Annotated in this window: 54 protein-coding genes, 2 tRNA genes and 2 pseudogenes (2 of these 58 running past the window's edge); 29 read left to right on the top strand and 29 right to left on the bottom strand. The window is 41.2% G+C overall.

The window, feature by feature from the left end:
* From V7K56_RS05430 to V7K56_RS05420, 3 genes are all read right to left on the bottom strand, one after another.
* A protein-coding gene (locus tag V7K56_RS05430) for a ferredoxin thioredoxin reductase catalytic beta subunit (RefSeq protein WP_334908375.1) crosses the window boundary here: on the bottom strand, positions 1-280 show its 5' portion. Its footprint begins 86 nt before the window's first position; 280 of the gene's 366 nt are visible here — the first part of the coding sequence; its start codon is at positions 278-280; the stop codon falls past the left edge of the window.
* Between the two features lie 206 nt (positions 281-486).
* Complete coding sequence (locus V7K56_RS05425; RefSeq protein WP_334908329.1) at positions 487-1668, bottom strand: DUF58 domain-containing protein; 1182 nt, start codon at positions 1666-1668, stop codon at positions 487-489.
* Between the two features lie 64 nt (positions 1669-1732).
* Positions 1733-1957 (bottom strand): type II toxin-antitoxin system RelE/ParE family toxin, encoded by a 225-nt coding sequence (locus tag V7K56_RS05420; protein WP_334908373.1) that lies wholly within the window; start codon positions 1955-1957, stop codon positions 1733-1735.
* 295 nt (positions 1958-2252) lie between these two features.
* Here V7K56_RS05420 and V7K56_RS05415 point away from each other — a divergent pair, with 295 nt between their 5' ends.
* The 5 genes from V7K56_RS05415 (at position 2253) to V7K56_RS05395 (ending at position 4199) form a co-directional block, all read left to right on the top strand.
* Positions 2253-2435 carry a DUF29 family protein gene (locus tag V7K56_RS05415; RefSeq protein WP_334908371.1) on the top strand — a complete coding sequence of 61 codons (183 nt, stop codon included), beginning with the start codon at positions 2253-2255 and terminating at the stop codon, positions 2433-2435.
* Positions 2436-2709: 274 nt separating this feature from the next.
* Positions 2710-3036: a DUF433 domain-containing protein gene (locus V7K56_RS05410; RefSeq protein ID WP_334908327.1), complete on the top strand. Its 327-nt coding sequence runs from the start codon at positions 2710-2712 to the stop codon at positions 3034-3036.
* Positions 3029-3364 (top strand): DUF5615 family PIN-like protein, encoded by a 336-nt coding sequence (locus V7K56_RS05405; RefSeq protein WP_334908325.1) that lies wholly within the window; start codon positions 3029-3031, stop codon positions 3362-3364. The genes V7K56_RS05410 and V7K56_RS05405 overlap by 8 nt, the downstream gene beginning before the upstream one ends.
* A gap of 173 nt (positions 3365-3537) precedes the next feature.
* On the top strand, positions 3538-3831 hold the full coding sequence (locus V7K56_RS05400; RefSeq protein ID WP_334908323.1) for a DUF433 domain-containing protein: 294 nt from the start codon (positions 3538-3540) through the stop codon (positions 3829-3831).
* Positions 3828-4199, top strand: a complete 372-nt coding sequence (locus tag V7K56_RS05395) for a DUF5615 family PIN-like protein (protein ID WP_334908321.1) — start codon at positions 3828-3830, stop codon at positions 4197-4199. Before V7K56_RS05400 ends, V7K56_RS05395 begins: the two co-directional genes overlap by 4 nt.
* 38 nt (positions 4200-4237) lie before the next feature.
* Here V7K56_RS05395 and V7K56_RS05390 read toward each other — a convergent pair whose 3' ends face one another.
* The 4 genes from V7K56_RS05390 to typA all read right to left on the bottom strand — a co-directional run bounded on the left by V7K56_RS05390 (position 4238) and on the right by typA (position 8360).
* Entirely contained in the window at positions 4238-4501 is a 264-nt protein-coding gene (locus V7K56_RS05390; protein ID WP_334908319.1) for a DUF2281 domain-containing protein, read from the bottom strand.
* Positions 4502-4645: 144 nt separating this feature from the next.
* A complete protein-coding gene (locus V7K56_RS05385; RefSeq protein ID WP_334908317.1) occupies positions 4646-4828 on the bottom strand; it encodes a hypothetical protein in 183 nt (60 codons plus the stop codon).
* Positions 4829-4993: 165 nt separating this feature from the next.
* Positions 4994-6292 (bottom strand): tetratricopeptide repeat protein, encoded by a 1299-nt coding sequence (locus V7K56_RS05380; protein ID WP_334908315.1) that lies wholly within the window; start codon positions 6290-6292, stop codon positions 4994-4996.
* Positions 6293-6569: 277 nt separating this feature from the next.
* Positions 6570-8360, bottom strand: coding sequence for a translational GTPase TypA (gene typA, locus V7K56_RS05375; RefSeq protein ID WP_334908313.1), 1791 nt, complete (start codon positions 8358-8360; stop codon positions 6570-6572).
* Between the two features lie 591 nt (positions 8361-8951).
* On the opposite strand from typA, the gene V7K56_RS05370 reads away from it, so the two are divergent.
* The 3 genes from V7K56_RS05370 (at position 8952) to V7K56_RS05360 (ending at position 13139) form a co-directional block, all read left to right on the top strand.
* Positions 8952-10322, top strand: a complete 1371-nt coding sequence (locus V7K56_RS05370) for a serine/threonine-protein kinase (protein WP_334908311.1) — start codon at positions 8952-8954, stop codon at positions 10320-10322.
* 66 nt (positions 10323-10388) lie between these two features.
* Positions 10389-11852: an ABC transporter substrate-binding protein gene (locus V7K56_RS05365; RefSeq protein ID WP_334908309.1), complete on the top strand. Its 1464-nt coding sequence runs from the start codon at positions 10389-10391 to the stop codon at positions 11850-11852.
* A gap of 234 nt (positions 11853-12086) precedes the next feature.
* The gene (locus V7K56_RS05360) at positions 12087-13139 is read left to right on the top strand and encodes a hemerythrin domain-containing protein (protein ID WP_334908307.1); all 1053 of its coding nucleotides are present in this window, start codon (positions 12087-12089) and stop codon (positions 13137-13139) included.
* An 81-nt stretch (positions 13140-13220) separates the two neighbouring features.
* On the opposite strand, the gene V7K56_RS05355 is transcribed toward V7K56_RS05360, so the two are convergent.
* The gene (locus V7K56_RS05355; RefSeq protein WP_334908305.1) at positions 13221-14405 is read right to left on the bottom strand and encodes a M20 family metallopeptidase; all 1185 of its coding nucleotides are present in this window, start codon (positions 14403-14405) and stop codon (positions 13221-13223) included.
* Between the two features lie 437 nt (positions 14406-14842).
* Between V7K56_RS05355 and V7K56_RS05350 the strand changes: the two genes are divergently transcribed.
* On the top strand, positions 14843-15322 hold the full coding sequence (locus tag V7K56_RS05350) for a GNAT family N-acetyltransferase (protein ID WP_334908303.1): 480 nt from the start codon (positions 14843-14845) through the stop codon (positions 15320-15322).
* A gap of 54 nt (positions 15323-15376) precedes the next feature.
* Here V7K56_RS05350 and V7K56_RS05345 read toward each other — a convergent pair whose 3' ends face one another.
* The 5 genes and pseudogenes from V7K56_RS05345 to V7K56_RS05325 all read right to left on the bottom strand — a co-directional run.
* A complete protein-coding gene (locus tag V7K56_RS05345; protein WP_334908301.1) occupies positions 15377-15940 on the bottom strand; it encodes a pentapeptide repeat-containing protein in 564 nt (187 codons plus the stop codon).
* 344 nt (positions 15941-16284) lie between these two features.
* Positions 16285-18045, bottom strand: coding sequence for a serine/threonine protein kinase (locus V7K56_RS05340; protein WP_334908299.1), 1761 nt, complete (start codon positions 18043-18045; stop codon positions 16285-16287).
* A 236-nt stretch (positions 18046-18281) separates the two neighbouring features.
* On the bottom strand, positions 18282-18470 hold the full coding sequence (rpsU, locus tag V7K56_RS05335) for a 30S ribosomal protein S21 (protein ID WP_012407716.1): 189 nt from the start codon (positions 18468-18470) through the stop codon (positions 18282-18284).
* A gap of 117 nt (positions 18471-18587) precedes the next feature.
* Positions 18588-18908 (bottom strand): RNA recognition motif domain-containing protein, encoded by a 321-nt coding sequence (locus tag V7K56_RS05330; RefSeq protein WP_012407715.1) that lies wholly within the window; start codon positions 18906-18908, stop codon positions 18588-18590.
* Positions 18909-19360: 452 nt separating this feature from the next.
* Positions 19361-19555 (bottom strand): annotated as a pseudogene (locus V7K56_RS05325) (hypothetical protein); the annotation flags it as partial.
* Between the two features lie 106 nt (positions 19556-19661).
* Between V7K56_RS05325 and V7K56_RS05320 the strand changes: the two are divergent.
* Positions 19662-19811: pseudogene (locus V7K56_RS05320) on the top strand (IS4 family transposase); the annotation flags it as partial.
* 178 nt (positions 19812-19989) lie between these two features.
* Here the strand turns inward: V7K56_RS05320 and V7K56_RS05315 are convergent.
* From V7K56_RS05315 to V7K56_RS05305, 3 genes are all read right to left on the bottom strand, one after another.
* Positions 19990-20994 (bottom strand): transposase, encoded by a 1005-nt coding sequence (locus tag V7K56_RS05315; protein ID WP_334908297.1) that lies wholly within the window; start codon positions 20992-20994, stop codon positions 19990-19992.
* Positions 20995-21015: 21 nt separating this feature from the next.
* Positions 21016-21867, bottom strand: a complete 852-nt coding sequence (locus tag V7K56_RS05310; protein WP_334908295.1) for a hypothetical protein — start codon at positions 21865-21867, stop codon at positions 21016-21018.
* Between the two features lie 140 nt (positions 21868-22007).
* The gene (locus tag V7K56_RS05305) at positions 22008-22667 is read right to left on the bottom strand and encodes an Npun_F0813 family protein (protein WP_229492648.1); all 660 of its coding nucleotides are present in this window, start codon (positions 22665-22667) and stop codon (positions 22008-22010) included.
* A 357-nt stretch (positions 22668-23024) separates the two neighbouring features.
* Here V7K56_RS05305 and V7K56_RS05300 point away from each other — a divergent pair.
* Together V7K56_RS05300 and V7K56_RS05295 are read left to right on the top strand one after the other, a co-directional pair.
* Positions 23025-23097: transfer RNA gene (locus V7K56_RS05300), tRNA-Arg, on the top strand.
* 39 nt (positions 23098-23136) lie between these two features.
* On the top strand, positions 23137-23391 hold the full coding sequence (locus V7K56_RS05295; RefSeq protein WP_334908289.1) for a group I intron-associated PD-(D/E)XK endonuclease: 255 nt from the start codon (positions 23137-23139) through the stop codon (positions 23389-23391).
* A 244-nt stretch (positions 23392-23635) separates the two neighbouring features.
* Here the strand turns inward: V7K56_RS05295 and V7K56_RS05290 are convergent, their stop codons facing one another.
* Positions 23636-24010 (bottom strand): condensation domain-containing protein, encoded by a 375-nt coding sequence (locus V7K56_RS05290; protein WP_334908288.1) that lies wholly within the window; start codon positions 24008-24010, stop codon positions 23636-23638.
* 207 nt (positions 24011-24217) lie between these two features.
* Here V7K56_RS05290 and V7K56_RS05285 point away from each other — a divergent pair, with 207 nt between their 5' ends.
* Positions 24218-24682 carry a hypothetical protein gene (locus tag V7K56_RS05285; RefSeq protein WP_334908286.1) on the top strand — a complete coding sequence of 155 codons (465 nt, stop codon included), beginning with the start codon at positions 24218-24220 and terminating at the stop codon, positions 24680-24682.
* A gap of 202 nt (positions 24683-24884) precedes the next feature.
* On the opposite strand, the gene V7K56_RS05280 is transcribed toward V7K56_RS05285, so the two are convergent.
* The gene (locus tag V7K56_RS05280; protein ID WP_334908284.1) at positions 24885-25214 is read right to left on the bottom strand and encodes a hypothetical protein; all 330 of its coding nucleotides are present in this window, start codon (positions 25212-25214) and stop codon (positions 24885-24887) included.
* Between the two features lie 30 nt (positions 25215-25244).
* Here V7K56_RS05280 and gloA2 point away from each other — a divergent pair, with 30 nt between their 5' ends.
* Complete coding sequence (gloA2, locus tag V7K56_RS05275) at positions 25245-25631, top strand: SMU1112c/YaeR family gloxylase I-like metalloprotein (RefSeq protein WP_334908282.1); 387 nt, start codon at positions 25245-25247, stop codon at positions 25629-25631.
* 269 nt (positions 25632-25900) lie between these two features.
* On the opposite strand, the gene V7K56_RS05270 is transcribed toward gloA2, so the two are convergent.
* Both V7K56_RS05270 and V7K56_RS05265 read right to left on the bottom strand, forming a co-directional pair.
* Entirely contained in the window at positions 25901-26611 is a 711-nt protein-coding gene (locus V7K56_RS05270) for a GDYXXLXY domain-containing protein (RefSeq protein WP_334908280.1), read from the bottom strand.
* Between the two features lie 253 nt (positions 26612-26864).
* Positions 26865-28286: a DUF2157 domain-containing protein gene (locus V7K56_RS05265; RefSeq protein ID WP_334908278.1), complete on the bottom strand. Its 1422-nt coding sequence runs from the start codon at positions 28284-28286 to the stop codon at positions 26865-26867.
* 185 nt (positions 28287-28471) lie between these two features.
* Here V7K56_RS05265 and V7K56_RS05260 point away from each other — a divergent pair, with 185 nt between their 5' ends.
* Positions 28472-29458 (top strand): RsmB/NOP family class I SAM-dependent RNA methyltransferase, encoded by a 987-nt coding sequence (locus V7K56_RS05260; RefSeq protein ID WP_334908277.1) that lies wholly within the window; start codon positions 28472-28474, stop codon positions 29456-29458.
* Positions 29459-29873: 415 nt separating this feature from the next.
* On the opposite strand, the gene V7K56_RS05255 is transcribed toward V7K56_RS05260, so the two are convergent.
* A complete protein-coding gene (locus V7K56_RS05255) occupies positions 29874-30014 on the bottom strand; it encodes a hypothetical protein (RefSeq protein ID WP_334908275.1) in 141 nt (46 codons plus the stop codon).
* Between the two features lie 198 nt (positions 30015-30212).
* On the opposite strand from V7K56_RS05255, the gene V7K56_RS05250 reads away from it, so the two are divergent.
* Both V7K56_RS05250 and V7K56_RS05245 read left to right on the top strand, forming a co-directional pair.
* The gene (locus tag V7K56_RS05250; RefSeq protein ID WP_334908273.1) at positions 30213-32189 is read left to right on the top strand and encodes an AMP-dependent synthetase/ligase; all 1977 of its coding nucleotides are present in this window, start codon (positions 30213-30215) and stop codon (positions 32187-32189) included.
* A 42-nt stretch (positions 32190-32231) separates the two neighbouring features.
* Entirely contained in the window at positions 32232-32681 is a 450-nt protein-coding gene (locus tag V7K56_RS05245; protein ID WP_229558675.1) for a YlqD family protein, read from the top strand.
* A 98-nt stretch (positions 32682-32779) separates the two neighbouring features.
* Here the strand turns inward: V7K56_RS05245 and V7K56_RS05240 are convergent, their stop codons facing one another.
* A complete protein-coding gene (locus V7K56_RS05240; protein ID WP_442939915.1) occupies positions 32780-33322 on the bottom strand; it encodes a hypothetical protein in 543 nt (180 codons plus the stop codon).
* A 471-nt stretch (positions 33323-33793) separates the two neighbouring features.
* On the opposite strand from V7K56_RS05240, the gene V7K56_RS05235 reads away from it, so the two are divergent.
* Entirely contained in the window at positions 33794-35095 is a 1302-nt protein-coding gene (locus V7K56_RS05235; RefSeq protein ID WP_334908268.1) for a dihydrolipoamide acetyltransferase family protein, read from the top strand.
* Positions 35096-35272: 177 nt separating this feature from the next.
* Here the strand turns inward: V7K56_RS05235 and V7K56_RS05230 are convergent, their stop codons facing one another.
* A complete protein-coding gene (locus V7K56_RS05230) occupies positions 35273-36796 on the bottom strand; it encodes a hypothetical protein (RefSeq protein ID WP_334908266.1) in 1524 nt (507 codons plus the stop codon).
* Positions 36793-37545 (bottom strand): ABC transporter ATP-binding protein, encoded by a 753-nt coding sequence (locus V7K56_RS05225; protein ID WP_334908264.1) that lies wholly within the window; start codon positions 37543-37545, stop codon positions 36793-36795. Before V7K56_RS05225 ends, V7K56_RS05230 begins: the two co-directional genes overlap by 4 nt.
* An 11-nt stretch (positions 37546-37556) precedes the next feature.
* On the opposite strand from V7K56_RS05225, the gene V7K56_RS05220 reads away from it, so the two are divergent.
* Positions 37557-37721 (top strand): hypothetical protein, encoded by a 165-nt coding sequence (locus V7K56_RS05220; RefSeq protein ID WP_334908262.1) that lies wholly within the window; start codon positions 37557-37559, stop codon positions 37719-37721.
* A 363-nt stretch (positions 37722-38084) separates the two neighbouring features.
* On the opposite strand, the gene V7K56_RS05215 is transcribed toward V7K56_RS05220, so the two are convergent.
* Positions 38085-39266 (bottom strand): RtcB family protein, encoded by a 1182-nt coding sequence (locus V7K56_RS05215; protein ID WP_334908260.1) that lies wholly within the window; start codon positions 39264-39266, stop codon positions 38085-38087.
* A 524-nt stretch (positions 39267-39790) separates the two neighbouring features.
* Between V7K56_RS05215 and V7K56_RS05210 the strand changes: the two genes are divergently transcribed.
* From V7K56_RS05210 to V7K56_RS05185, 6 genes are all read left to right on the top strand, one after another.
* A complete protein-coding gene (locus V7K56_RS05210) occupies positions 39791-40678 on the top strand; it encodes a class I SAM-dependent methyltransferase (RefSeq protein WP_334908258.1) in 888 nt (295 codons plus the stop codon).
* On the top strand, positions 40675-41403 hold the full coding sequence (locus tag V7K56_RS05205; RefSeq protein ID WP_334908256.1) for an HAD family hydrolase: 729 nt from the start codon (positions 40675-40677) through the stop codon (positions 41401-41403). The genes V7K56_RS05210 and V7K56_RS05205 overlap by 4 nt, the downstream gene beginning before the upstream one ends.
* Before the next feature lie 65 nt (positions 41404-41468).
* A tRNA-Ala gene (locus tag V7K56_RS05200) sits at positions 41469-41541 on the top strand.
* A gap of 429 nt (positions 41542-41970) precedes the next feature.
* Positions 41971-42171 carry a hypothetical protein gene (locus V7K56_RS05195; protein ID WP_334908255.1) on the top strand — a complete coding sequence of 67 codons (201 nt, stop codon included), beginning with the start codon at positions 41971-41973 and terminating at the stop codon, positions 42169-42171.
* A 25-nt stretch (positions 42172-42196) separates the two neighbouring features.
* The gene (locus V7K56_RS05190) at positions 42197-42574 is read left to right on the top strand and encodes a GxxExxY protein (RefSeq protein ID WP_334908253.1); all 378 of its coding nucleotides are present in this window, start codon (positions 42197-42199) and stop codon (positions 42572-42574) included.
* A gap of 176 nt (positions 42575-42750) precedes the next feature.
* Positions 42751-44058, top strand: a complete 1308-nt coding sequence (locus V7K56_RS05185; RefSeq protein WP_334908252.1) for a recombinase family protein — start codon at positions 42751-42753, stop codon at positions 44056-44058.
* 12 nt (positions 44059-44070) lie between these two features.
* On the opposite strand, the gene V7K56_RS05180 is transcribed toward V7K56_RS05185, so the two are convergent.
* The gene (locus V7K56_RS05180; protein ID WP_334908250.1) at positions 44071-45240 is read right to left on the bottom strand and encodes a hypothetical protein; all 1170 of its coding nucleotides are present in this window, start codon (positions 45238-45240) and stop codon (positions 44071-44073) included.
* 972 nt (positions 45241-46212) lie between these two features.
* Between V7K56_RS05180 and V7K56_RS05175 the strand changes: the two genes are divergently transcribed.
* Entirely contained in the window at positions 46213-47832 is a 1620-nt protein-coding gene (locus V7K56_RS05175) for an ArnT family glycosyltransferase (protein ID WP_334908248.1), read from the top strand.
* A gap of 297 nt (positions 47833-48129) precedes the next feature.
* Here the strand turns inward: V7K56_RS05175 and V7K56_RS05170 are convergent, their stop codons facing one another.
* Positions 48130-52563 (bottom strand): nitric oxide synthase oxygenase, encoded by a 4434-nt coding sequence (locus V7K56_RS05170; RefSeq protein ID WP_334908247.1) that lies wholly within the window; start codon positions 52561-52563, stop codon positions 48130-48132.
* Between the two features lie 735 nt (positions 52564-53298).
* Positions 53299-53685 carry a hypothetical protein gene (locus V7K56_RS05165; RefSeq protein WP_334908245.1) on the bottom strand — a complete coding sequence of 129 codons (387 nt, stop codon included), beginning with the start codon at positions 53683-53685 and terminating at the stop codon, positions 53299-53301.
* A gap of 168 nt (positions 53686-53853) precedes the next feature.
* Here V7K56_RS05165 and V7K56_RS05160 point away from each other — a divergent pair, with 168 nt between their 5' ends.
* Both V7K56_RS05160 and V7K56_RS05155 read left to right on the top strand, forming a co-directional pair.
* Positions 53854-53982 (top strand): hypothetical protein, encoded by a 129-nt coding sequence (locus tag V7K56_RS05160; protein WP_334908243.1) that lies wholly within the window; start codon positions 53854-53856, stop codon positions 53980-53982.
* Between the two features lie 176 nt (positions 53983-54158).
* Complete coding sequence (locus V7K56_RS05155) at positions 54159-56066, top strand: chloride channel protein (protein ID WP_334908241.1); 1908 nt, start codon at positions 54159-54161, stop codon at positions 56064-56066.
* 330 nt (positions 56067-56396) lie between these two features.
* Here V7K56_RS05155 and V7K56_RS05150 read toward each other — a convergent pair whose 3' ends face one another.
* The gene (locus V7K56_RS05150; protein ID WP_229461166.1) at positions 56397-56810 is read right to left on the bottom strand and encodes an AbrB family transcriptional regulator; all 414 of its coding nucleotides are present in this window, start codon (positions 56808-56810) and stop codon (positions 56397-56399) included.
* 477 nt (positions 56811-57287) lie between these two features.
* Between V7K56_RS05150 and V7K56_RS05145 the strand changes: the two genes are divergently transcribed.
* Positions 57288-57671 carry the 5' portion of an Rrf2 family transcriptional regulator gene (locus tag V7K56_RS05145; protein WP_292786631.1) on the top strand. The gene runs 57 nt beyond the window's last position, so the window shows 384 of its 441 coding nt (coding positions 1-384); it begins with the start codon at positions 57288-57290; its stop codon lies off the right edge, out of view.

Raw genomic sequence — 57671 nt, 5'->3', positions numbered from 1 at the left:
ATAACATGCAATGGCACTCTTTGCGTTCTCTCATTGGTACACAAGGACAGTTCCAATATGTGGCGTGAATCTCAGCTTCTTTATCTTCGTAATGGCGACAAGGACATAAAGGCGCACCCAGTTCGTCTTTATGTTTGGCTAGTCCTTCAATCACAACTGCGGTGACAGAAGGTTCAGAACAGAAGTATGTTCCAGTACGCTTGGCGTATTGTTCGGAAAAATGCCGCATTGCCTCTAGGCTTTTATCGCTGGATTTTGTGTTATGTTCTGATGTAATCATGTCGCTCATAATTTAAATATTTCTTTGCATTGTACCTCAGCCTCATTAAGGGATTACTGGGTGTATTTCCCCAACCTTTTCCCCTCAAATTGTTTTACATTTGCTCAAAGGCTGATATATCAACTGTACTGGGATCAGAGAAAATTCCAGAAATCGCAAAGGCTTAACTTATTAGCAGCCTTTGAAATTATAAAATTTGAATTGATTTATAAATGTAATGTTTTTTGTAGTTGGAGTTGCAGTGGGCGTAGGCGTAGCCCGTCGGAGACATCGCTTTGCAAAACTATACCAGGGTGTTCCCAATTAATTACCTCTGGTTCTGCTGGTGAGGAAATATTTGGCCACAAAACCCAGCGGCTGCCTTGAGGAAGAGTAGCAAGGCTCAAGGGGTTTTGAGTCAGCCAAATCAAAGGATAACTTTTAGGAACTACCGAACTGGCATCTTCTAAGGCTGTGGTTGCTGCTAAGGTTTCTAGAACAAAGCGATCGCCTTTGATTAAATTTGTTGATGCTGTCCACAATTGCACCTGTAATTGTTGTTGCTGTGCATAAAAATACAGTGATGCTGCGGCAATTACTGCTTGTTCAAAGTTTTCTTCTTCCCAATTGCTAGCACTGTCTAGGGCAATAACTATTTCTTGTCCACCTATTACCATTTCCAACTCTCGCACCCTTAATTCGCCATAACGGGCGCTAGTCCGCCAGTGAATCAGACGGGTGGGATCTCCTAGACGGTAAGGACGGAGCGATCGCACTAGCCCCGTTGTTGCTGTCTGCAAAGGTCTACCACGAGGATCGCCCCTTTTGCTTTCTTCTTGTCCCATTTCGTCTATTAGGGGGCAGGTAGCCAAGGGCAACACTGTAGGATAGACGATTGCTGTAGCAGCACAATCACGCTGACGGCGACACCAGAACAATCCCAAAGGCGCACCAGAACCCAGTTCGACTGTGTGCCAGCGATAAACACCCCGACGCTGAGTCGGCTGGTAATATACCCAACGGTAACTACCTCGGCTAGGAATTGTTTCGATTGCCTTTTGTACTGGTTTCCCTAAGACGAAGGGCAGTATATCTTCAACTTGCAATAAGCTTACAGGCTGCTGTGTCTGATTGCAGATTTCTAATTCCACCGTTAGATCGTCGCCTGCTGACACAGGCTGAATGGGACGGCGGGTGATAGATAGATTTGTGAGTGATCGCGGTGGTAAGATGGCTGCTACACCCAAAAGGGCAAAACTGATGCCGCTAATGGCGTAAAGCCAGCCAGCCATGGTATTGATACCTGCGCCAAAAAAACAAATAGCCGTTGCTGCTAGTACCCAACCGCCATAAGCAGGGGCACTGGCGCGGGTTTCTAACCAATTAGTGATGGGTTTGATAATTTTCATGTTTCTTTTTTAACCCAACACTACCAAAAATTCACAGTGTCTCAGGAGTTTGCCAAAAAAGCTTTTAGTTGGATTGCTCAAAAAGAGATGGAAAGTTAAGACGACCACTTACAACCCATAGAATTTCGATACCATTATCTAATAATCTGTAGAAAAAAATATAGTCTTGCAAGCATATACCTCGAAGGTGTGGACGAATTTTGGCGTCACTTTTACCACTGTTTGGAAAGGCAACAAGTTGTTGACAGTTGCGGTTGAATTTACTTAAAAATTGTTCTCCTGCTTCAATGTTAGTTTCAGCTATGATTAAATTATGGAATGTATGTATAAGGTAAAATATGACAACTACTACTGACTTAAAACAACTCTATGAAACTGATGAAAATTTATGGTTGTACCAACTGTTAAATTATTAAAACGAAAACAGTTTAACAAACTTGATTTATAAAACTTGATTGAAGAATTAATCAATTTGGATAAAAGATATTTAGCTAAATACAAAGGTCTTTTAAGGCAAATTATTATTTATATATTATTACTTCAATTATTGGCAGATATAATATAAAAGAGATGATCATCATTGGATTGGAGAAATTAAAATCTTTAGATATGAATTAAATAATCATTTAACGACAAATTTAACAAACAAGTTCCAGGATGATTTAGAGAATATTTATCAAAGTGCAGTTGATTTTGTAAAAATTAAAACCGATTTAACTATTTTTCCAGAAAAGTGTCCTTACACTACACTTTTGTACAATTATTAGATGAAAATTATTTACCTTAAATACATCAGTCTTATATAATTTTTATGGAATTAAAGCAGCACCGAGAGGCAATGTCTACGAAAAGCTCGCCTACCCACTGTAAATTTATGCTGCTAATTGGCGATCGCTCTGTGTAGAATTTTTGCTGGCTAGCGATGTCTACGACGGGCTATTCGGTGTCGCACAGGTTGCTCAAATGGGCATTTTGATCTGGTTCCATCTTTAACTCTGTAAGAGCCAGGACTGCTATGTATTATTAAGATATGGAATGGAGGTGGAAGATTCATTAATGCAGTTAGTCAGTCGGGAGCATATTGAAATCTCTTCTGATATGCGGAGTGGGAAGCCCCGGATTGCTGATACCCGCATTGCTGTAGAAGATGTGGCGATGATGCATTTAAAGCTAGGATATTCCTTGGTAGAGATTGCTGGTAAGTATGACCTTTCACTAGCATCTGTTTATGCAGCAATGGCTTATTATTTTGATCACCGAGACGAGATTGATCGCCGCACAGCAAAAGATGATCAGTTAGTTGAGGTACTGAAGCAAAATCATTCCTCGCGTCTGCAAGAGAAACTCAGACAGTTGAGGAATGAGTGAACGAATTAGCTTTCATCTGGATGAAAATGTCGATCCTGTAATCGCTCTTGGCTTGCGCCGTTATGGAATTGATGTCACAACAACCAATGATGTGGAATTACGTACTCAAAGCGATGAAATCCAGTTAGAGTTTATTCAGGAAATACAGCGAGTACTATTCACTCAAGATGCAGATTTTTTGATTATTGCAAGTTTTAGGCTTGATCATCCTGGTATTACTTACTGCAAGAAAGGAACTCGTTCAATTGGTGAAATCATTCAAACCTTAGTTTTGATTTATGAGGTGATGACACCTGAAGAGATGGTGGGACATGTCGAGTTTGTGTGAAATGAAAGCAGCACCGAGAGGCAATGTTTACGACGGGCTACGCATACGCGCAGGTCGCTTAAGCAGGTTGGTCTGATTGTATCTGTAATTTGATTAGAGCCAGAACTGCTATGTATTATTAAACTATGGAATAGACGTGGAAGATTCATTGATTCAGTTAGAGTGGGAAAAACATGGTGGCAATAGTTGATATTGGAACCCTAATTGTAAGGACACCTCAAATTATTGGAGGTCGCCCTTGCATTGCTGGTACGCGCATGACGGTTCAAAATATTGTAATGGATTCTCAAGCAGGCTTATCTCCTCAAGATATTGTGACAGAATATCCACACTTATCTCTAGCACAAGTTTATGCAGCGCTTGCCTATTACTATGCTAATCAGGAGGCAATGGATAGAGAAATTGCTTTATATCAAGCAGAATGTAACGCTCTGGAAACGAAGTGGATGTCAGGTAATTGTGCGTGAGTCAAATTTGCTTCTATTTAGATGAAGATGCTGGCAAGAAATCTCTAGCTAATGGCTTACGCAATGCCGGGATTGATGTAATGACAACGGCTGAGGCAGATAGATTAGCATCATCTGATGATAGCCAATTAATCTGGGCAACGGAACAGAGGCGCGTTATTTATAGTTTCAATGTTGGTGATTTTTGTCGATTGCATAAAGCTTATCTCGAACAGCAACAAAAGCATTCAGGTATTGTACTTGCTGCCAAGCAGAGCTATTCAATTGGAGAACAGTTGCGAGGATTGTTGAAGTTGGTAGAAAGTATGGAAGCCGAGGATATGGCAAATCAATTAGTGTTTCTAAGAAAATATATTGAAAATTTTTAACCTGCTAACTTTTAATTGCATCGCACAGGATCATAGCTCTAGCCCTTGTTGCCGATACTTGTTGAGTAGGAGTTGCTAACTGATTCAGGTGGAGATACCTCTAGGCTATCCACAGCCTCAAACCATTGTGACCATTTTCCCACAAGCGTTTCATCAGGCTGACTCTCAGCAATTTTAACTTGATGTTTGTGGATAACAAAATCAATGAAATCGGTCACTTCTTGCAGAAGTGGTTCCGAAAGTTGCTGCAATTTTGCGTTAGCGAAGCTCGCCGAAGGCATCGCAGTTTCACGAATAGTCATGGGAATAATCCTTTTTCAGTTCTCTTCATTTTCACTCAAGGATTTAACTAAATGCACGGCAATAGCGATCGCTTTCTGTAAGAATGCCTGCTGGCTAGCGATCTGTCTTTACCAACAACTTGAAAAATTAACGTTATCCCTCTTTCAAGAAACCAGATTAGCTGAAGGTTGAGGAATAAGCTCAAAACCAAAAGCAATCGCTTTTTTGTGGAGGTTGCTGACCATTCGCTCTCGGTAACGCTGCTCATAATAGTCCATGCCAGGATCGGTATAATCTTCACCTGTTGTCCAAAGTTTGTAAAAAAGCCGCGCAATCTTCTGAGCCACAGCTTCGGTCTAAAAATTAGAGTTTGTGCCATAAAGTCTTTATAAAACCAGCCTAATCCTTCCAATTTTAGCTTTTGATTTAGCTCACAAGCTTTGCTTGCTGTTATTGGAAAAATAAGGTTATCAATTGCTTTTTTTTGGTGACTTCTTAGCTGAAGATGATAGTTATGGTTTGATTACTTTTACTCTACCTACCAAAGAATTACCTTTAATTTTACCATTAGAATTTCCAACCCTAAACGTATTCAGAGGGCGGCCTAGAGACTTGAGATAAGGTTCATTTTCTTCACCTGCTATAGCTAAAGAATATATTTGGTCATAATGATATGATAAATTGTGGTCAGAATGATATTGACGACCATTGTGCATTTTGGGATATAGATAAGTACAAATTTTTATACAAGCGAAAGCCATTCTATATTCCCGGAATAAACATAACAGCTTTGCCAGACCGTACCAAAGCATAAACCATGTCTGATTCTGATTAAATACTTGATCGTAATATTTGAAAGCTTGATTAAGATTTCTTGCTCTTTTTGATATAAGAGACTGATCAATCAAATTTAATAATTCTGGTTGAATTTCAGTAAGATCAGATGATTTTTTGATTTGGCTTAAAATATAATTAGCAGCTTGTTCTTCGTTGTCAACTGCATTTTGAATAAATTCAAAAAGTTTACTCTCTCTAACTGATCTATATTTATGGCTTTTAGGAAGACCTTCTTCAAAAGCTCCACCTTTACTCAAATAAAAATCGAAGTTTTTAAAATATTCTGCTCGTTCTCCATAGCACTCATAATCATCTTCTACATTTACAAACTCATTTTCTTCACTATCGGATGTTGTTTCACATAAATCTGCTGAGTTATCCTCAAATTCATTCCAATCAATTTCATTAATACAAGGATCGTTTCGAGCCATCCGAATCAAGTTTAAATTTGTTTCACCTTCATCTGTGATTTCTAGGCAGGTTTGATAACCTTCAATATTGTTGTCATTTTGATAAAGTTGTAAAGCTTTTTTTAAAAGCTCTATAGACCTTGTAAGTTTTCCTTGTTCCCATAATAAAGTTCCAAGACTTTGATATGGGTAAGGTCTGGTAGAATCAAGTCTAATTGCTTGCTCAAAATCAGAAATTGCATTTTCATTCTGTTCAAGCTGCATATATACTAATGCTCGATTATTAAAGCCTTGAAAAGTACCTCCAGATATTTTTATATGCTCACTGTAGTCATAGATAGCATTAATGTAATTTTCTAACTCATCATAAACATTTGCCCGACCAAAATATGCTTCACTATTACTAGGATTGTATTCAATCGCTTTAGTATAAAAATCTATAGCCTTTTCATAATTATTTTGTTTTTCAAACGTTACTCCATCATTAAAATATTTTTCAGATTTACGTTTAGAGAATTTACCATAATTTGGATCTGATTTTTTTCTACGTTTTGCTTCTCCCATTTTGCTAACTCATAGATACATAAATGTTGTAATATATGAAATTATAATGTGGCGCAACTAAGTTATAAATAGAGAATATACTGTACTTTTAAAGTTTTAGAGATCAACTCATAAGTATAGCAACGGACAGGGAGCTTAGGACAGCAATAAAATCACATAGTACCCTGTTGAAGGCGCGTTTCCCACGAACTGTCCTAACGGCTTTGGCGACTGCTATAAATAAAAACAAAAAGCCCGCTCATGCGGGCTTTTTAAATCAATTAAGTTATGGCTTTACTTAGCGTTTCGCCAACTTCTTCGACATTTTCCGCAGACGAATTGATTGGGGTGTAACTTCCACCAATTCATCGGGGCCAATGTATTCCAAAGCACGCTCTAGGCTCATGTCTATCGGTGCTTGCAGTTGCACTAATTCATCGCCACCAGCAGCGCGGTGGTTTGTCAACTGCTTGGTTTTACAGATATTCAGTTCCAAATCTTGCGGACGATTGTGTTCGCCGACAATCATGCCTCTGTAAACCTTTGTACCGGGAACAATAAAAAATGCTCCTCTATCTTCGGCGTTCCTCATGGCGTAGAAGGTAGAAACACCTTCTTCAAAGGAGATTAAAACACCTTTGTTACGGGCTTCAATGTCACCACTGAGTTGACGGTAATCTAAGAAGCTATGGTTCATGATGCCTTCACCACGAGTCATCCGCATGAATTCACCCCGGAAACCAATCAAACCACGGGCGGGAATGACAAACTCTAGTTGGGTGCGATCGCCACTACTTGGTTGCATATCTTGCATTTCGCCTTTGCGTTGTCCCAGACGCTCAATACAGCTACCCACAGCATCAATAGGAATGTCTAACACCAAGAGTTCGTAAGGTTCGCAAGGTTGACCGTTGACTTCGCGGTAAATTACCTGTGGCTGAGATACCTGAAACTCGAAGCCTTCCCGGCGCATGGTTTCAATTAAGATACCCAGGTGGAGTTCTCCACGACCGGAAACGAGGAATTTATCGGGAGAATCGGTTTCTTCGACGCGCAAAGCCACGTTGGTTTCAAGTTCGCGGAATAGGCGATCACGCACTTGTCTTGATGTCACCAACTTACCTTCTTGACCAGCAAAGGGTGAATCATTCACCCAGAAGGTCATTTGCAAAGTTGGTTCATCGACTTTAATTAGTGGTAAAGCTTGGGGTTCGTTAGGATCAGTAATCGTTTCCCCAATATAAGCATCAGCAAAACCAGCCACCGCCACAATATAACCTGCGGTTGCTTCTTCCAGGTCTACACGCTTGAGTCCTTCAAAGCCCATCAACTTGGTAATTTTACCCTTGACGATGCTGCCATTTTCTGTAACTAAAGCGGCTTGTTGTCCTGAGCGGATAGTACCATTGTGAATTCTGCCAATGATAATCCGTCCCAGATATTCAGAATAATCTAGGGTTGTGACTTGTAATTGTAGAGGTTTATTGCGATCGCCCACTGGTGATGGAACGTGTTTCAGAATCGCGTTAAACAAAGGTTGCATGTCTACCGATTCTGCTTCCAAGGTTTCCTTGGCAAAACCTCCCATCCCGGAAGCAAACAGATAAGGAAAATCACACTGGTCTTCATCTGCCCCTAATTCCAAGAACAGATCCAAGACTTTATCAACTGCAACGTGAGGATCAGCCTGACCACGATCGATTTTATTGATCACAACGATGGGGCGCAACCCTTTTTCTAAAGCTTTTTTTAGAACAAAGCGTGTTTGGGGCATGGGGCCTTCATTGGCATCGACAATCAGCAGACATCCGTCAACCATGCCGAGTACCCGTTCAACTTCGCCACCAAAGTCAGCATGCCCAGGAGTATCAACAATATTAATTAGTGTTTCTTTGTAGCGAACCGCCGTATTTTTGGACAGAATAGTGATACCCCGTTCCCGTTCTAGGGCGTTGGAGTCCATAACGCAATCCGGAACGTCTTCGCCTTCGCGGAAAATGCCGGATTGTTTGAGGAGTGCGTCAACCAGCGTGGTTTTGCCGTGGTCAACGTGGGCGATAATGGCGACGTTGCGAATTGGGAGCGTCATAGAAGCTTTTGGTGAACTCTAGAAGGTGTTTATAAGATTTACATTTGAATGCTAGGCTGTTTTAACAGAATTGAGAACGATCAGCAAATTCTGTAAAGAACCTTTAATAATTTTAGCGTAATCGTCACAATAGCGGGGAATTTTGTAAACCCCACAATGGAGATGTGTGGTAGTTACCGCATTAGTAGGGTAGAAAAAGCTTCTGTGGCAAACAGGTGTTACCTGAAAGGCTGTATTGCTTTTGAGAATTGCGGTTGATTAGCATAGAGGAATTTGTAATTAGAAATGCTTTAGTGAAAAGTAGAATCTTTGACCAATAAAGATGAAGTTACTGGCTACTAAAAGTCAAGTTATTTCGTGTTTGGGATCAAAGGGTAGCGATCGCCAAGCTTTGTTTTTATTGACTAGAATAAGGTAGGTATCTCTACAAAAATATTTAAATTACACGGAATTATCACAATGTAGAGTTAGGTCAATTGTTTAAAAGAACAAGAAGAGATCATCATTATTTATGTAAAGACTTTACAATGTAACGCCTTTAGTGAATTTAAGGTATATTCTAAAAACTAATAAAATGACAGCGATAATTATATGGTCTGCTGCCTAAATCCTAATTGCGAGAATCCCAAAAATCCTGACGGGGCAAATTTCTGCCTCAGTTGCGGCACACAGTTGGTATCGCTATTGAGAAATCGTTACCGAATCATCACACCATTAGGGAAAGGAGGTTTTTCACGCACATATATTGCAGAAGATATAGACAAGCTCAATGAACGATGTGTTGTTAAGCAGCTGGTTCTAAATCAATTTTATGCCAGTCAGGGTAGTCAGGCACATAAAAAAGCGACTGAGTTGTTTGAACGAGAAGCCAAACGTCTCAAAGAACTAGGAGAACATGTCCAAATTCCTAATTTGTATGCATATTTTAAGGAAGCTGAATATCTGTATTTAGTGCAGCAGTTTATCGAAGGGCAAAATCTGTTGCAAGAATTAAAACAACAGGGAATTTTTAATGAAGCTAAGATTCGAGATTTTTTAAATGATTTATTATCCCTACTAGTAGACATACATCAACAACAAGTAATTCACCGAGATATTAAACCAGAAAATATTATTCGCCGTCAAAATGATGGGAAATTAGTACTAATTGATTTTGGGGTGGCAAAGCAAAAGACAGAACCTACAAACACTACGATAGGCACAATTATTGGTTCATTAGGTTATGCACCAATTGAGCAAATGCAAACGGGTAAAGTTTTTCTGTCTAGTGATATTTATAGTTTAGGAATAACTTGCTTTCAACTGCTGACCAATATTTCTCCTTCGAGTTTGTGGATGAAACAAGGCTATGGTTGGACTTCTAATTGGTGGCAATATTTAGCGCAACCTATAAGTCAAGAATTAGAAATGATTCTTAATAAGTCACTACAAGAAAATCACGAACAGCGTTATCAATCTGCACAGGCTGTCTTACAAGATCTGAATAAGTTGCCACCGCTAAGGTATACATTAGCCTCTACAGTTATTTCACCGACTCTGCCATCAAGACCACAACTACAAAATCAACATAAATCAATTCGATATCTACCACAATTCTCTAACAGTAGATTATTGTCTGGAGCAATAATAGCTGGATCGGGTAGTTCATTTTTAGCGATCGCACTTATAAGTTTCCTCGGAACTACTTGGATTAGCTCTGGATTGTGGTTGCTAATTTTAGGAGGATTAGTCTTTATTCAATCTCGCCCAATTTTAGAAAAAGCTTATTTAACTGTTGTTGCTATAATCGCAAATTTACTTGTTGTCTTTATTTTCAGAAATCTCCTAACTAATAATCTTTTCAAAGCTGGTTTCAATGGACTGATACTTGTAGGACTACTAGTTATTTTAACAGGTTTATTGATAGTTATTATTGTCGGTATGTCTGAGATAATTAATAAAATAATTTCTAAATATTTTTAAGTTTTTAGTTTTGCTCAATTCTCAAAAGTTTCTTTAAAAAACATTGCAAAATTTTGGTAATTATTTATGATAAATAAAAAAGAAAACTTGAGACTGCTTATTTCTCTTGGTCTAGCTGGGGTAATGGTAGCAGCAATTTTATGGTTAATTAACAAAGTTTCTTCTACTATCATAACAACATCATCAAACCCAACACAAACTTCATCTTCATTTCCAAATAAGCCTTCACTAATGAATTTGGGTACAAGGATTTTGGTGAAAGTGCAAACATCGCCGGAAAAAACAGATGGAGTTAAAGCTTTTGCTGAGAAAGATTTCAGTACTGCCGTTAAAAAATTTACTGATTCTCTGAAAAATAATCGCAATGACCCAGAAACTTTAATTTATTTAAACAATGCCAAAATAGCACGAGATAATTCAAAAGCTATAAAAGTTGCGATCGTCGCACCAATTAACTTCGATCCGAGTTTAGCAGAAGAAATTTTACGTGGTGTAGCTCAAGCTCAAAATGAAGTTAATAACCAAGGAGGAATTAATGGTAAAAAATTGCAAATTGTAATTGCAAGTGCTGATAATAAAGAAGATTCTGAACGCCTAGATAATGAATTAGTTGAAGATAAAAGCCTTGTAGCTGTTGTGGGTGTTAGACGTAAAGCAGAAATATATAAAGACAAAGGTTTGGTTTTAGTCTTGCCAGTCGAGCTACCAAATCAAGCAGAAAATCCAGAAAAATTAAAGACTAATACAGTAAATAGTCAGCTAAATTATTCTAACACTAACTACTTGTTTCATGTAAATCCGCTATATGATAATTTAATAGATACTCATTCTCGCTACATTGCTCGACAAGCAAGAAATGTTGCTATTTGTGGCGATGTTCGTAGTTCAAGAGATAATTCAACCTCTTCATCAAATCAGATACTTGTAGAACAGTACACTCAAGCTATTAAAAAATATGGCAGCAATGTTATTAGTACGCCTTGCAACTTAGCAGATAAGAATTTTGATCCGAAAGATTTTGTGGATAAAGCTATAGAAACAGAAAACGCAAGTGGCTTTTTACTAATGCCTTCAATCAGAAATATATATTTTGCCACTAAGGTAGCACAAGAGGTTAAAGATAGAAAGCCACTGTTTGCTTCTGAAACTATGTACAGTGCTACAACTTTACAAAATGGTAAGGATCTTGAAGGAATGGTTTTACCTGTATATTGGCATCGTGATGCTAATAAAAATAACCCCTTTGCAAAAAATGCCTTTCAGCTTTGGAATGCACAAGTAAATCAGAGAACGGCGGGAGCTTATGATGCGCTCCAAGCAATTATTGCTGGCTTAAAAAAAGATAGTACCCGCGAAGGATTACAAAGGGTATTGTCTAATCCCAATTTTTCAACATCTGGAGCAACCGGAATGATTCAGTTTTCACCTTCCGGTGAGCGTCAAGGAGAAGCTTTGCTTGTCAAAATTGAGCGTTGTGAGTCTTGTTATAGTGGAACTGGTTATGATTTTGCCCTCTTGAATAAGAAGTAGTTTTTTTAATGTTAATTTTCATTCCAAAGATATAGGTTGTTTTCAAATAGATAATCTCTTAAATTTGAATGTTAAAAATTGAAGTATCGCTTCAATTTTTCTCGAATGAAAAGTTTTGTTTATCTACCCAGAGTTGTGAGAGCGATCGCTCAAAAGAAAGAGGGAATCTCCTTAATCTCTGTGTCAAGGTTATATCAGTAATAATTACGAACACTTTGCCGACGGAGAACACAGATGGTAGCTACATTAGATGATACGAAACGCAATGCAATTGCTGTAAAACTTGCAAGTCTTAAAGCACTCCAACAGTTGGCCATTGAAAAGGAACAATCGCTTTTGACACAAGGGCTTGATGCTGAAATAGCCGATCGCATCCGAAATTTCATAAACGACGATCAAAAAAATCTTGGTGTTTTAGAAACCATAATTGGTCAGTATGGGATTCAAGCTGAACCCAAAAAAAATGTTACACAATTCATTGAAAAAGCTCGCGAAATGTTCAAAAGCTCGGAGTTGAGCCTCTATGAAAAAGTCTCTCAGCATGAATTGCTAAAACATCAATTAGTAATGAGTGGCTTGATAGTTCACAAAGCTGCTCAAAAAGTTGGTGCTGACATTTTACTGGCGATCGCACCTTTGAATACGATTAACTTTGAGAACCGCGCTCACCAAGAGCAACTCAAAGGCATTCTGGAGATTCTGGGTGTCCGCGAACTTACTGGACAAGATGCAGATCAAGGAATTTGGGCACGTGTTCAAGACGCTTTGGCCGCAGTTAGTGGTGTGGTAGGTAGTGCTGTCACCCAAAACAGCGACAAAAAGGATCTAAATATCCAAGATGTTATCCGCCTCGATCACAACAAGGTAAATACCCTATTCACCGAACTCCTGCAAAGCGACAATCCACAAAAGATCCAAGAGTACTTCGGTCAAATTTACAAGGATTTAACTGCCCACGCTGAAGCTGAAGAAGAAGTTGTCTACCCAACAGTACGTCCTTTCTATGGTCAAGATAACACTCAAGAATTGTTTGACGAGCAAGCTGAGATGAAGCGAGTGTTAGACCAAATTAAGACTATCAGCCCTTCTTCATCTGAATTCAAAGATCAAGTTAGACAGCTTATGGAAGCTGTTGGCGATCACATTCGTCAAGAAGAAAGCACAATGTTTGCTGCTATTCGTAACAACTTGAGTACTGAGCAAACCGAGCAACTGGCGACCGAATTCAAAGCCGCTAAGACCCGAATTCAAGAGAAATTGGGCGTTGTTAGCGAATCCAATGTGTAGGATGCTTTCGAGCTTTCTATATCCGCAAAAAAAAGTTAGTTAAACAAAAACTCCCAGCACATCAGCGCTGGGAGTTTTTGTTTAAGAATTTTGCTGACAGTATTTATAAGCGGCATAAGCCATAGTTACAACGCCGGTGATAATGGCAGATTCATCGACTTCAAATTGGGGATGGTGTAATGGGTGGTTAATGATTCTTTCTTTGTAGCCTACACCCAAGCGAAACATGGAACCGGGGACATGTTCCAAATACATAGAAAAATCTTCAGATCCAAGGGAAGGTTCGGGTAAGACTTGAACGTGATCGCTACTCCAAGCTTCTTCGGCGGCTGATTGTAACAATTGCGTCAAGGTATAATCATTTTGGACGCTGGGTACACCCTGGTAATAATTGACTTGATATTTTGCCCCGTAGGTGTGGCAAACATTAGATACAATGTTTTCAATCCAGTTTGGAAGATAGGCACGAGTTTCAGGATGGAGCGATCGCACGGTTCCCAATAACTGCACTTTATCGGCAATTACATTCGGCGCTTTGCCACCATTAATTTTCCCTATGCTCAAGACTAGAGGACGCAAGGCATTTTGTGTGCGGCTGATAGCTTGTTGCAGTGCAGTAATCACTTGGCAAGCAATCCAAATCGCATCAATCGCCTCATGGGGACGCGCCCCGTGCCCAGATTCCCCCATAATCAGAATCTCTAAATTATCAGAGGCGGCTGTCAATGCTCCGTAACGCACACCAATAGAGCCTGCGGGTATAGAAGGGAAAACATGAACCCCTAATAAAGCTGAGACGTTTTCCATCGCCCCATCTTTCACCATCCAGTTTGCGCCTTGAGCAGTTTCTTCGGCTGGCTGAAATAAAAACCGCACTTTCCCACCCAATTCCTCAACCACTTGGGACAGCACCATTGCCGTTCCTAACCCCACAGTGGTATGAACATCGTGACCGCAAGCGTGCATAATACCATTTACACGAGAGGCATATTCTAAATTAGTGCCCTCTTGAATTGGCAAGGCATCCATATCAGTGCGAATTGCCAATAAACGGTCATTTTGGGTAGTGCCTTGGATTTCTCCAATTACGCCCGTTTTACCAACTCCCTCTTGTACGTGCAGCCCACTAGAAGACAAAACACCAGCTACGAAGGCTGCTGTTTGGTACTCCTGACCGCTAAGTTCTGGGTGAGAGTGGATATGGCGGCGAATTTCAATTAAGCGGGGTGCTAGTTTTGCTGCTAAGTCTTTAATACGGGTAAGCATCGATTTAATTAATCTATAGGCTTTTTTCCCATGATAAAGAAATGTTAACAAACAAAATGCTTTTTGCCATACAAGGATAGTTGATTTCTGCAAGCCGTACACTCGTGACTTCTAGTCATGAGTTAGGCGCAAATAATTTCTATATTTCTTCTTTAAAACAAGCAGAGGAGGTAGGGGAAGAATTAATAGACCTGTTGCAAAATTATTTTATGGTAACAATAGTACCTTTTGACAAGTCAGAGGGAACAGGAAACTCTTAACAGAAAAAATTTTCAACTTTAGTTGTGAGTCTAAAGCTCACTTAAAAAAAGATGTTTTTTGAGACGCGTAGCACGAGAAAAACGCTGTCCTTGCTTCAATCCCACGTTTTTAAATGTGGGTCACTGTTCCCTGTTCCCTATTAAAAGTTCCCTTTGAATTTAACTAGCTCTAGCGAAATGCAAATTGAACCATACGACCCCCGTCAACTTGATGCCGTCATTCGTCTTTCCCTTCGCGCATGGACTCCGGTCTTTGATTCGATTCAGAAAGCGATGGATCTTGACGTGTACCAGGAACTCTATCCTGCCGATTGGCGTGTAAGCCAGCAAAAGGCCGTCGAGGAAGTCTGTGCGGCAGAAGACACAAAGGTGTGGGTTGCGATCGATTCTGGTTCAACCGTGGGCTTTGTAGCGGTGAAACTCCACTTACAGAGCAGTTTGGGAGAAATCTACATGATCGCCGTCGATCCAGACTATCAACGTCGAGGCATTGGCACCGCTCTGGTGGAATTCACTCTTGATTGGATGAAAGTTGCTGGGATGTCCGTTGCTATGGTCGAGACCGGAGGCGATCCTGGCCATGCCCCGGCACGTTGTACCTATGAAAAGCTGGGTTTCGGGCTGTTACCGATCACCAGGTACTTCAAGAAGTTGTAGCTGCCAAGGGTTTCAAATGCCCCATGCCCCATGCCCAATCCCCAATGCCCCAATTTATTTTGAATAGCAGGTTGTGCCTAGAGTATTTTCGGGTCTGAACTCGTTACATTCTCTGGGATTTTGCCGCTCTAACGACCAGCCATAAGGTTTATCAGAGGTAACGACACCATTCGCTAGAGTTGTTAGTCGGAAGTTTGCCCCCCGAAAATTAGTAAACTCCAATTTGGCATCTTTTAAGTTTGTTGCTTCTAAATTGGCACTGATGAAACCGGCATAGGATAAATCAGCATTTTCCAACGATGCTGATTTCAAATTTGCTCCAGTTAAGGAAGCGCCAGTGAGATTAACCGAATTTAGAATTGCACCTTCTAAATTTGCACCAGTGAGATCGGCATTTGTGAGATTAGCTTGAGATAATGTAGCGCTGCTCAAGTCAGCCCCTCGCAAATTTGCTCCAGTTAGATTCAACTTACTTAGGTCAGCACCACTCAAATTACACCGAGGACAGGCACTTGTTGCTTTCAACTGATCCAAGTCTAGCTGATTTAGTGCAAGAGCCTGCTCTGCAAAGCCTAAACAAGCTAACAGGGAGACGGTGGCAACAATCTTAAGTTTCATATTTTTTACTGATATTTACAAAAATGACAAGTTACGAACATCACATACTGCCATCCTTACATATACTGCTTCTATAAGGAAGTACAGGCATGAAGCATTGATTAAGAAGCTGTAAAAATACTATAAATTATAATAGTAAGGCTACTCAAACGGAAATATAGGCTATAGAATCAAATCGTAAGGAACTATACCGAACCAATTATAGACTACCAAATATGTGATCCCCCTAGCTCGAAAAAACACGACTAGGGGGATCTTGTTTTTAGGCATTGGACATTGGGATTGAATCCTCAATTTTGAATTTTGAATTTTGAATTGATTTCTCCCCTGCTCCTCTGCTTTCTTCATCGCCATCCTAAAAGGCGCAGTCCAGGGACAATTAGGTAATAACTCACTCCTAACCAGAAGCTGGTAAAGAAGCCTACAAACCCAAAAAAAGTCAGAGGCAAGTATAACTCTGACCAAGCTGGTTGACTGGTAAATTGGAAGATCGGAGGTACTAACTTCAAAAGAATCAAAACTGCATAGGCGATCGCACTGCCAAAGGCCGCGAACACCGCGTACACTAGATGATGGCTGCGAAGTCCTAAACTCAGAGTGAGTAGGCAAACTGCCACTAAAATCACTGCCACTAAGCCCTCGCCGCTATCTTTTGGGGTGATTAATTGCAAAATCAACCAGCCGAAGCCATAGCTAATCATGCCCATCAGGGAAGCCACTAAAAACCGCCGCCGTTGACCAAAACACCCGGATACTGTCAGCCCCCATGCAGTTCCCCAACCTGCGGCGACGAACACCAAAATATCTGCACCGAAGACGGGTTGAGTATTTGGTACTAATTGGTTTAGCTGACTCCCAATCAATTCCACAACCTGACGCCCCAAGCTGGTGCGATAGGCCAAAATAAAACCAGCGATCGCACCAAAACAAGCGCCGATACTACTCAGGATCATTGCCCAAATCGTCGCCAAACAAGCTCGGAAAATTTTGATAATTGTCTGAGCGATAAAAATAACGGTTTTGGTGACAGCTTGGCTAAAGTTAGCTAAAACTTGTTTAATAGCTTGTGTTAGCAGTGTAAGTCTCTGGGAAGCTTGTGTTGAGGCTTGCTTAATCTTGTCTCGTAGTTGGGCAAATACCCCTGCTGGCAGTAATGGTTGAGAAATCTTCGCCAAACGTTTTTGAATTATAGCTGCATTTGCTGGACGCGATCGCACATCTTCTTGCACCATCTCATCCAGCAAATCTGCTAGTTGCGGGTTGACATTTATCGCAGTTCGCCAGCGCAATTTACCCGTTTGCCGATCTTCCAACTCTAGCGGGTATTTACCTGTTAGTAATTCAATTATCGTTCGACCAAGGGCATAAAAATCGGCACTTGGCCCGACAATACCTCCACTTACTTGTTCTGGTGGACTGTAACCAGAAGAAAATAATCGCGTGGAACTAGACACAGAACGCAGCTTAGAGGCACTAAATTGTTTCGCGCCACCAAAATCAATTAGTACCACGCGATCGCCCTCTATTTGTCCTTGAGACGGGGTTACAGATGGCGAAGATGTACCCAGCATTAAATTAGAAGGTTTAATATCCCGATGAAGAATCTGACGTTTGTGTAATTCTTGTAAAATCTGTACAGCTTGGGCAAACCAGTTTAAAACCAAATCCTCTGGACAGCCTTGGGGAAACTTTTTTAATATCTCCTCTAAAGTCCGCCCATTGATTTTTTCCATTACTAGACAAGGCAGTTGGTGCGGTTTGGGATTAAACAGGCTTACGTTAAAATAACCATTGTCATCGACTGTGGGGACACCAGGATGCTGCAAACTAGATAAAACTGCCGCCTCTTGGGTAAATAATTCCAGTGCCTTTGGCGAGTCTTCTACCAATACTTTCAGTACTTTCTCTGTTTGAGTTTTTTCATCCCAAACCGTGTATATTTGGGCAAATCCTCCCGAACCTAAAGGCTGAAGTGGAACATAGCGGTCTAACAACTCTAGCGGTGCGCCACAGCTGTTGCAAAATTTGTTTCCCCAAGGCTGAGGATAAGGACGTTGACAATCAGGATTTATACAGTGAACCGCCCTCTGAGTGATGTGGGACACAACCGCTACAATACAAAAGCTGACTTGATTTTAGCGTTTCTTTAGGTTTGCTGATTTTAAAATAGACAAAAGGAAAACCCTCATAAAATTTATGAGGGCATTCGTTTATATTTACAAAAGAATTCAAAGAAGGTGAAGTACACAACGATTTCTGTCAAAACAAGATATAAAGCCTGTTTTACTTCTGTTAGCGTAGCGGGGCACAGCCTATTCTGAATTCTGCTGTATGTCAGCCCTTAATTACGAAAACTTCTCTTACTTTGTCTGTGCTTGGCAACTTCTTTGCGCTTGCGTTTTTCTAAGGGTGTTTCAAAATGACGATGCTTTCTCATGTCTGGAAAAATTCCCGCCTTGGAAACTTCTCGTTTAAATCGTCGTAAGGCTGACTCAATGTGTTCATTGTCACCTACAATTACTTGGGTCATTATTTCTCCTACTAAGTTGACTTCATCAATGGCTATGCAGGCGGTAACATTACAAAAAAAAGACAGACTCTTATTTGTCTGACCTTAAGACTCTTGGTAAGTTTTTTGTTTCCAAGATTAGTAGCGTCCGCCGCGTCCACCGCCGCCGCCATATCCTCCTCTGTTACCACCAAAAGAACCTCTATCACCTCTGTCTTCCTTGGGTTTTGCCTTATTGACTTTCAGGTCACGACCCATCCACTCAGCACCGTCGAGAGCTTCAATGGCAGCAGTTTCTTCAGCTTCAGTTCCCATTTCCACAAAGGCAAAGCCGCGTGGACGACCTGTTTCACGGTCAGTAGGTACTTGAACGCGCTTTACAGTACCATATTCTGCAAAAATACCACTTAAATCTTCTTGTGTAACGTCATAAGAGAGGTTACCTACATAAATTGACATCGATTCTCTCCAAAATCATCACTGTGTAGAGATTTTAATTTCTCTCAGAAGTCTGTAAATACTAAAAGGAAAAAGCCTTTCAATACTAAAACCAAAGACATCACTGAATTAACTCTCATAAATCTAGGATGACATACGAGCCAACTCTTTGCATCCAGTAGATAGTTAACCAGTGACGCGATCACACCTAAGCGATCGTCCGCCCCCACATACCCTAAGTACAGTCCACCGCAAAAAAGGGTTGGAAATGGAAGAAGATAAATTCTGTAGGGTGATATAGAAAATCAGACATGCAGGGGTGCATCTTTAATATCCGAATTGAACGTTTGACTGCATTAACCATGAAGCATTACTTCAAAATTTTAATACGAAAGGCAAAGTCAGGCAACAAATATAAAACTATTGTGACTTGTACTCTTTTGGAGAACCTGCTATAAAAGCGACTGCGATGCTTATGGCGGCAAGCTACGCGAGTCTTTTTCTTTGGCGCTAGGGTGTGTTTTCAGACTATAACTATAACAAAATGTAGGCGATCGCGAGCGAGCGCTCATGGCTGTATAATTTGCAAGTTTTTCATATCGGGTGGCGATGCGACGAAATTGTTTGATTCGTTTGATAGCGCGCTGCACAACGTTGCGTTGACAGTAGAATTTCAAAGGCTTTCGGGCTGCGTCGCCGTTCAATTGAGAGTCGTCAATAAATAGTGAAGCGGATACCACGGCGGCGAAGGTAATTACTTATTCTCCGACCAGTTACCGAAGACTTGATCATTTCAGCGTTGCTTATGATAAAGGCAAGGCCCTTGATCCGATTAAATACTTTGCTGCAAAACAAAACCAAGACTTAGGTGTAGTCAAAGCCCTGCGAAAGCCTTTCTCCAAGCTCGATTTGTCTTCTTTTCCTGCCCTTTCTTGACAAATGTGCAATCGCTCTAACTTCTCATAGGTGATAGGTCAGGGCTGTTTTATTCCCTAAAAGATGTAAAATTACAACCATCTAGGGGATGAAAAATCATGGATGCAAAGATGAAACAGCCCTGCTTTTAATTACTGAATTAATGCTCTACTCCAACTGTTAACTCCTAAACCGTAGACAATGAATAGATCTGACCATCGATTAGCAGTCGCGTGATGCCTTTAGCTTGTAGATGAGTACGAGCCTTATGAAGCATTTTACTATCTGGAACTTTAATCACGCGATCGCGTTTAGTAGAAAAACGCTTGGCGACGCGATGGTTATCAAACACTGGCAGAGTTCTTTGCTGGGTTTCTAGGCTGGGAATTTGTCCCAAGTCACCAAAGTCCTTCAGAGGTCGCGTAATTAATTCTGAGGAACGGTCAATTACCAAATAGCAAGTTTTGGGCAAATTAGCTACCGACAGTGGTAAAACTTCAACTGATGTTTCACCTGGTCTTCTTCTTGTAACTAAAGGTCTTTGCTCATCTAGGTCATCATCATCAAAGTCTTCTTCCTCAAAGTCATCATCTTCTAAATCATCATCTTCTAAATCATCCAAATCCTCGGATTCGTCGAGCAAATCTTCGCCTAGCATGTGCGCGATGACAGCCGCTCCTGGATGTTCATTCTTTAGCGGTGGGATGGGAATGCTGACTATTTCCGGCGGCTTTGGCTGTGGAGTTTCTAATTTCTCTGTGACTCGGAGTTTGGGTTTCTCCGTCGCCGAGGGGCGTCGCCGCACTCGTCTACTAGCAGCAATTGACTTTGCCGTTTCCTCTGAGTAAAGTTCCTGCTCTACACGAATTATCTTACGTGGTAGTGGCTCAACCTTTGGCACTTCCAAGGGTTGGCTTTCGCTGGGTGGAACTTCTATCTCCGGCTCTGGTTCTGGTTGACTCAGCAGGGGTAACTGCTCGTAGCTTACCTGTGCCCTTCCCTCAGGAGTTCTCGCAGCCCGCTTTAAAGACACTAAGTATTCATACTCATCCTCTGGCAAAGTGCTTTTTAGCAGTCGACTAATTGTCGAGTTACTCACACCATAGCGATCTGCCAAAGTTGAGGTTGTTTCGGCAGTCTCTCGATATAACTTCAGAATTTCTTGCTTGTCAGAGTCTGTTAATTTTCTCACGGTAGATACCAAAAATCCTTACTAAGCTCGTTTACGTCCGCTGGTACGCCGCGTTCGTCTTAGTGATGCGTCATATTCTAAGACAGCGCCCATGCCAAATAACACTCCACTAAACACCCAAAACACTTCTAATATCTCTCCACTTTGATAATTGGGGCCTTGGGCGTATTTAAACCACATATCTGCAATGTAGAGCGAAAAGGCTGCCGCTGCAATCATTCGCCAAGACTGGGAAACTCTTCCCCCCCAAAAGGCTAGTAGCAGAGTGGTAGCAATAATTAATAGAACCACATCGCTAACTACGTAAAACCAATTTAAAATAGCGACTAGCAGTTCTGAAGGTGTTTCCTGCTGCATAGAAATCCACCATGCCAACAAACTACCGAACACTGCAATTGCTAACACAATTAGCCACTGCCATTTTTCTAAATTGATTCGTCTGGAAGCCACAGCTAAAATCATGCCTGCGCCAAGTAATAGATAAGTCAGTACAAAAAATATATCGCCCACAGACACATCCGGTTCATCTTTTAAAACTATTTCGGTATAGCCGAAAATTATCCCCCCAACGAAATAGGAAACCATACCTAGCCCAATTAAGAGCCAAACATTTCGCCCACTGACGATTTGCGGACTCAGCCAGTTCCTCAAGCATAAGATACTGGCACCCAAATAAGCTAAAGCTTCAAAAATATTTGTACCAATCACATACCACTCGGCTCGGCTTTCTATGCCATCTGCTCCGGGAACTTTGGCACTAAACAACAAAAAGTATAGCAGTGCTAGTACAGCCCAGCCAATATTAGCTAAGACAATGTTCTGAGTAGTGAAAATTGATTTAGAAAGGAACGAATTTTCGTAAGAGTTATTCATAAAACTTGACTATGTAGATACACTCTGGCAGTATTTTGAGTTAAAAGACTGTATATATTGCAGTATGTCTGTCAGGTAATATACAATCAGACACCAAAAGCAAGTGCCAGTGGCAGGATTTTTGTGAAAAAATTTCCATGCTACTGCCATAGTTTACCCAGTGGCGATTGATTTAGCCAAGTGATAAACAGCGATCGCTCGGCTTCTGGCATATCTTCTAGCTTATAAATTACTTGTTTGGTAAAATTAGCGTTGCCAAAATAAGCTTTTCCTAATCGATGCAGTTCTTGTAACAGGATAACTACATGATTTTCTTGCCAATCAGGTATTTTGGCTGTCGGCAAAGGATTAGTAGATACCAAATATTTAACTGCTTCTAAAGAGGATGCTTGGGGAAATTGCTTCTGCTTTAACACCTCCGCAATATCTTTTTCAAATAAGGCAGCTTGCCTAGCACCTAAAAACTCTTCAATATCGATAGAAACACCTTGCAACAGCAAAATACTGGCTTGGATTAAAATTGCCGTTTTGCCATGACCACCTGTGTCACTATCCAGCTGCTCTAAACGGATTTTACCCCAAACGCTAAAGCGTTCCGGTTCCTCCAGCAAAACACAGGCTTTACCTCGGTTATCCGTTAATTCTCTCCATAAGGCTCTAGCTTCTTCCTCTTGACTAGCTTTGAATACGCTAATCAAGCGAAAAGTCTGCCCTTGATAACTGAGGATCGGCACTTGCTGATCCTTTTTTGGGTGCTGAATGCTTGATATTTCAACATCCTGCCGTTTGAGAATAAACATGGCACTAGCAAATAACTCCTCACAGGGGCACTCTTAATATGGAATATATAATGGCATTTGGCAGCATCGCCAAGGCTGAAATTACCTAGCATACTGTATAAATGAGCCTAGCAATCGCCAGATCCTTCTCGAAGCTAGCTGCCCAAAGGACGGTGGCGTTAACAAGCAAATAACTCGTTGACAACTCAATATATCTAAACCAATACCCCATTTGTTTCGTTTTCGGTGTAGATTAACTAACTAGCGACTAGCATCTTAGCCTTGCTAGTAGTAAATCTGCAATTTTCCATTGCTTCTTGATAGCCGAAGACGATATAATAGTGTAGATGACTCCTTTGGGAGCCATGAATTTATCTTGGGCGCGTAGCTCAGTGGATAGAGCAATTGCCTTCTAAGCAATCGGTCGCAGGTTCGAACCCTGCCGCGCTCGTTTTAACTCAACATAAGCCTTCAAGCGCTGTGAAGTGATATGATGATTTCCTCGATTGAGGATTCGTTATTGCTCCATCATACCAAAAACAAAGGCGATATTGCTGCAACGAAAGCGATCGCTGATCTAACACTTAAAGGGTATTTAGTTCTCACGCCAGTTGTTTGTGAGCATTTACCTTTTGATTTTGTTGCTTACAAAGACGAGAAATTTTACAAAATACAAGCTAAATATACGGGAGATAATAGAGTAATTAATAAAACTATTTGGGTAGATAAAAATGGTACTCATTAGAAAAAGTATAAAGTAAATGACTTTGACTTTTATGCTGTTTATCTACCTGATATAAATAAAGTTGTTTATCTATCAATTAACTTTAAGGGTTGCTATATAACTACCCAGATACCTAATTCAGCTACACCGTTTTACTGGTGGGAAGATTTTACAGATTTAACTGAAGCAGCGTCTAAGCGAACCTACAAGGAGTTTGGCGTTGATTTAACAACCAGAAAAGTTAATCCAGACTCTAGAATTCACACTAGAAAAGTTGAAATTCTTGCTGAAGTACACCAAATGACCAACCATCTGCGATCAGATGGTGCATGGTAATCACCAGCCAATACTCTTTTGGATTCAGTTGAAATAAGGCAGTTCTGATCAGGGGAGCAACAGCCAAGTTGAAGGGCTGCTGACGTACTTTAATTCCCAAAGGAACCGCTTCCGACTCCCGCGCCTCTGGGGGTAGGTGCTGGAGATTTTCATAAATTAATGGCAGGTGCAGGTAAGGTAAAACGATCTGCATCGGCTGATCATTGATGACAGTGAAGACCGTGCGGAGATTCTCATGACGGCGGACGATTTCATTCAAACTTTGCTCGACTACCTCTAGTGAGAGAGAACACCTGACTCGCATCAGAGTCGAACTATTGAGAGTTGCAACCTTGCTATCTGATTGATTTAGTAACCATAACGCCTACTGTGATAGCGAGAGAGGCACAGGTGTAGATGGGCTTCTCTCCAAGGGAGACATGGCAAGAAATAAAATCCCCAATGTATAAGAATAATAATCATTGTAGGGAGTGGGAAGTTAGGACTGCCATCGGCACTGAGACATAACGTTATGTCTCAACCCCAAACCAAGATAATTGAAGAGTTATTTGCGTCTTTGGGGCGAATGAGTTGGCAGTCATTTGTCAAAAATCGCCTGCCTTTGCTCAATCTTCCTGCTGATGTACTGGAAGTGTTGCGTTCTGGGAGATTTGAATACACTAAAGCCAAAGCGATCGCACGAGTCCAAGACGACGAGACACGCAAAGAACTCTTAGAGGATGTGAAAGTCCTAAATCTCTCACTGAGCGAAATCAAGCGTAAAATTCAAGAAATTGAGTCTGCTGCTCAATCAAAGTCACTTTCTCAAACAGAATCAGCATCTATCAAACAGCATGTTAGCGTTCGCGCTCAGCGTCTCGTAGAGAAGAAATGTGAGATGTGCTTGGGGCGATCACTGCTAGATTGCAACTTCGTAAACGTTGACGAAATTGAACTTGAACTTGCTGCACGTCGAGGTGGATTCCGTGAGTCGTAAAAAGCTTTCATTCTTTAAAGCTCATCTGCTTTTGTAAATGCTGGCGGTTATCATCATATTTCAATACCGTCTGCACTTGGGCAGCTTAAGCTGATTGAGAAAGTAAAATGTCATTTTGAGTAAGCAATATGCCATTTTGCTGATTGAATATGAAGTTTTGACAAAGCAATAAGCCTTTTTGCTGATTAAATATAAATTTTAGTTAAATATGCAAAAGGTTAGACATCAGACAACAATGATAAAGTACGGATACAAATACGGCTTGGCTCAACTGTAACGGCTGCTCCTTGCTGCCGCAGAGAGTGCTAATCCCTGACGGGGCAACAGTTTCATTGCGGTTAGGTAGTTCAATGATGCGATATATCTGAACACTGTTTTTAAGGGAAGCAGATGTTTTGGTGGAGTGATCGCCTATCTTACCATCTAGGCTCCCAATTGCAATCAATTTAACCTTTGCATTGGCGCAGGAGCCATTGCAAATAACGCCAACGTGTAATGTGGTTGTGTTCTCATCTACGTATACTCTCCTCATAATTATTGTAATAAAAGAAGCAAAACCCCAATGAAAACCACTGGTATTCATCATGTAGCTATTATTTGTTCTGATTACGATCGCTCAAAAAAATTTTATGTAGAAGTTTTAGGCTTTTCGATTATTCAAGAAACTTTTCGCGCCGCCAGAAATTCTTATAAATTAGATTTAAAAGTTGCAGAAAATACGCAAATCGAACTATTCTCTTTCCCAAACCCTCCAGAACGACCTAGTAAACCAGAGTCTTGTGGTTTAAGACATCTTGCTTTTCAAGTTGATGATATAGAAGAAACTGTTTTTTATTTAAAATCCAAAGGGTTAGAGGTAGAAAATATCAGAATTGATGAAATTACAGGTAAGAAATTTACTTTCTTTAAAGACCCAGATAATTTACCATTAGAAATTTATGAGCGTTAAAATTAGTGCTGACAGGCAAAGTTGCCATCACTATAAATGCGGTTCCCATTCAGATACCGTACAACATTAGATCACAAGTGTAGGGGCACGGCACTGCCCATGCTCTATCTAGAACCTTTGTAGAGACGTAGTAATGCTACGTCTCTATATTCTTTTTCACCAAATGTCTAATGAAAAACAAAAAATTCTGAGCGTTGGAAGTCAGCGCTCAGAACTTCAAAGACAAACCTGGCGTGGTGTAAACATGCACTGTTTATTTTCCTAACAGTTTAAAAACGATAGTTGCGATCGCGCACCCACATACTAAGTGGCACTGCTTTACCTTGTGGATCTACTTTGGCTTTTACCACAATCGGCGGTACTTGTCCTCTGCGAGCGCGTTGGGCTTGTAAGTCGTTCCGAATCTGCTGCCGTTGGTTTTCTGGAATGTAATATGTTTCCAAGCCGTAGTTAACGGAACCATCCTGATAAACACCTTTTAAGGCTACTTGATTAGCTCTAAGAGTTGTAGGGCGATCGCTACTTACTCGTAACGGTCTCCAAGCTCTCGGAACACCGCCACCAGAAGATAATTGCTCTTGCAAAGTCACGTAAATATTGGTTCCTTCAGGCAATCTCCTGCCGCTTCCACGACCTTTGCTAACTAATGTTTGCCAGCCAGGTAGTCTGCTCAAATTTGAGGTACGGGATATATTGTAATCTAACGCTAAGGTATTACCTTCGATCGCATTGTTAGGGTCTACAGGTACGGTTTGTAAAATCACCGTCTTACCTGTTACGTCTGTATAAACTGCTTGGGCTGGTACTGCCATAATTAGCCCTGTTTGCAGCGCCAGGGGAGCAAGTAACCGCCAAAAAGGTAAGGGCTTATTCGATTTTTGTTCAGTAGCAATCAAGTAATCCCGAAAAGTCACCTTATTGGAAAATTCGGCTTCAGGAGACAAGGGTTTATTCTTAGATTCAGAAGAAGTATTAGTCATGAGCGTAGTCCTAAAAAGCAGAGGTCTTGAGGAGTTCAAAAGTAACGAGATTAGGACTGACGCAGAGAAACTTAAAAATTGTGACGCACAGAGATTTTTAGTTAGGAGTTAGGAGTTAAGAGTTAGGAATCATTCAATTTTAGATTTAGTGAACTTTTCCTGAATTCTGACTCCTGTTAACGGTAGCGGGGCGTTTAGCCCATTCTGAATTCTGTTAGCGGTAGCGGGGCGTTTAGCCCATTTTGAATTTGCACTACTTTTTACTTGTAGAGCTAGAGCCACCGGGTAGGCGGCGTTCAAACCAGAGTCCAGCGCTAATTAAAGCAGAACCGCACAGGACATAGATTAGCGACTTAAAAAGTAAGTCGGTGTCGTACTCCTGCACGCGACTGATAATTTGCAGTGTTACTAACAGCATACCGCCCCAAAAGGAACTTCTGTTGCTTAATTTCAATCCTTCTTGAATTAGTCCCCAGGCTAATGTTGCAAGAAGTACATTGAAAATAAAAATGCCAAGTTCATCAATCCGGCTGATAGTTTGATGCCAAAAAGGTACTATTGCAATAAAGACAAGAAATGTACTAATGACAGCAGTTGTAAAAATCACTTCGCGGCGCGGAGGGTTATTTCTTTGGCGCAGTAGAAACAACCATTGCAATACCGCCAAGCCGCTGAGAATCCCCAAATCGATGATCGGCAAAGACTCGAATAAGTTTGTCAAATTCGTTGGCTGATTATAACTATAATCTGGAGATTCCCAGACCCAACGAAAAGACAGAACGTAGAAGACAAGACCGAAGCATAGCAACGCTAAATTACGGGCTAGAGATTGAAACAATCTGTAATTTAAGGTTGGAAACAGTAAGTCATCATAACTCCAGAATAATGCAGGTGGCAGTGCAAAAGCAAAAGATGCCACCCAAGGTGCTATATCAGCATAATTCAGCAGTGGCAGTGGATTAAGGTTAGCTTGTAAGGAACTAGCAAAAACAAAGGCTGCTAGACCAAAAATCCAACGGGATCGACAGAAGTAAGCTAAGGGTACAAATACTAGCCATGCCAACAAAGGCATATGCTGCACTACTAGCCGCGACCAAGTTAACTCACCTGAAGCGTACCACAAGTCTTCTAGTCCAGTCCAGTAGCCAATTTCCACAAGGATAATTGATAGAATTCCTAAAGAATTTAAGGACAAACTGAAGGCCATGACCACAACACCGAATCCCCAAGCGAGAAACAGTTGGGAAACTGAACCGGCAATATTGAACATCTGAGCCATCAGCAGTAAATTTGCACCGAAGATGAAGGCGCTTAAAATTAACAATCCTTCTCCCAGTAAGCGTTTGCTTCGTTCTGGCTTCTTTCCTTCAGGTGGCCTCCAACTGTAAAATCCTGTGATGGCGATCGCAAAAAATAAACTCATCATCAGAATAATTTTGATTTCTCGCGATCCTCCCTGCCAGTTTCCTGATACAAAGGTAATTATGCCTAAGCATAAAAGTATGCTGCCGATAGCGATTGCGATCGCTTTATTGCGATCGCGTGCAGCAGCTTCCAAGTTTTTAAATTGATAACGTTCTGCTATCTGCTCATACTGCGAAGAACTTATTAATCCTTCATCCCTCCATAATTGTGCTTGTTTGCGTAATTTTTCCTGAAAACTATCTAAGAACATGACCTTCTCCGGTGCAGTGGGGTAGCTTGGCCATTGCGATCCCAATGGCGGTCATTATATTTTGAGTATGAAGCCAAAAGCCTTAATTACATTGTTCTTGTGTAACAGTTTGATTTTGATTCAGATACAACGTACTAATTCGTAATTCGTAATTGGTAATTCGTCATTTATAATTTTTAATCTAGATGGAAAAACCTTCTAATTTATTACTTAAAGTCTCGCGGCGTTTATTTACTAATCTAGATGAGCAAGAAAAATTTATTGAGGCTTTAATGAATCCTCAGCCTTTTTCACCTAGTATTATTTGGTGTCAAGAGAAGCCAGATATTTCACCTTTGACAGTGGAAACACCAACATCTTGGCAACCACAATTTATAGACCGTTTATCTCTGGGAGAAAAGCCTGGTCAGCATCCCTTGCATGAAAAAGGATATTTTTATTGTTTAGATTTTTCTTCGGTATTTGCAGCTACTACTTTATTAGCTATTCCTGAGTCAATGCATTTAGTTTTTGATATGTGTGCCGCACCAGGAGGTAAAAGTATCTTTGCTTGGAGAGCTTTAAAACCTGAATTGCTCATCAGTAATGAAGTCATTGGTAAACGTCTAGGAATGCTAATTTCTAATTTGAAGCGTTGCCAAATTAGCCCTAGCGCAGTGGTTAATCGAGATTCGAGCATATTTGCCGAAATGTTTCCCGGCTCTAGCAATATAGTCATAGTAGATGCTCCGTGTACTGGACAATCTTTACTTGCCAAAGGTGAAAAAGCACCTGGATGTTTTCACCCAACTGCTATTAATAAGAGTGCAAATCGGCAAAAGCGTATTATAGCTAACTCTGCTAAAATTGTTTCACCGCGAGGCTATCTTGCTTATATGACTTGCACATATTCGCCTGAAGAAAATGAGCAAGTTTGTGAATGGTTTTTAGAACGGTTTCCCCAGTTTAAAGCGATAAAAATTAGTAATTTAGCCAAATATCAATCGCATTTGACTACAATACCTTGTTATCGAATATTTCCTCAAGACAGGTTAGGTGCTGGCGCATTTACAGTCCTATTTAAAAATACTAATGAGGATGAAAATGAGCCTAAAGAAGTAAATTTAAATACAATCTCTTCGCTGTATATATACCAAAATCTAAAAAACTCAAATTATATCATGTCTGTATAATTAGTTATAACTTAGTTGGAAAACTATATTTGATTAGGCGTAAGCCCTCTACTCTGAAAGCTCAGGATAGAGAGCTATAAAATGTAAATATAAACGAGGTTTAGTAATCCTTACAGGAGTTACAAACAAAAAGATCCCCGACTTATTGAAGAAGTCGGGGATTTCAAGCTGTCGAAATTAAAGTGAATATGTGTTGAAGAATTAATTGAATTGCTGGTTTTCGGAAGTGCTGAGGAATTTTTCCTAGCAAATAGTCCATCAATTTGGAGAACACCTGGCACAAAAATTAGGACTGAATTTGCAGTATTGGCTACCTGTCAATTGGTAAGCTGTACAATAAGGAAAACTTGTAAGTTCAATTTTGGCTGTTTGTAATTTGGAAGTATTCACCAACGCTTCAGTAAGTTTGGTTTTATCATCCAAAAGGATAGCTAAAATCTTCGGTAACGCTATGCAAGCAGCAATATTGAGCAACGTTAGCATTATGGCGTCTATAAAATTCATAGGTAATCATCTCCTGTGAAACATAGGCGTAGGCGTAGCCCGTCGTAGACATCGCTGTTCTTTGATGCAAACACAATCATTGCTTGCACTCTATATAAATTAACTTTAACATAAATTTTTGTAAATATAAACGTGGAATTCCTGGAATTATCATACACAGAAGGATATGTGGATAATAAGGTTGGATATTGTAGCGTAATAACAAAATAAGCTGGAAAACGATCAGTTTGAAATCTTTAAGTAAGGTGTTATGTCAACAACCCAAACCGCGTCTTCTTTTTTATCTAACATCAGTGAACAAGAACGGCAAGCATTAAAGCGGTTGGTAGATTACACAAATGTGGAATCGCTACCAGAAATTTGGCCTTTGGCAGCTCAACGATTTGGTGATATTGTCGCTCTCCGCAATCCTCACGCTAAACCAGAAGTAGTGATTAATTATACCCAGTTGTCAGAGCAAATGCAACTATTTGCTGCTGGCTTACAGGCGTTGAGAGTAAAGGTAGGCGATCGCATTTCCCTAATTGCTGACAATAGTCCTCGGTGGTTTATCGCCGATCAAGGCATAATGACTGCTGGAGGCGTTGATGCGGTGCGTAGCTCCCAAGCCGAAAAAGAAGAACTGTTGTTTATCATCGCCAATAGCGGCAGTACAGCGATCGTTGTAGAGGATTTAAAAACACTTAAAAAACTACAAGACCGCCTCAAAGATTTGCCAATTGAAGTGGTAATCTTACTTTCGGATGAAGCGCCACCAACAGACGAAACCCTAAAGGTACTCAACTTTTCGCAGTTGCTCGAAATTGGGAAAAGTCATAATTTTGTGCCAGTCAAGCAAAATCGTGACGCTCTGGCAACCCTAATTTATACCTCAGGCACTACGGGTAAACCCAAGGGTGTAATGCTGTCTTATAACAATTTGATGCACCAAGTGACAACCTTTGGGACAGTATTGCAACCAAACGCTGGCGATATCGTTCTCAGTATTCTACCTTCGTGGCACAGCTATGAACGAACTGTTGAATACTACCTAATATCTCAAGGTTGCACCCAAGTTTATACTAATTTGCGCTCTGTAAAAGGGGATTTGAGACAATTTAAACCCAACTACATGGTGGGTGTACCCCGCCTGTGGGAATCAATTTATGAAGGAGTGCAAAAGCAGTTCCGTGAACAACCAGCGAATAAGCAACGCCTAATTAACTTTTTATTGGGCATTAGCGAAAAATATATCAAAGCGCGGCGAGTTGCTCAAGGGTTAAGCTTAAATAATCTTCATACTTCAGGTAGCGAACGATTAGCAGCTAGCATACAAGCATCGGCTTTGTTACCCCTCCATGCCTTGGGGGAACGACTGGTTTACGCCAAAGTTCGGGAAGCCACAGGAGGACAAGTTAAGCAGATGATTAGCGGCGGCGGTGCGCTTCCCAGACACATAGATAATTTCTTTGAAATTATTGGTGTGCAGATTTTGCAAGGCTATGGCTTGACAGAAACTTCTCCTGTTACCCATGTGCGGCGTCCTTGGCGAAATTTAATTGGTGCAGCAGGGCTACCACTTCCCGCAACCGAGGCTAAAATTGTAGATCCTGAGACAAAAGCGCCTCTACCAGTAGAGAAGCGAGGCTTGCTATTGTTGAGGGGCCCGCAGATTATGCAAGGCTATTATCAAAATCCCGAAGCGACAGCGAAAGCAATTGACGCTGAAGGTTGGTTTGATAGCGGCGATTTGGGTTGGCTGACACCACAAGACGATTTAGTGCTGACTGGCAGATCCAAGGATACGATTGTATTGACTAACGGGGAAAACATCGAGCCACAGCCGATCGAAGATGCGTGTTTGCGATCGCCATACATCGATCAAATTATGCTAATCGGCCAAGATCAGCGCAGCCTGGGAGCCTTAATTGTCCCCAATGTCGAAGCCTTAGAAAAATGGGCAACAAGTCAGAATCTAACACTGGATACGCCCAACGATCGAGTGACTTCCTCAGATAGTCAAAAAATTGACTTGGAGAGTAGAATGATCCAGGATTTATTTCGCCAAGAATTGAATCGGGAAGTCCAAAATCGTCCAGGCTATCGACCGGATGACCGCATCGGAACTTTTAAACTTATCCTGGAACCATTTTCCATCGAAAATGGCTTGATGACACAAACACTAAAAGTTCGCCGACATATCGTCACGGAACGCTATCGCGATATTATTGACGGCATGTTTGCCTGATCATTCCACCTGCTAACTATAAAGAGTGAACGTGAAATATTTATGGATGTCTCCAAATCTAATTTGCTTCTCAAACGCGTCGTTAACGTCAAAGTCATTGTGACTCCCCTCTGGAAAGAGGAAGTACAACAGCAGCTGCAAACCCAGATTAATCAACTTGATCAGCAACTGCAACAGCTAGACGTTGAAGGACAAAGAGCAATCACGGCAATTCAAAAGCAGAGTCTGCAACCACCTGGCCCCCAGACCCTCCAACAAATTGACAATATTCAACTCCAAGTCAATCAAAAGAAAAGTGAATTTTTAGAGCAGAAAAATCAGTTGCTGCAAAACCTCCAGCAAGTGCAGTTTCTCCAACAAGATCAGGAAGTCAATCAATTCCAAATGGAAGGTTTTTTCCGGGTAGAAACTGGTGATAACTTGATTAGCAAAATGCAAGTCGAAATCGTTCTACGCGATGGTGTAGTAGAAGAAATTCGCGGCGACATTTAAATTTGTCATTTGTCATTTGTCATTTGTCATTTGTTTTCTGACTAATGACCAATGACCATCGTACAGACGCGATTAATCGCCTCTGTACTGACCAATGACTAATGACAGATGGGATTTAATTTAATGTGAGAGCGGCTCCCAGACCAACATTCTGCCTGAGAGCCAGCCCAAACAATTTGCCATACTGGAGGTGAGCTAATAAAAAGCGATCGCCCAAAGGTTGTCATCTCTGCTCGATATTTAACTGTACCAACTAAATTATCACCCCGTTTGATTTGCGTAATCGTTACTAACGCCTGATTTGGTTGCGGATAAACTACATCTATCTTTCGCGTTCCTCCCACTGCTATATCCTCAAAGGCATTCAGGGCGAGGGTAGTAGGATTACTGCCTTGGAGAGATGAGTTGAGCTTTTCTAAAGGTATAGTTTGATAATCGGAACGTTCTGAGAATACTGCAACTTCCTGAGACTGATGTATTGCTCCCATCTGTTGGGTTTGCTGATCACTAGTCTCAACAATCGGTGCAGATTGCTGGTGCTGAATAATATAAATTCCAGCACCAGCCGTGGCAGATATACTTAATATCACAATCAAAAAGAATTTCAGCTTTGCCGACATAAAAATTAACAGGAGTTTCAAATAGGTTTATTACCAGTTTTGAATTCTAGATTGAACTACATCCTATATCCTCTATCCGTGAGAAGCTCTTGTATCTTAAGTAATGGTTATGAGGAATATTAAATAGCAATCCCATTTAATTTGTGAGAAACTCGTGGTGGTTTTTGCAAGTCAATGACTAAAACGAAATTGAGATATTGGCTAACCATTGAGGATAGCTCTGTATTATAGACCTTTAAGCTATATTTAGGTTCCTAGAGTCATTAGTCATCAGTGAATAACCAATGCCCTTCAGGAGTGCTGAGTGGGGAATCTCACTTGTTTACTCTAAGCCGAGGAACTCGAAACTCGGAACTGTTTTGCCCCATGCCCAATGCCCAATGCTCAATCCCCAACCTAAAATATAAACAGTCTAAAACTCTCCCATCAAGATACAATTCGATCTGACAAAAGCTGTTAAAGTCCATAAACCATTGATTTCCAAACCACCCTATGAGCATTCACGAAGTATTTATGCCGGCGCTGAGTTCCACCATGACGGAAGGCAAAATCGTCTCTTGGGTGAAATCGCCTGGGGACAAAGTGGAAAAAGGCGAAACAGTGGTGGTTGTAGAGTCAGATAAGGCAGATATGGATGTAGAAACTTTCTATGAGGGATTTCTTGCCCATATCATAGTTGAAGCTGGTGAAACTGCCCCAGTAGGATCTGCGATCGCCTTCATCGCCGAAACGGAAGCTGAAATTGAAACTGCCAAATCTGTTGCCAATTCTGGCGGCGCAGCTGCTACTCCTACCTCTTCTCCTGAACCAGTTGCCGCCACAGCCTCAGCCGCCACACCTGCAATAGCGTCTCAAAACGGTTCTAACCACAAAGAAGGAAGGCTTGTGGTTTCGCCCCGTGCCCGCAAGTTAGCCAAAGAACTCAAAGTTGATTTAACTACACTCCAAGGCAGTGGCCCCCACGGACGCATTGTCGCCGAAGATGTAGAAGCATTGTCTAATAAAGGCAAACAACCCGTCCCTACCCCAGTTGCCCCACCAGCACCCGTAGCAACCAGTGCCCCAGTTGCGCCCCCAGCACCTCAGACACCAGCACCCGCACCCGTGGCAGCGGCTATTTCTGGTCAAACCGTACCTTTAACTACCTTTCAAAATGCCGTAGTGCGGAACATGGTAGCCACCATATCCGTGCCTGTCTTCCGTGTCGGTTATACAATTACCACCGATGGATTAGACAAACTTTATAAACAAATTAAATCCAAAGGCGTGACAATGACAGCGCTATTGGCGAAAGCTGTAGCACTGACATTGCAAAAACACCCATTGTTAAATGCTAGCTACTCAGACCAGGGTATTGTTTATCATTCTGATATCAACATTTCTGTCGCAGTAGCGATGGATGATGGTGGATTGATTACACCTGTGCTGCAAAATGCAGACGCAGTGGATATATATTCTCTATCGCGTACTTGGAAGTCTTTGGTAGAACGTGCTAGGGCAAAACAACTACAGCCTCAAGAATACAACAGTGGTACTTTTACCTTGTCAAATTTGGGGATGTTTGGCGTGGATAAATTTGATGCGATTTTACCGCCTGGACAAGGTTCAATTTTAGCGATAGGGGCATCCCGTCCGCAAGTGATAGCAACACCCGACGGTTTATTTGGCGTGCGGCAACAAATGCAAGTCAATATTACTTCCGACCACCGGATTATTTATGGTGCCCATGCTGCGGCGTTCTTGCAAGATTTAGCGAAATTGATTGAGACAACTCCTCAATCTTTGACAATGTAATTTTGAAAAGACACCTAATTTTAATGTTAGCGCTATCAGCGAGCAGCAGTTTGTCGTAGAGTAGCGCTAACAATAAACAGTACCTAACATTTAAATTTTTGATGGACAAACTATGTAGCGATATCACGTCTTTACATAAGTTTATGTCCAAACTGATATCAAAGTGACATACGACAACTAATTGATGACACGCCCTAACTGACGACTACGCCCATAGGCTAATGCCACAACTAAACCAATCACAGCCAATAAAATCAAAACAGTGTGCAAATGACCTTGTTGCAAGCTAAATCCTAACCATCCCCAAGAAAGCAAGGAAATAATTTCGAGTAAACTTAACAATACATCGAGTTTACTATTTTGCCTTCGTCGAAACAATTCTGTAAACTTTACAGGGCGAGAATTCCACAGACTGAGAGTTGCTGCACAAGTAGTACCAGCCAAAAAAACCACCATCGGTATAAACCACGGTTTACCGTTGACTATCAAAACAATAAACAGTGGTGATATCAATAACCAGATAGGAATTAATGCCGCTAACAACTTCAATTGATGCAGCTTTGAACTATTTACTGGTGAAGATTTGAGCAAATCTGGTGCTTCTTCCCCAGAAACGCAAATTTGCACTAAATTTAATGTCAAAGCTTCTGCCAACACTAAACTCATCCCTAAAATACCACCATTGTTATGTTGTCGTAATATACTCAAAAATGCGAATGCGAGGAGAAATATTTGCAGAAATAGGCGTGAAATTAAATAAGGATTGCGCCGCATAATCCGCCATTCTTTGAGTAAAGCAACACGATTAAAACCACCAATAAGGCGAGTTGCTTGGGTTGGGCGCAGTTGACGATGTTCACTTGTAATATGCTGCTGTGTACCTGCAATAAAATAACGATGTAAAACTTCCACCGTTAACCACGTCAAACTGATACTAATTAACAACACTAACACTACTGACACCGGATCAAAGAAAATAGCCTTTGCAGGAAACCAAACCCAACTATCTGCACTCAAAAAGTTTCCTTTCGCTAACCAATGTTCTAACTGAAACCAGATTGATGCCGTGTTTCCATCCGTTTTTTTTAGGAGATTAGGTAACTGAGAACTCAAATATATAGTGATGATAAATAAAGCTGTAAGAACTTGAGCAAAAGTCCGCGTCCGTTTTGCACCTATAACACGAACTAGCGCTAAAACAAATAACATTGCTAAACTTGTAGCGCTTAAGCTAAGACCAATCAAAGCCGGGTAAAGCCCTAAAAGTTGAGGAATACCAAGTAATAAAGCGATTAAACTTACAGGAATTACAAATAAACAACCACTGAAAAAAGTTTTCAGGGCAATTCTTAACACTTGACTCGCAAAAATCACTTGACTCGAAATTGGTGATGACACGAGTAAATCTAAATCCCCGCGTTCAAATAACCCCATCAAGCTACTTCTCATCGCTTGGATAAAGCTATAGTAAAATCCGAACAACCAAACTACTACCGCTATCCAAATAGCAGAATCTGGTATGGTATGAAATGATATCGTACCTCGAATATTACCAGACGTAACCCCTAACCAAGTTAGATAAACACTACCCAAAAGTGCAAAAATACTGAAAATAAATATTGTTACAGGTCTAACAGTAATTTCACGCCACCACAAACTTAATTCGTAGCCCAAAAGCCAAGGTAATGTCCCTACTTTCATCTTGCACCTTCAACATTATTATCTTGAGTTAATTCTAAAAAGACCCTTTCCAAACTACCGCCTGCTTCACCACTTTGAGTTCTAAGTTCATCTAAAGTACCTTCGGCAACTAAGTACCCATGATTAATAATCCCAATTCGCTGCGCCATACGCTCGGCAATTTCCATAATGTGAGTAGTTAAAATTACCACACCACCTTGGTTTACAAACTCGGTGAGCATATTTTTGACTAAGCGGGCTGCGGCTGCATCTAATCCTGTTAGCGGTTCATCTAAGATAATAATTCTCGGCTGATGAATTAATGCTCCTGCTAAAGCAAGTTTTTGCTTCATCCCTCGCGAAAAAGTTTCACTAAAATCTCCTCTGTTATCCCACAAGTTTAATTGTTTGAGGAGTTCTTCGGCAGAAGATTGAGCTTTAGAAGGAGGAATTCCCCAAAGTCCGGCGATAAACTCTAAATACTCTATCGGACGTAGCTTGTTGTAGAGTAGAGGCTCTTCAGGTAGGTATGCTAAAAGTTGCTTTGCTTTTTGAGGCGATCGCCGGATACTATGTCCTAAAATCATAATATCCCCGTTATCTGGTCGTAGTAACCCTGTAATCATTCGTAGAGTAGTAGTTTTTCCTGCACCGTTGGGACCTAAAAGAGCATAAAATGAACCTTCTGCAATCTGCAAGCTGAGATTATTTACAGCTTGGTGAGAACCATAATATTTGGTAAGTTGGGAAAGTTGAAGTGCGATTTTCATATGTTGTGATTATGCTTAATTCAAACGAAGCAGAACCTTTTATTGAGGATATTATGCTAGCGATTGCTCAAGAATATCAATGCACAGAAGTATTTCCAAAAGAGAAAGGCGTTATTGAGTTGGTGGATGTTACCGTCTATACAGTAATGTATACAATTGGCATATTTCTGGCGTGATTTCATGACGAAGAATTTCTTCAACAACACGCTCAATTTATACTGATGGCGTCCCTAATTTCATGACGATAATCATTGCTTTGAATCTTCTAAAAATATTGCAATCATTTGTTTAGTTAGAGTTCCTAAGTTTGATAATGTTATTTATCGAACCCTCAAATATCAATCAGTCTATTTTTTTAGTTTTATGCAAGATACTATAAACAAGCTTTATATTCCACATTTTGCACTTCAAAATGTCATATTTAATACTTAAATAAATTTTACAAAAAAAACTTATTTAGTTAAGTATTAACACTTATATTTGCTAGGATTTTAGCGTTTAAAAAATAAAAAAGTGGGCATTGCCCACTCTATATAAATTTAGCCCTTAACACAAAGTACTTGCTTAAGTGTTGCTACAACCTCAACCAAGTCTGCTTGGTTTTCCATAACTTGTTCTATTGGTTTATAAGCACCAGGAATTTCATCTAACACGCCCTCATCTTTGCGGCATTCTACACCATTTGTTTGCTCAATTAAATCATCAAGCGTATAGACATTTTTTGCCTTATTTCTAGACAGCAAACGCCCTGCACCATGAGAGCAAGAACAGAAGCTGTGGGCATTACCTTTACCCTTAACAATGAAAGACTTTGCCCCCATCGAACCAGGAATAATCCCATAATCTTCAGTCTGGGCACGGACTGCACCCTTACGAGTAACGTATACATCCTCGTCAAAATGCACTTCTTTTTCGGCGTAATTGTGATGACAATTAACCTGCAATAAAAGTTTAGTTGCCTTCCCACCGGCTAAATGCTTCTCAACTATATGCTTAAAACGCGCCATCATCACATCGCGGTTGACACGTGCATAGTTTTGTGACCATTGTAAATCGTGCCAATATGCCTGGAATTCTGGTGTACCAGCGACAAAGTAAGCTAAATCCGGGTCAGGCAATTTATTACCTGCCATTTTTGCTAATTCTCTGGCTGTGTGAATATGACACTGGGCAAGTTTATTGCCAATGTTACGCGAACCAGAATGCAGCATCAGCCAAACTTGATTCTCTGTATCGAGGCACACTTCAATAAAGTGATTTCCTCCACCGAGAGAACCCATCTGTTTCATTGCTTTACCTTGTAGGTCTTGCACACCGCGATGCAAGTCTTTAAAATCATCCCAGTGCTGCCAGTTGCTGACAGATTTTTCAACGTCTTTATTTTCGTTGAATCCAGTCGGAATTGCTGCTTCAATATCCAAGCGGATTTTCTTGAGTTTACCTTCTAGTTGTTCGATGGTAAATGCTGTTTTGATAGCGCTCATACCGCAACCAATATCCACACCAACGGCAGCAGGAATAATTGCCTCTTTGGTTGCAATTACAGAACCTACTAAAGCACCTTTTCCTAAGTGAACATCTGGCATTAATGCTACATGCTTAAATACAAATGGCAATGATGCCACATTTTTGGCCATCTTGGTTTCTTCTGGCCCCAAAGAGTGATTTGCCCAAGATAAGACGGGTGCTGGTGTAGTAATTTCTAACTTTTCGTAGGGCATAATTTTTTCTATTTTGGATTTTAAATTTTAGATTTTGGTGAGGTAGTGCGGTCTTGGGGGTTTCCCCATGACAGCACTACCGTTAGCGCAGCGTAAAGCCTTCTCTTCTCCCAAGGGGAGACGCTACGCGAACGAGAGGCTGACGCTCGAGGACTCGCTACCGCTTCGCTAACGCCAACGGCATGGCTTCTCTTCGAGACGCTACGCGAACGCTTAGAGCAAGGTACGAGCGTCACCCGGAGGGATTTGGTATAAAGCAGTGATACTTATCGGTATGACATATAACCCATTACCTAGTTAGTTGTAGCAATATAAATGTTGTATTGTCTTTCATTTGGCTCTCTGAATTTTCGTGAAGCTGAAGAACTACTTTTAGGAGTTACATTTTTATACTACAAATGTAATAAATTAAGTTACAAAAGTCAACACATCACCACAGGGAGAAAGCAGATGCTTCCCAGATGTATTAAAATTTGTAAAGAAAATCACTTTGTTTAAATATATCTTTAAAGTTCTGACACAATATGGCAGTGCGTCAAGATACAATCTGGGAACGTTTTTTATCCCCTGTAGTGCGTCTTTTGATTGATGAAGATGGGTTACGGCGTTACGCTGATAGTATTGATTGGGAGAAAGAGAGCGATCGCTATCGAAGAGATGATGTCATAATTCCGTGGTACTACAGTAATCAAAACTTTCATGGTATTACTGACGGATATCTCAATTCTGATGCAGCAGTTACTTACGATCCGGTTACTCAATACGTTCTACCGCCTAATGAAAGTATTGTTCGTCAAGCTTTAGTTGATGCTGTTAAGGTAAAACCACGACGCATACTCGATTTAGGCTGTGGCACAGGTTCCACTACTTTAAGGTTAAAACAGGCTTTTCCCCAAGCGGAAATTATTGGTTTGGACTTATCACCATATATGCTGGTAAGGGCAGAAGATAAAGCTAGAAATGCTGGTTTAGATATAGTCTGGCGACATGGGAATGCTGAAAAAACGGGTTTGAGGGATGCAACATTTGACTTAGTAACAGCTTCTTTGCTATTCCACGAAATACCAGATGCGGTGTCCCTAGCAATTCTGCAGGAAAGCTTCCGGTTGCTGGTAACTGGAGGGCAAGTGTTAATTCTAGATGGGAATCAGAAGACTCTGCGTCAGTTAGAATGGCTCAATGATGTTTTTGAGGAGCCATATATTCGTGAGTATGCTAATAGTAGCGTAGAGGCGAATATGGGTGCAGCCGGATTTGAAGCAGTGCGATCGCAAGATGTATGGTGGATAAATCAGGTAACTAGCGGCATTAAACCAATAGCAACCGAAAATGTCCGTCAGTATACTGCCACATCAGTAGATAATAATGATTTGGAGGGACTTGGTTCTCCAGCGTTTGGCATAATGGCATGAGTTTAAAGGCAGTTCTCTTTGATTTTAATGGTGTAATCATTAACGATGAACCAATCCACCTGCAACTGATAGATGAGATTCTCATGGAAGAAAATCTCCAACCCCAAAGGGTGAGTGAGCGTCAAGCTTCTTTAGGACGCAGCGATCGCGCTTGTTTTGGGCAACTACTTGCTAATCGTGGTAGAGTAGGCAATGAAAACTATTTAACTCAGTTGCTGTGCCGCAAAGCCCAAGCGTATGTGGTGGAACTAGAGAAAATAAAGAAACTGCCTTTATATCCAGGTGTAGAAGACTTAATATTTCAGGTGCGATTGCAGAATCTGAAACTAGGATTAGTCAGTGGCGCTTTTCGCAAAGAAATAGAATTGGTACTCCATCGCGCTAAATTAGCTGAACATTTTAAAATCATTGTCGCAGGTGATGACATCACCACTAGTAAACCAGAACCCGATGGTTATCTACTGGCAGTGAAACGCCTAAATAAAGAATATCCCGATTTGAATCTTCAACCACAAGAGTGTCTGGCAATAGAAGATACTCCAGCAGGTATCGAAGCGGCGAAGCGATCGCAGATGCAAGTTGTTGGTGTAGCGAATACTTACCCATTCCACATGCTCCAGCGCTGGTGTAACTGGACTGTTGATTATCTCAGTGATTTGGAACTCGAACGGGTGCAAAAAGTTTATTCCCAAAAACAGCCTCAGCCATCGGTAACTGAATGTTAGAATAGTTTCTGGTGATAATGTATTGAGTTAATGAGTGATATTACTCTTGACTTAGCACTGATTAAGGGGAATTAGCTCAGTTGGTAGAGTGCTGCGATCGCACCGCAGAGGTCATCGGTTCGAATCCGTTATTCTCCATTTGTCCATTAAATAATTATTGTCAGTTTTAAAGAATTAATGTCCATTTTTTCCAAGTTCAGGGACATAAGTTACCTATTTTCGCAGCTTTCAGCAATTAAATCAGTTTTAAAGAATTATTGTCCAGAGTTGAAACCAGTTTTAAAGAATTATTGTCCAAAATCAACCTGTAAAACTTGGCTCTTTAGTTAGAAAAGTAGCTTGAAAGCACTTTATTTTAAGTGTAATTACAAAAATCTATCTACCTCTTGTTTTGCTGTTTTCACCTAACCAGAGGCTACATTGCTATAAAATAGCTGCGTTTTGCGTGCGAGCGCAGCACTCCCTTCAAACCACCTTGGGAAGACTAATTAGCAGTTCTTAATCAACGCCAAGGTTTTCAACCGCCAATCTCTAAAATAGAAGCAAGAACAAGAGCTAAACCGTACTATGGAACACATTGCTACCAGCGAACTACCCGAAACGCTCCAACAAATATTTACAGAAATACAAAGCACTAAAACACCCTTAACCGTCACCCATGAGGAAGAATCTTTAGTTATTATCTATCCTGCAACCCCTCAAACATTTGAATCACGGATTCTCATGGATTACAAGATGACACAGATTTTAACTCCGTGCCATCCTTAAATCTGTTTAATCTGTGATTAAGACAATGAGTAGCCTAAAATACGCCGACATCACCCAAAAAATTATCGGAGCTTCTTTTGAAGTGCATAAATTCTTAGGCAACGGTTTTCAAGAAGTAATCTACCAACGCGCCTTAGCCTACGAGATGCGTCAAGCAAGACTAGAATTTGCCCGCGAAATAGAACAGCATATTTACTATAAAAACCTACCTGAACCCATCGGTACACGCAGAGCCGACTTTGTAGTTGAAAACAAAATACTCGTTGAATTAAAAGCCGTCATTCAACTCGAAGATGTCCACCTAGCCCAAGCCCTCAACTATTTAAAAGCCTATAGATTAGAAGTTGGATTACTGATAAACTTTGGTAGCAAAAGCCTAACATTCAAAAGGCTTGTCATGTAAAACACAGATTAGACTGATTAAAGAATGACAATGAAAAAACTTACATAGCAAATAAGTTTTTAGTTCTCAATCAGCTTAAGCTTTGTAGCACAAATATTATAGGATAGGTTCAATGTTTTGTCGTCAAGTTAGTAGTTACAACTGATACCATTTCTTTGTGAGGCTGCACTAAACCTTTGAAAATAATTGCCTACTCTTACACCGATCCGCTATTAGAATCTTCTCCCGATCAAGCCGATTGGGGATGGGAGGTGGATCGGGTTTATGAAGATTTAGGCAAGCCAGACTCTTCTGAACGATCGCAATTACAACAATTATTTACCGATTGCCAAACTGAACCAGCAGATTATCTCCTGATTCGTCGGTTGGAAGAATTGGGAGATACTGTAGAGGAAATTAGCAATCGCCTCAATCAACTCGAAGTCATGGGAATAGCAGTAATCGCCACTGAACAACCCTACACTTCCGAAAATTATCCTCTGGGCGCTGACTTGCTGAATTTGCTACACGCAATCCAACGTCAGCAACGTAGTCGCCGCATCCGCCAAGGACACGCCCGTAATCGTCTTGAGGTTGCACCGCCACCGGGCAAAGTTCCCTACGGCTATCGCAGAGGTAAGGGAAAATATACCATTGATCGCAGTACTTCACCAGTGGTAAAAGATTTTTTTGAACACTTTTTACTCTATGGTTCCCTGCGGGGTTCAGTGCGTTACTTGGCGAAAAAATACGGCAAGAAAATCTCCGTCACCACCGGAAGACGCTGGCTGACTAATCCAGTCTATCGCGGCAATACAGCTTATCAAAATGGTGAAATTATCTCCAATACCCATGTTCCGATTATTTCCAAGGAAGAAGCTGCCCAAGTTGACCGACTTTTACGCCGTAACAGCCGTTTACCATCCCGAACTGCTAGTGCGCCGCGTTCTTTAGCTGGGTTGGTTGTCTGTGCTGAGTGTCAGTCGCATCTGACAGTTACTCGTGTTACCCAACGCAACCAAGATAAAGAGTATCTTTATTTACGTTCTACTAGCTGTCCCCAAAGCCCTAAGTGTAAAGCTATTCCCTACCAAGAGGTGTTGGAACATACCATTGAAACTGTTTGCCGTGATTTACCTCTAGCAGTAGCAGGAATGAATTTTCCTCAGTTGGATGCAGTCAAGGATAGTTTAGGGCAAGCGATCGCTCGTCAGCAAGAAATACTTGCTCAGTTACCCGCTTTAATTGAAACTGGAATTTTAGATGACGAAACAGCAAAGTTAAGGGCTTACAAACTCCGCACAGAAATTTCTGCACTCGAAGCAAAGTTGGCAATTCTCCCTCCAGTTAACTTGCGTTCTGTTGCTCAAGCTGTTTCAATACCACAATTTTGGTTAGATTTGTCGGAAACAGAACGAAGATTTTACTTTCGAGAATTTATCAGGCAAATTGAGATTGTTTGTCAGAATAAAGAATTAAAACTCCAAGTTATTTTTATTTTTTGATTTATTGAAACGCTATTTTTCAAATGGTTGATCCTTAGTATATGCAACAGGTTTTGGTCCTGCATTCCGCACATTGATAAACTTATTGAGGATATCAAACCAGAAAGGTGCACCCATAGCAATAGCAACACCACTCACTATCCAACCGCAAATTAATTTAAAAACTTGTGAAATTCTAATATAAACTCTGTTCGATTTATTCTTATCTAATAACTCAAACTGTTGATTAATATTTTGCCATCCAATTGGTATAGAAGAATTTCCTAATAGTTTCTCAATACGCCCTCTGGCTGCTTCATCATTGATATAATCGATTCGTTGACTTGCACTTTGAGTAATAGTAGAGCGGATAACCGAATCCTCCGATAGTCTTTTAACCAAGTGAAATGTATCAGTATTGGTTAAAAAGGCAACTGATATTCCAATTAAAATAGCAACTCCTTTGGCATTGCGCTTATAAACACCGCTTGCTCGATCCATCGAGCGATCAAACCATGTTTCTACTTCATTTTTAAATTGATTCGCTTCCTCTGTGAGATCGCCAACTTTTATTCTGCTACGTTGAGCAATTACACAAAGGCTCTTGATTAAATTATTAGGGACTTCATCAGGTAACTCATTATTAACAAAATCTATAAATTTCTGGTCAATCTCTCCATAAATTTCTTTAATTTTTGTGTAACTTGCACTCGTTGGATCGTTTATACCTTTTTTAAGTTCTTTATAAGAGGCTAATATCATGTGCAAGTTGGTTTTTGCTTCTTCACTAGGATGCTTAACATGATTAATTAGCTGGGAAATTTTTAAGGTATCTAATAAAGTAGTTGCAAATGTTTCAGAAGGAAGATAGGAAGGGCCGCTTTGTTTTTCTAATACTTGTTTATCAGGGTTTTTAGTAATTTTCTGGAAATGCTTTTCTATTTTACCCTTGGCTTGGTGATTCAATGTATTAATTAAAGGATCGTTATAAAGTTTCTGTACCAACTGGATTGCATTAATAATATCTGATTTTTCACTTTCACTACCACCTGATAAAAGTAATTCAATTGAAGTTCTTAAATGTTTAGCTCTCCATTGTAATAATGTAGCAATTAGTTCCTGAATTTCCGAAGCTAGCAAGCTCAAAATTAAGTAAATAAAAACTAAGCCAAGAGTAATATCTACAACTACAGGTAAATTCATTGACAGTCTCCAATAATTTTTTAGCTGTTTATTGTTTTATAAAGTGCTTTAAAAAATTGTACAATATAGATGTTGCAATTAAATATCTACTTAATTAAAATTAAAAAAGTATAATTAGTTTATTGAGTAACATTTTTATTAATAATTACTGAATTGAACTTTTAGTTAATAAATAGTTATTTTTTCACAGAAATACTGTTTAAAAATATAGATAATTACTTCAAGGATTCAGTATACGATTGAATTAGCGTAGCAATCGCTTACTAGGTTTTTGAAATTAACTAAATAAAAAGTAAGTAGATAAAATTTTAACTATAGCAGTCTTAAATCATTTGTAAAAATAAATTAATCGTAGAGGCGTAGAGAGTGCATAGAGAGGAATCAGAGATTTTCACGACTCATTTAGGATTGCTATAGTACAGCACGGCGGAAATAAACATACCCCTACCCTTCGGGAACGCCAAGGGCGAACGGGTGACGCTCTCTACGAGACGCTACGCGAACGCAGGCTCGCTAACGCTGGGCTAACGGCAGTTCCTCATGGGGAGCCAGTGCGTTGGGCGGCTCTGCTGACAGCCAAGCAACTGGCGTGGGAACCCCCTCTTCTGCAGACTGCCTCACCATTTCAAATGGTGCAAGAACTTGGAATACAATTATGCGTGACTTTTGAATTTTGATTTCCACCTTGCGGTACTAGGCGTCACCTTCAAAAGAAAATACAAGTTTATTTACGGACTATATAACAGGTAGTAAATAATTTATTACTTGTATTATCTTTATCATTTATAACTAAAATGTTATTTAAATAACCAATAAAAATTTTTCAGAAAATAGCGCTAATTATAAAAATTTGAGTTAATCTTGGAAACTAGCAATTGTTAAGAACATACGTTGTTACTGGGTGGCAACATTGGAGATTCGCTAGATGTCTCTATGTAATCAAACCAGCAAGTAAAATGATTACCAGAGAATATGCAAGAAGGAAGCTTTATTTGGAGTCATTTGGAAAAACAGCATCGCACGGTTGGCAAATGGATTGATTGGGTATGGCTAATAGTATTGCTGTTAGCAGCAGTATTACTGTTTAGCATCAATCTGGGAGGATTGCCGCTGCGAGATTGGGATGAAGGTACTGTGGCACAGGTTGCTCGTGAAATTTGGCACGCCCCAGCAGGTTCAATGCGTTGGCTTTACCCAACTCTAGGAGGCGAACCATATCACAACAAGCCGCCTTTGATGCATTTGCTAATTGCTTGGGCTTATTCTCTGGGAGGCGAAAATGAGTTGACAACGCGCCTACCTGGAGCAATTTTAACAGCAACATCTGTACCTTTACTATATAGCATTGCTCGAGAAATATTTCGCCAACGTTGGGCTGCTATTTATGGCGCCTTGATTTATCTAACAATGCTACCTGTGGTGCGTCATGGGCGGCTGGCAATGTTGGATGGGGCGATGGTAAGTTTTTTGATGGTGATGATGTTGTGCGTGTTGCGATCGCGCCGAGATTTACGTTATTGTCTTGGTGTTGGCATTAGCTTTGGGTTTATTTGTTTAACTCAAGGACTGCTAGGCGTATTACTCGGTGCGATCGCACTTGTATTTCTGTTTTGGGATACGCCACGACTGCTCACTTGTTACTATCTCTGGATAGCAATCTTAATTGGCATTCTACCTGTAGCTGGTTGGTATGGTGCCCAACTAATTCACTATGGTTATACTTTCGCCCAAATTGGTATTGCAAACCCATCACTAGGCCGAATTGGCTCAGTTGTAGAAGGTAATTCTGAACCACTTTGGTACTATGTGATTGAACTTCTCAAATACACATGGCCGTGGTTATTATTCTTACCACAAACTGTCCGCTTAACCTGGGAAAATCGCAACCTTAGTTGGGCAAAACTAGTAATGGCGTGGAGTGGGGTTTATCTGCTGGTAATTTCTTTCATGATTACCAAAGTTCCCTGGTATCTATTCCCGATTTACCCTAGTTTAGCCTTAGCTTTTGGTATCCAGTTATCAGAAACGGAAAATTCACCTTTACTCTCATCTTATCCCCGTGCTTGGGTCGCTGGTTTGGCAATACTTGCTGTGGCTGCTTCTGCTGGTAGCATTTATTTTAGTTCAGGTACAACACCAAAAACAGACTTACAACTGATTTTTGCCGCCGTAGCTTTAACTATGACCTTAGCAGCTATTTTGGCAGAACGAGGTGACGGACAATTTCTGAAAATTTTGTTTTGGGGAAGTTATATTTCGCTGCTGCTGTTAATGAAATCTAACTATTGGGTTTGGGAATTATCACAAGCCTATCCAGTTAAACCAGTCGCCGCCATGATTGTACGAGCAAATCCAGCGACGAGGAAGATTTACACCTCTTTTCCCTACCATCGTCCCTCGCTGGATTATTATAGCGATCGCACCATCATTCCCGCTTCTGTTGGTGAGCTGGAATATTATTGGCACTACAACGGCCAACCCTACTTCCTGCTTCATGCATCTGCTTTCAACAATCTTCAACTAGAGTCGATGAAACTAATTGACCAAGCTGAAGGTTGGAAATTAGTCACAAAAGATACTAATCGGCTGTAAATATGGGGCATTGGGCAAAAGAGGCATACCCAAAATATTTAGGACTTACGTATGAAAATTTAGAGGTGAGCGGTGCATGGCTAAGGGTATAAAAGAAGATTTATCTTCCCTTATACCCCTTTTGCCTGCTTAAACCTGATGATGGAATGGACACTTAGCAGCAGGAGATTTTATTTGCCAGGGATCACATTGATAGAAATAATTAGCTTTCAAAAGACGATTTGCAAACTTTACGGTATACACCAAAGTCGTGGAAGTTGATATAGGTGGAATCAGTCAAATACGATATTCCCTTCTTTAGATAGTTAGCAGTTGCAATTCCTCGTGAACAGTGGCTTGACTATCAGCAGATTCCTGCACACGCTCAAGCCATTTTTCAGCTTTCGAGTAGTTGTCATGCTGTACCTCTTTAATCGCTTCCTTGAAGTTCAACACTACGCCCCAAACATCACTGAAAAAGCGTTTTTCTTGCTTCATTTTGTTGAAGAAACTAACAGCTTCAATATGCGATAATCCGCCTTCCGTTTTAGCGATCGCCATAAACACTTCAAACACATCGTCAGCCATCTTGGCATCTCCACAGACATAGTAGTGGCATTGCGGATGGCTGAGTATTTGCCAGAGTTCTTCAGCTTTTTCTTGCATTAAGCCTTGCACATAGACTTTCTTCTCAGTCAAACGCGAGAAGGCAACTTCTAACCCTGACAGCACGCCTTGATTCTGCCAGCTTACAAGTTGCTCTGCATAGAGGAAGTCACTGTGATTGCGACAGCCAAAGTACAAGCAAGCATCACCTAATTGTGTCTCCTGCTGCAATAGGGCTTGCCGATACTGAAGGAAGGCAATCAACGGCGATACCCCCGTACCCGGCCCAACCATCAGCATTGGTATGAGTGGATCGGTGGGTGGACGGAAGCTGGAGGTGCGGACACTGATCCGAACTTTTGCCCCCGCTTCCAGTCCGGCAAGGTAGTTTGAGCAGAGTCCCTGACGGGTTTTACCTGCATCCGTTTTAACTTGCAATACTCCAACTGTGATTTGGATGTGCTGAGGATGAAGCAGAGGACAGGAGGAAATCGAGTAGAGGCGTGGTTTTTGCTTCGTCAACAACTCTAGCAGGACTTCTAGTGTAATTTGAGCAGAAGGAAATTCATTGAACAGATCGACAACGCTGATGAAGTTGTCCGCGATCATTTTCTTGAGCGTGATGCTGTCGGGATGCTCATCTCCTTGCCGCAGAATTTCCAACCAGGTTTCCAGGCGTTGTTTATCCTGAGGATTTTCTGCTGCCGAGTACAGGTAGGTAAGCACGTCATTGAATGGTTCGCGCAAAGTCAGATCAAGGTCTTCCAAGAGAACCTGTCCAATAGTTGTGGGAACGGTAACAGGAGGTTTTTCTTCTAATTCCGTACCATCAGGCATTAAATAACGAGCTGTAAAATAGGTGTTGGGGGATACTGAAAGGCGATCGCACAACTGATTTACCAACTCTACCGGATTGCAAGGATAAACTGCAACATGATCGCCTGTTTCATACTGCAAATCGCTACCAGAAATATCAAAGACAAGATAGCGAGTAGAACGGCTACCGGGAATTACTTCTTTGAGCAGTTCGCTATTGGCAACCAGAGGTACTTCCACACCTCTGTCTCCACTCACTTCTATTGGTGAAATATTTGCCGCTTCCGTCTCACTCAAAAACGTAACGTTTAGTTTAGGTGCGGCTTGGGCTGTCGCATCGGCGGAGGTCACATCCTCACCCAGAACGCGGGAAACCAGTCCTAACCATTGTTTGAAGGTATCGGCTTGTCCCTTGATTTCATCGCCTTTGTGGAGTGGCACAATACAGTTACCTCCCGCCTTCGCGAGTCCCTTATCTACCGAAATTCCGGCAGCGCAGAAGTTTTCGTAAACGGTACTACCAATGCCCATAACGGAGTAATTCAAACCGTCGAGAGAACGCGCAGGTTGTTTTTTCAACCATTGGAGGAACTTCTTGCCGTTTCCAGGTATTTCGCCATTGCCGAAGGTGGATGTGACAATCAGTAGGAGTTTCTCCGATGCCAGGGTGTCGGTGTTGTATTCATCCAGCGCCATCACATGGGGACGGAATCGCTGGAGTTGACGAGCGGCTTTGTGCGCCAAGCCTTCAGCAGTAGCTGTTTCGGAAGCGTAGAGAATCAAGATGCGGTCTTGCTTGTTGTCGTCCTCATCAGTAGTGGTGATAAATTTTTCCAGGTCAATACCATCTTCAACTGCCCAGCGATCAGCAGCATGGTGATAGGCTGGCTCTAAGTAGAAGTCGCGCATCTGGTGGTGCCAGACCGGACAAGCACTTCCCCCGGATGGGGGTACGACCCAACCCCAATCCCCTGGACACTCGCGTCCTGCTTTCTTCTCGCGTAAGTCGTGGGCCAGGAATTGACGAGAGGCAGATTGATGGTCTACCATCGTCACCTTCGCTTTTTGGAAGGAGTAGAGGATGGCAACGTTGAGTTCCAATGCAACGCGATCGCGCCACAATGTCTGCTCGGAACTAGTATCGAGCTTGAGAACTTTGGCGATGTCCTCCATCTTGTTGTAGCGGTACTCGTCCAGGAAATCCCGCATGATTTCAGTGCCCATGTACCAGCCATTGAAAGGAATGCAGGCATAATTGATGCCGCCAACGTGCATTGAGAAGTTGGTAATCGCAGGGACGGCGTACCAACGGAAACCCAATGATTTGAATTCAGGAATCGCAGGATGCTCGATTTCCACTTCCAGAATCTCATCCCGATCCCAGTGGTACATCTTCGGTTCCATACCCGCAGCTTCAATCACTATAGGCAAAATGTCGTACTCTGTGCGTGGTTGGGAGGGTTGCCAGCCCAATTTCATAATCGCTTTGGTGACGTCCAAGTTGGCAGGATCGCCCAAAATGCTACCATCCGGTTGCTCGTATGCTGCATAACGAGCTAATTGTGGATTCCAGATGCGTGGCCCCCAGCGTTCCTTAGGATGTTTGGGACGAAAGACGGTCATGGTAATCTGGAGATTACCGCCGTTTGTAGCCGACTGTAGGTGTTCTTGGAGTTCACGGAACATCTCATCAGGGTCGGTAACGTGGCGGCGATCGCGGATCACCATATTATTCCATTGAATCCGCCCTACACACTTAGAAGCATTGCGCCATGACACTTGTGCCCCATAGGCGACTTCTTCATACGTGTGGGTATAGGTTCCGGTAGCGTGTACTTCCTCTTGAATTTCTGCCCAGCGTCGTGTCTTGTCCTCCGGCTCCCATGCCTGCTCAGTGGCGATTAGCTCTAGGTACTGCTTGGCTTTTTTGAGCAATCGTTCCTCATTCAGCTTGGGCAGCTTGATTACATTCACAGCGCGATCGATTAACGTCTGCCATCCCTGCCGTAACTCTGGGGTGAAATCCGGTACGTGCCGCTCAAACAAGGTAAAAATAGCATCGTTTATTGCCGGATAAGCACAGGATGGCACCCCTGCACTGGTATGCACCTGCCCTAAGAAACGCAACTCTCGGATCATCTCATCACTGCTGCCGCTTCTTAGGGATTGGACAAGAAATTCCAATGCCTGAAACAGGTGTAGAGACAGGTAATCCATGTCTGCTCGTCCAAAAATCGGCAATACAAAGGGATATTTCTCAAACAGGATTTGATAAAACTCCATCCCCATGACTTGCTTATTCTGGCTGAACACCTGCCAGGATTCCATCATCTTTTGCAGCATTTCTGGGGGCAGAGCTTTATTGTAGCGGTGAATTGCCTCTACCATCGGCACAATCACATGGGTATTGAAGAAGCGGTAAAGGGCAGAGTTTGTGCCTTTTGCTAAATCCTGGCGATCGTACTCTTCTAGGTAAGGAATCGATGGTAGCATCCACATCCACACCTGCCGTGCCTTTAACCAGTGCTGGGGACGCATTCCAATATCGGCAAACAGCGCACCGTAATCCTCAACTGTGTCAAACAAATCCTCTTTTTCTGGAGGTACGCCCATTAAGGGTTCTCCTATTACATTCTGAGTTTCAGGCTGAAGCTGGTGGATGCAGCAATCAAACAACTCAAAGAAAAAGTCATTGATGCTGTTAATCGCTTCCCCGAAGATGTACTCTAGTTCAGGTGACTCTAGCAACAGACGCTTCAAGAACTTTTCCATCTGCAATTCTTTCCACGCCCGCAGCTTGTTCCAAGCGTCTTTGACAATCACTTCTTCTTGTGGCGAGAGAGGAACAGATTCTGGCATCTCGAACTCACTCTCTGTCTGAGTCCCTTTGCTGTAAGGGCGGCGAGTACCGTTCTGATTCCCCAAGATTGTAAAGGTGCTGCTACTTCCCTCACTGCTACTCTGGGTCAGGCGAGTTTTCAGCTTCAATTGGGGTGCCTGGTTCCAAGTTGTAATCGGAAATTCTAACTCGGCACTGCGCTCTCCATTCAGGCATTCCTGGGTGGCAAACGCGACCATTCCAGCATCCTGCCAAGGTTGAGTAATGTCCCCTTCCCGGTAACGCAGAGTAATGGCGATCGTGCAGTCTCCCTTGTTTTTCAAATCCACCAACCAATTGGGTTGCGTGCGGTTCAGCAGATCCCTTTCTAACAAGCTTTGTCCCTCTTCGGAAACTACCTGCAAATGGCATTTATACTTATAATTATTGTCAGTCGGGAAATCGAGTGCAGAAACCTCAGTTAGGTGGATGATTCGTTGATTATCATTCATGCTTTAAAAGCCAATGAGTGAGAAAAATGTGTAGTTAAATGTACTGGTCGGCAGAAATTTTACATTGTTTTTAATTTACCCTAATTATTTAAAGGTAGATAATAAAATTTGATTTGTAAAGTAAATATAAAGACGCGGTTTCAAAGTTTAAATAATACTCAAGAAGCGATATGACAAAGTACTAGTCGCACTATAGCTGCATAAATTATTAACTCATTACCTCTGGCAACAAGTAAGTTGGCATAATAAAACCAAACTATGTAAACAAAAATAAACTAGGCTAAAACCCTCTTCGCTCGTGCCTTGTGGCTCTTGGCTCTTAGCTTATTCCAACGACGAATTTTTACACCAACCTACTTAGTTTGTAATCCTTACTCAAACGTCGATAGCGTCCTAACAAAACCAAAGTATATTCAACTACCCGTGTCTTGGTAAAATCTGGAACCCAATTTAAGCGATAGTGAGTGTCATCAACTCCAATAGTTGATAAACAGACACAACACATATAGATACGACTAAAAATAAATGTAAAGACGTAGCAGTGCTACATCTTTATAAGAGTTATGGATAACCCATATTTAATTTCATTAGATGTCTAATGGGCGATCGCTCTTTAAAGAGACATAATATAAAACCGTGTCCTATTTGGGGCAATAAGACACGGTTTTATCAGAGTATTTAGTTATAATATTACAATAATCAAAGTAGAATTTGATTTATACAAAAGTAATCCATTTACTGAGATTTGTTTCCTGGGTCATTAATTTTTTCTGTTGTGGGAAGAATTTGGCTATCATAGCTTGTCTTTTCTTGGGTCAGTGCGATCGCACTAAAGAAAATGGCACTACCTACAGCTAAAGCTACCATAGGACGCTTGAGTAAGACAAAATCTCTGATAATCCTCGCTAAAGGTCGGCTTTGACGACGTAGCGAAGAAGACATCATCAATTGTCTCCAAGTAAACGGATCGCGGACATAATGACCACTTTGGCAAACTACTAGCCTTTCCTGGCAATAGGGACAGCAAAACAAGCCCATGCGCGTTTTAATTGGTTTTGGCGTGGCATTTCTTTGGCAAATTGGGCAAGTAACATAATGATTATCAAAAGTGTGTATATTCATTTACCTCGTCCGCCTAGTCCATTTACTCGCTCTATAACAATAGCTATATTGAATTGGGATTAATGTACGATCTGACATCAGGCATCAATCATACATACATTCTATTACTACCAAGGATGGCTCAATAGTGGCAACACGAGTATAGCTAGATTTAAACAAGGATGACTCATGGTTAATGTTTACGGGTGCGTCCACCCAGCCGAAAAAACTTTGTTGTCTCTAAAAAAAATAGTGTTGGCGATCGCTCGCACCCCACTAGCCGCAGCTACACCTAACTTAGGTATCGCTGACCCTTAAATAATTCTCTCTCATTTAACCATTCTCCCCACAAAAATTTTGCACAATGACATTTTTAGCTAAAGCTGTGGAAGTTAAGCAAATAAAGTCTACTTGTCCGGTTGCTAAATAATGGCTCACAATGATAAGTAACAGATAAAAATTTAAATTTTTTCTTACATTTACCCCCCCTCTCAATGACTCTCTTGCCTCCCACTCAATTGAGGAAGGTAACGGAACAACCTGCCTTTCCTACACCTTCCGCTCGTATAGCTCACCTAATTAATCGTTTTCAACCATCCCCAGAAACAGTTGTGCTGTTTTTAGCCATGCTCATTGGCGGTGGTACTGGTATGGGTGTAGTCACCTTTCACTATTTAATTCAGCTGGTTCACCAGTTGATGCTAGAAAATTTAATGAGTCAAATTGGCGCCTGGGGTGCTTGGACTTTAGCTTGCGTTCCCACCTTTGGCGGATTAATTGTTGGCTTGATGCGCTGGCGCACTCAAGACTTTGGCCCTGGACTTTCATCTTTAATCGCCGCTTCTCAGGGAACAGAGATTAAGCGACCACTACGACCAGTGACAAAAATGCTGGCTGCATCTGTTTCTTTGGGGAGTGGTGCTTCTTTGGGGCCAGAAGGACCGAGTGTCGAAATTGGCGCAAATTTTGGAATGTTGTTGTCTGTGATCCTTAATGTATCTCAAGAACGACGACGTTTGCTGTTAGGTGCTGGCGCGGCGGCTGGACTGGCTGCGGGATTTAATGCTCCCATCGCTGGAGTCTTTTTTGCCCTAGAGGTGGTGATGGGAGCTACATCTTTTGCTACTTCTGCTGTGAGTGTGGTGCTGCTAGCGGCGGTGGTAGCAGCATTAATTGCCCAAATTGGTTTGGGGGCCCAACCTGCTTTTGATTTACCTGTTTACCAAGTTCGCAGTCCTTTGGAACTACCTCTTTATCTTGGTTTGGGTTTAGGGGCCAGCTTAGTTTCTCTGGCTTATACTCAATTAATTCGTTTAGCAAAAGCCTGCTTTGCTGGGAAGGTTCCAGGTTTTGATTTTTTAGGACGAATTCCTCAGCCGATTCATCCAATTATTGGCGGTGCAATTATTGGCGCTGTTGCTTTGCACTTCCCGCAAATTTTGGGTGTCGGTTATGAAACTGTAGAAGCAATGCTTCAAGATGTGGAGTTTCCACTCTACTTATTGGTGATGTTATTGGTGGTGAAGTTATTGATGACTGCAATTAGTGCGGGTAGCGGTTTCATCGGTGGTTTGTTCGCACCAGCAATGTTTTTAGGTGCTTCTTTTGGTTCGGCTTACGCCAAAATGTTAGCCGTAGCATTCCCGACAATTTGCAATCAAATGGCAGCTCCCCCAGCTTACGCAATGGTGGGAATGGCAGCAGTGCTGGCTGCTAGTGTGAGAGCGCCGTTAACGTCTATTTTAATGCTGTTTGAATTAACCCGCGACTATCGAATTGTTTTACCGTTGATGGCAGCTGTAGGTTTGAGTGTTTGGCTAGTAGAAAGGATTAAACCAACTTTTAACTCTAACTCTAATCTACAACAGATTGGGCTTTCGGAATTGAAAGATGAACAAGCGGAAATTGTGCAGCAAATTTTGGTCGAAGATGCCATGTACCCCTGTCCCAAAAAGTTACCTGCAACCCTGGGAGTATTAGATGCAGCTGTGGAAATGATCCGCGATCGCGTCCGTAGTGCTTTAGTATTTGATCAAGCAGAGCAATTAGTTGGTATACTTTCTTTGGAAGATATTAACCGTGCTCTTGCTATTTGGCAAACATACCCAAATTCACTAACTGAAATTCCAGATAATTTATCCAGTCAAACCCTCATAGACATTTGTACTACTGAAATTCTCTATGCATGGCAAGATGAACTTTTATCTGAGGCTTTAGACCGGATGAGTCTTCGAGGTTTACATCAATTACCAGTGGTAGCACGAGATAAACCCGATCGCATTTTGGGTTTATTAGAAAAAGAGCAAATTGCATTAACCTGTAATTTAGCAGTAACGCGTAAGGCACTTCGCCACTATCTACCAGTCTTACCCACTACAGATATAGTCAACTTCTTCGGGTAATTCAAAATTCAAAATTCAAAATTCAAAATTCAAAATTAATAGTCCCCATAAATAAATTTAGGGGCTTGTAATAATGATGTAGTATTTCTCACGCTTTGCGTCTCTTCAGTACATTTTTTCTGTTCTCCATAAATTAATTTAGGGGCTTGTATCCTTTTGTTCTTCGGTCATTAGTCATTAGTCATTGGTCATTGACCATTAGTCATTGGTCATCATTTTTCACAAAGGACAAATGACACTTGACTAATGACTGTTTATAGTCATTGTTTTTCACAAAGGACAAAAGACAAAGGACAAATGACAACGGAGAATTGACTAATGACCATTTATTTAAGCTGTGGCTTCTATGGCTTCATCATCTTCGCGATCTTCTGGATCTACCTGTCTCAGACGAATGTGCTTTTTGCCTAAAGTGATCACAAACTCATCTCCTGGTTTCAGATTCATCTGTTTTGTATAAGCTGAACCTATAAGTAAGTTACCATTCGATTGCACGCTAATTCTATAGCTAGCACTGCGTCCACCACGCCCATTAGCACTGGGTGTACTGTCTAACTGAATGCCTTCAGCATCAATTAGGGCATTTAAGAACTTCATCATATTGACGCGCTCTATACCATTTTTGGTAACGGTATAGTAGCCGCACTTCTTGGCTTTGTCTTCTTTGCTCTCGTTCTCTAGCTCTTTGACTTTTTTGAGCAGTTCTTCGCCGAGTAGGGGTTCAATTTTTTTCTGTTTAGGCATCAACTTAGGTCGAAAATGAATGTTTGAAGTGTTTGAATCGATTTTATTTTAGCTGAGGTTGAGCTAATAGGAATATAATCCTTTAGTTTTTATCTCAACCTAGCCAAGTATATTACACTCAGATGCACAATTGTTATGCCATTACCAATATTGCCAAGACAATCTGTTTTAGAGAATGCTGGCAATGCTGATAACTATATATATAGTTTGTGAATTACTGCTAGACTATATAAGTTTTAATAAGTTTTAAGTTTTCTAAACTAACGCTCAAGAGGTTGTCTATTTCTTAAGGATGAGAACTCAGTCACAGAATGATAAGCAAAACTGATCCTTAGTGATTGGTCATTGGTAATTAGTCATTGGTTATTTACAAATCAAAACTAAAGAAGTCTAACAGTCAGAAGCCGACATTAGAATTTCTTTCAAGAGAGATGCAGTGCCAACAAAGACAAAGGACAAACAACAAAACTTGCCAAAATGAAATTAACTACCAGAGGACACTATAGTGTGAAGGCGTTGCTAGATTTAAGTTTACAGCCAAGATATGGGCCTGTATCTGTGAGAGCGATCGCTAAACGCCAAGATATTCCAGCTCCTTACCTTGAAAAACTACTAATAGAAATGCGTCGTGCGTCTTTAGTGAAATCAATTCGTGGTAGCATCGGCGGATATCAATTGGCCAGAGAGCCTGCACAAATATCTATAGGACAAATTTTAGAAGCTGTTGGTGAGACTAGCCATTTACCTCATCACACCCCAGCACCAACACAAGCTGAAGATTGGGTAACGTTTAGCCTTTGGCAGAGACTTAACCAAAAGGTTAAAGAAGCTTTATACAGTATTACTTTGGCAGACCTTTAT

Origin of the sequence: Nostoc sp. (assembly GCF_036917535.1) — a bacterium.
Lineage (GTDB): Bacteria > Cyanobacteriota > Cyanobacteriia > Cyanobacteriales > Nostocaceae > Nostoc.
The sequence above is the reverse complement of the archived record's forward strand: the minus strand, read 5'-3'. Positions and strand labels throughout refer to the sequence as shown.

Coding starts and splice junctions, on each gene's coding strand:
- typA (WP_334908313.1), bottom strand. CDS start 8,360: ATGACGCTCCCAATTCGCAACGTCGCCATTATCGCCCACGTTGACCAC.
- gloA2 (WP_334908282.1), top strand. CDS start 25,245: ATGAAAACCACTGGTATTCATCATGTAGCTATTATTTGTTCTGATTAC.
- V7K56_RS05365 (WP_334908309.1), top strand. CDS start 10,389: ATGATAAATAAAAAAGAAAACTTGAGACTGCTTATTTCTCTTGGTCTA.
- V7K56_RS05390 (WP_334908319.1), bottom strand. CDS start 4,501: ATGACTATTCGTGAAACTGCGATGCCTTCGGCGAGCTTCGCTAACGCA.
- V7K56_RS05165 (WP_334908245.1), bottom strand. CDS start 53,685: ATGAATATACACACTTTTGATAATCATTATGTTACTTGCCCAATTTGC.
- V7K56_RS05270 (WP_334908280.1), bottom strand. CDS start 26,611: ATGACTAATACTTCTTCTGAATCTAAGAATAAACCCTTGTCTCCTGAA.
- V7K56_RS05205 (WP_334908256.1), top strand. CDS start 40,675: ATGAGTTTAAAGGCAGTTCTCTTTGATTTTAATGGTGTAATCATTAAC.
- V7K56_RS05160 (WP_334908243.1), top strand. CDS start 53,854: ATGGTTAATGTTTACGGGTGCGTCCACCCAGCCGAAAAAACTTTGTTG.
- V7K56_RS05150 (WP_229461166.1), bottom strand. CDS start 56,810: ATGCCTAAACAGAAAAAAATTGAACCCCTACTCGGCGAAGAACTGCTC.
- V7K56_RS05425 (WP_334908329.1), bottom strand. CDS start 1,668: ATGAAAATTATCAAACCCATCACTAATTGGTTAGAAACCCGCGCCAGT.
- V7K56_RS05225 (WP_334908264.1), bottom strand. CDS start 37,545: ATGAAAATCGCACTTCAACTTTCCCAACTTACCAAATATTATGGTTCT.
- V7K56_RS05360 (WP_334908307.1), top strand. CDS start 12,087: ATGGTAGCTACATTAGATGATACGAAACGCAATGCAATTGCTGTAAAA.
- V7K56_RS05155 (WP_334908241.1), top strand. CDS start 54,159: ATGACTCTCTTGCCTCCCACTCAATTGAGGAAGGTAACGGAACAACCT.
- V7K56_RS05380 (WP_334908315.1), bottom strand. CDS start 6,292: ATGGGAGAAGCAAAACGTAGAAAAAAATCAGATCCAAATTATGGTAAA.
- V7K56_RS05235 (WP_334908268.1), top strand. CDS start 33,794: ATGAGCATTCACGAAGTATTTATGCCGGCGCTGAGTTCCACCATGACG.
- V7K56_RS05290 (WP_334908288.1), bottom strand. CDS start 24,010: ATGCGAGTCAGGTGTTCTCTCTCACTAGAGGTAGTCGAGCAAAGTTTG.
- V7K56_RS05345 (WP_334908301.1), bottom strand. CDS start 15,940: ATGAAACTTAAGATTGTTGCCACCGTCTCCCTGTTAGCTTGTTTAGGC.
- V7K56_RS05260 (WP_334908277.1), top strand. CDS start 28,472: ATGGAAAAACCTTCTAATTTATTACTTAAAGTCTCGCGGCGTTTATTT.
- V7K56_RS05180 (WP_334908250.1), bottom strand. CDS start 45,240: ATGAATTTACCTGTAGTTGTAGATATTACTCTTGGCTTAGTTTTTATT.
- V7K56_RS05250 (WP_334908273.1), top strand. CDS start 30,213: ATGTCAACAACCCAAACCGCGTCTTCTTTTTTATCTAACATCAGTGAA.
- rpsU (WP_012407716.1), bottom strand. CDS start 18,470: ATGACCCAAGTAATTGTAGGTGACAATGAACACATTGAGTCAGCCTTA.
- V7K56_RS05280 (WP_334908284.1), bottom strand. CDS start 25,214: ATGAGGAGAGTATACGTAGATGAGAACACAACCACATTACACGTTGGC.
- V7K56_RS05210 (WP_334908258.1), top strand. CDS start 39,791: ATGGCAGTGCGTCAAGATACAATCTGGGAACGTTTTTTATCCCCTGTA.
- V7K56_RS05195 (WP_334908255.1), top strand. CDS start 41,971: ATGGAACACATTGCTACCAGCGAACTACCCGAAACGCTCCAACAAATA.
- V7K56_RS05215 (WP_334908260.1), bottom strand. CDS start 39,266: ATGCCCTACGAAAAGTTAGAAATTACTACACCAGCACCCGTCTTATCT.
- V7K56_RS05175 (WP_334908248.1), top strand. CDS start 46,213: ATGCAAGAAGGAAGCTTTATTTGGAGTCATTTGGAAAAACAGCATCGC.
- V7K56_RS05350 (WP_334908303.1), top strand. CDS start 14,843: ATGCAAATTGAACCATACGACCCCCGTCAACTTGATGCCGTCATTCGT.
- V7K56_RS05310 (WP_334908295.1), bottom strand. CDS start 21,867: ATGAATAACTCTTACGAAAATTCGTTCCTTTCTAAATCAATTTTCACT.
- V7K56_RS05245 (WP_229558675.1), top strand. CDS start 32,232: ATGGATGTCTCCAAATCTAATTTGCTTCTCAAACGCGTCGTTAACGTC.
- V7K56_RS05170 (WP_334908247.1), bottom strand. CDS start 52,563: ATGAATGATAATCAACGAATCATCCACCTAACTGAGGTTTCTGCACTC.
- V7K56_RS05400 (WP_334908323.1), top strand. CDS start 3,538: ATGGTGGCAATAGTTGATATTGGAACCCTAATTGTAAGGACACCTCAA.
- V7K56_RS05190 (WP_334908253.1), top strand. CDS start 42,197: ATGAGTAGCCTAAAATACGCCGACATCACCCAAAAAATTATCGGAGCT.
- V7K56_RS05370 (WP_334908311.1), top strand. CDS start 8,952: ATGGTCTGCTGCCTAAATCCTAATTGCGAGAATCCCAAAAATCCTGAC.
- V7K56_RS05265 (WP_334908278.1), bottom strand. CDS start 28,286: ATGTTCTTAGATAGTTTTCAGGAAAAATTACGCAAACAAGCACAATTA.
- V7K56_RS05295 (WP_334908289.1), top strand. CDS start 23,137: ATGATGATTTCCTCGATTGAGGATTCGTTATTGCTCCATCATACCAAA.
- V7K56_RS05330 (WP_012407715.1), bottom strand. CDS start 18,908: ATGTCAATTTATGTAGGTAACCTCTCTTATGACGTTACACAAGAAGAT.
- V7K56_RS05405 (WP_334908325.1), top strand. CDS start 3,029: ATGAGTGAACGAATTAGCTTTCATCTGGATGAAAATGTCGATCCTGTA.
- V7K56_RS05220 (WP_334908262.1), top strand. CDS start 37,557: ATGCTTAATTCAAACGAAGCAGAACCTTTTATTGAGGATATTATGCTA.
- V7K56_RS05230 (WP_334908266.1), bottom strand. CDS start 36,796: ATGAAAGTAGGGACATTACCTTGGCTTTTGGGCTACGAATTAAGTTTG.
- V7K56_RS05255 (WP_334908275.1), bottom strand. CDS start 30,014: ATGTCTACGACGGGCTACGCCTACGCCTATGTTTCACAGGAGATGATT.
- V7K56_RS05305 (WP_229492648.1), bottom strand. CDS start 22,667: ATGTTTATTCTCAAACGGCAGGATGTTGAAATATCAAGCATTCAGCAC.
- V7K56_RS05355 (WP_334908305.1), bottom strand. CDS start 14,405: ATGCTTACCCGTATTAAAGACTTAGCAGCAAAACTAGCACCCCGCTTA.
- V7K56_RS05285 (WP_334908286.1), top strand. CDS start 24,218: ATGTCTCAACCCCAAACCAAGATAATTGAAGAGTTATTTGCGTCTTTG.